A 57,094-nucleotide genomic window follows, 5' to 3' on the forward strand; every position below is an offset into this window, starting at 1 on the left:
CAATATGTACCAGGTCTTGGCTTTTGGCCCAGCGATTGGTTTGTTGGTCTTGTGGTTTGGTGGGGCTAAGCCTTAGGCCAAAATACTTTCGTGACCACTGTCCTTTACAAAGAGACAGGAAGAATTTGTGGCTTGGGTCATCTCCTCTACAAACTCAAAACGCAGATCAGCATCCATACCAAAGATATTGAGGTCTGACCGGGGTGCATCGGCCAGGATCGCCCTAAAGTTTCCAACAAAGATCTCCATGAGCGTATCGGGTAATCGGGCAAGACTTATGAGTTGTTTCATGAAAGTTTCTGCGTTTTCACGTTGTCCTTCATCTGCAATGACCATGACCAGACGGATCTTCGCGTTCCAATTCTTCATCAGCTTGTATGCGAGTAGCGTCGAGAGGTCCAAGTTTCCAATATCCCATCCCAGATTCCAATTATCTCTGCGATCGCTCAGCCATACGTTTATAGTATCACGTTGACCAAGAAGCGCTGTTGGATGTTGTTGAAATACCACACAGCCGATCTCTAGTCTGATGCACTCGCGGATAACCGGTCTCAGCTCCGTCTCGTAGTCGTCGTGAGCCTGCAAGTTTAGAAATACAATGTTCGGCCTAAAGAATGCGCCTAATAAGGCCTGATTTCCATAGTTCACCCCTTTTGCAAATTCAGTAGTGTTTATTATGGTCCAACTGGAGAACACCTCCTTTTCCCGAAACGATTGAGCTAAACATTCCAGCTCGTCTCCCATAGTGCTGCCTTCTGAGCTCGGCTCTATTCCCAACAGTTTAATAGAACCTTTTGGATGTGCAATATTCCTTAGAAAATCAAAGTTTCCGCGTGCGCCTGTGAGGTCACGGACTGGAACCATCAGGTTGGGTTTCCAGGCGCGTTGTTGCATTTTTTTCATGCCCCAAGTATGTTTCGCAGCCCATTCAGCAAAGGACACAAAGAGCCCTGAGCGTACATCTTCAAAGGGAGTTTCCAGGTTTTGCCTGGAGAGGTACCAATACACAGCCAATACGATTCCGATGGTCACCAAGCTAATGGTTGGGTTGATAATGAACATAGCAAGGACTGAGGATATCAGTCCCATCCAAGGGACGTAACGTTGTACTTTGAATAGGGGTCGATAACTGATCAAGCCTAAATTTTGCTCAATGATCACTACTATATTGATCATGGCGTAGGTCACCAAAAAGAAAAGGGTTACTAAAGGCGCTACTGCATTCAGGTTGCGCAATAGCATGGTTGCAAAGATCAAGATCCCGGTTACCACCATTGCGTTTCTAGGTTGACCGTTGGCTGAGGTTCCTGCTAAGAACTTAGACTTGGGAAGCACCTGATGTTCTCCCATAGCAAAGAGGATTCTAGATGAACCCACCAAGGAAGCCAAGGCAGATGAAAAGGTAGCCCCTAGTATACCTGCAATGATCAGCGGGCCTACGTAGGCCTTTTCTATAATGATGTTGTAATTGGAGATCAGTTCCGCTTCTGATGCAGATCGGGCTAACCAAAAAGCAAGCAGCATATAGATCACAAAACTCACTCCAATGGCCCACAGCGTGCCTTTAGGAATGCTGGTACGTGGATCTTTCAGTTCTCCAGACATATTGGCTCCGGCCATGATCCCTGTTGCTGCAGGGAAGAATACCGCGAAGACCAACCAAAAGTTGCTGCCGTTAAAATTGTTCTCTGGAGACCCCTTAAAACTTCCCCAACTCAAGGCTTCGCTGGTTGGAATACTCATGGAACCGTCATAGGCTGCCAATACAATAGACACCAATGAGGCAATAATGATCACCATGATGATAAATTGAATCTTTATAGCCAGATTAGCGCTGATGTAGGCAATGGTAACCAGTCCCGCAAAGACGCAGACATCTACCAAGAATGCATTGTGTTCCGGAAAGATTCCGAGCCAACCCTCCCTAAATCCGAAGATATACATAGTCACCGCCAAGCCTTGTGAGATATAGCGCGGTATGCCCAAACTTCCACCTACTTCAAGACCTAAGGACTGAGAGATGATGGCATATGCCCCTCCAGCTCCAATCCTTATGTTGGTAGTAATGGCGGACATGGATAGCGCCGTACAGAGTGTGATTAGAAAGGAAATAATAATCACTAACCAAGCGCCGAGTAAACCTGCATTACCAACTACCCAGCCCATACGGAGGTACATGATCACCCCGAGAATGGTCAAGAGGGTGGGTGTAAAGACCCCACCAAAGGTGCCGAATTTTTTCTGGTTATGGGTTGGTTCTTGCATAGGCAATACAAGATAGTAGAATTCCCAAAACAAGGCTTAACAAAATTCTAACAGCTCAAACTTGGAATTGGACCGTATAATTTTAGGTTACCTTAAAATTTACAAGTAATGAAAGTGATTAGTGTACAACGAAACAGTAAATACGAAAACCGATTCCATCCCAATATGGGTAGATTGAGAACAAAGGTGGTCTATATTCGCCGCTACTTTTTAGGCCTACCCGTTCAAACCCTTCACAAATACAGAAAGACCTATTACGGTGAGGTAAAGTCTTGCGAAGACTGCGTTTTGAGCGCTTGATTTTAGGTTTATCCGTTCAGTTTTAACGGAAGATTAACCCATAATTTCTCGGTTGTTGCTTATCTTAATAAGAAAAAGCCAACATGAAAAAACCGTATATGATAGACCGTCCGCTTGCCGATATGCATGGGGATGGTGTTCGTTTTAACAAACAACTAAAAAAACGGGCAAAGAAGCACGTTCAAAACACTGCAAAAGAAAAAGAGGACAAGAAGTCTGAATAGTCTTTCGCACAAAAAAAGAGTACACCCGATCAAAACCTTTTAAAGACTTTGATCGGGTGTTTTGATTGTTTAAGAGTTTGAGGACTATTGTCCGTACACTACAAAAGTAAATGCACTATCTCTGGCTGTTCCCGAAGTATCTTGGATACGAACTGTAAAAGTATTAGCCCCTGTGGTTTCGTATCCAGCAATTTCTGGAATACCAAATCCAATGGTAAAAGGGGTAATGTTCACTACCGTATTGGCTGGGTTTGAATCCAGATCTAAGGTGATCTCATAGACGCCAGTTGCAGAATTGTTCACAGAAGCAATTCCATATCCAGTAGAGATTCCACCCAAAGAGTCAATACTCCCGTAGGCAATGGCCATGGAATTTCCATAAAGACGATTAGGCTGTGGTGAATCTGTGGTTTGTACGATCTCCACAAAACCGTTGGTCTCCATATTACCTGTGGCCAAATCAATTGAAGCATTTACGGTACCGCCGGCTAGAAATTGTACGTCATCTCCAACATCAGCATAACCAATACCCCAACCTGGAAAGGCGGGAGAATGCTGTGCGATCATCTTATCTGGATTAGTGGTCCCAGATCCAAACAAGACTACTTGTCCGCTTTGCTTACTGTGAAGCGCAGTAGCTACACTTCCAATTTGAGTTTCTCCTACACCGGTTCCATCAAGACTTACGGCCAGATAGGCATCAATATCTAACCAGTTTACTGCATCTAAAGCAGAGATGCTGCCCAATTGCACAGAGAACACTCCGTTCTCATCGGTGTTTGGGTTGTGGGTTTCTGTGAATACGGCTGCTCCTCCAGCACCATCGCGAATTTGGAATTGAACTGTGACGGGCGAGCTCACAATAAGATCGCCACTCCCGTCTCTAGCAACGGCTTGATAGTTGATAAGTTCTGCCGCTGCCAGGACTTTTGGAGTAACATCGGGTTGGCTAATTGATTGATTTGGATTGTCGGCGATCTTTTGATAGGCATTGATCGCAACGCCTTCAACGCTCTGTGCAAAGCTGCTTGCTGTGATAGCCAGAGCGGCTAATAGTGATAAAGAGGTGTATTTCGTTTTCATGATTTCGAGTTTATTGTTTGATGATTTTAAAGGTTTTAGAGCTGCTTTGCTCTGATAGTTTAACTTGAAGCAGATACACACCTGCCTGTAGTTGACTCATGCTGATGGTCGCTTCTCTGCTGAGGTTTTGAAGCTCTTGCGAGAAGATCAGTCTGCCGTTCAGATCGTAAAGTTTGAGATCGAACCACTCGCCCTGAAGCTCATTAAAGCTCAAGTTCAATTGGTCACGAACCGGATTGGGAAAGACTGTGGTAGATCCCTCCAATGAGAAATCGTCCACATCTAAAATGAGGTTTTGAATCGCGCCGTTCCAAAATCCTTGATCCAAAGAAACTCCACTAGAGATCGACCCGATCACAGGTTCTCCAAGGGTAAAGCTCAAGGTTCCAGATCCACCACTAAGCGTGGCGCCAGAATTTCCCATTACGGTCTGACTCAGACTTTGCGCTTGAGTACCTAGCGTGAATAGCACGCTTAGTACTGAAAAAAACAGTAGTCTTTTCATTGTCTAATTGTTATTGGTTTATATGTAATTGCGTGGGGAAAAAGGGATCTTCGCCTCCGCCTTTTAAGACGGGCTAAAGGTCTGATTATCTAGATAAAGTCGTTAAAAACAACGCCGCTAAAATATTGATATACAGACACATAAAACCCCTTTTAGGTTTGGGTTTTTACCTGAATATTTTAAGGAGAAAGCCCCTGTTATTAAGGAGCGTATACAGAAGAACTGTTCTAGGGAAATACCTCTTGCAGTCTGGTTTTAGATATAATAGGCAAAATAGAAACTAGCCCTATTTACGTGGGGTAAGAGATGATGAATGGGCATAAAAAAACCCCTGGCAGGCAGGGGTCTTCATTTAATTTTTCTTTTTTAGGCGTTGATGCCTTTAGGATTTAGGGTTGATTTCAACAATTGCATAAAGGTCAGTGAGAGTACAATTGCGGTGGACATTCCCATCAATACTGTGGATAGCATCATCACTACTACGCCATTGGTATAAGTGATTCCCCAGTTTCCGAGTACTGCGTTGGCAAAATCAGAATTGAGCTCTAACATATAAAAGCCCATAAATGCTGTAAATATAAAGGTGGCTACGGTTCCACTTAAGAACCCGATCTGCCATCCATCGGCATAGGTAAAGCGCGAGCTGTTTTGCTTGTATACTTGCATAGCTCTGAGAATTCCGGCTCCATAGATCACACCGTTAAATATACTCAGTGCGGGAGACTCGTGCCAGCCTAAAAGTTTCATGGTTAAGAAATATGCGATCAAAGCGAGGGCGATCGCTGCCCCGTATTTTAAATAAGTTCGTATCATAGCTTTCATTTTTTGTTTAATTAATATAGCAAAAAACTAAACAAAACCAAGAAATAAGGTGTTAAGCTTTGTTAAAATGCACTTTTTCAAGTAACTGCGGCACGATTGATACGACTTAGCAAGTAGTAGTTAATATACGTAATTATGATTATTCAAGACGATTGTACTATAAGAATTGTTAATAAGTAATCGCATTATAATAACCTTTGTTTAAGTATTTTGCTCCATATTTAAACTGTCTAAAAAGCACATAATATTTGCGAATGGATATAGTTGAAAAAGCGCTCGAATTCGAGCAACGTAAGCACTCTTTCAAAACTACGTCAGAACGTATTCTCGCCTCACGAGAAGTAAAGGAGCTGATTTTGGGAGTGAATGAAGTCTATAAAAGAGATCGCGATGCGAAGCTGATGGAACTCATGAAGCGTCTCACCGTGATCAAACAGAAAATAGAGAAAAGGTTAAAAGGAAAACCCTTAGTAGCCTAATAAAAAATCCGCTTTAACGAGCGGATTTTTTTTATAACTATTTCCTAACCTAGGCTTGGTAATAATTGTAGAATTTCGGAAAAACGAATCCCGAAGCTATGACCGCTAAACTCAGTTTGCTCCTTTTGTGTGTTTGCTTATCTATTAGCTGCAAACAAGACCCGTCCTATTCAGAAGCGAAAAAGGAAGGTTCAGTAAAATCAGCTACAGAAAATGGCCAAAAATATGCAACCCTTTATTGTACGAGCTGTCATGCTTTTCCAGAACCAACTTTATTAGATCGCGATACTTGGAAGAATTATATGCTTCCTAGAATGGCGGCCATGTTTGGTCGTTATGATTCAGTCTTGACTCGTGCTTCATTTTTTGAACAAGGTGCGGGAGGCGAGAGACTCCGGGCAAGTGGTTTATTTCCAGACAGGCAAACCATGCCAGATAGTGTCTGGAATGATATTGCAGCCTATTATCTCAACTATGCGCCAGATACCTTAAGTTATCCGAAGCCCAAACAACTCACTTTGGGACAATTGCCATTTGAGGTTAAGCGTCCTGAGCTAAAAGTCCAAATTCCAAGCACAACTTTAGCTCATTTCAACAAGTCGGGCTCTATATATATAGGAGATGCTAATACGCGTTCATTCTCTGTTTTCTCCGCTGACTTAGAACTAAAACAAACCGCAACCATACAAGAAGGGCTCGTATGGATTAGAGAAACTCCAGAGGATTATTGGATGACTTCTATGGGACAATTTGCACCGACGGATGCCGCTTTGGGCTCAATTATTCGCATACCTAAGCAAGGAAGACAGGCCGTTCAACCTGTGAAGAACTTGCAGCGTCCTGTTCACACAGACTACGCAGATCTCAATGGTGATGGAGTTGACGATATGGTCATTAGTGAATTCGGAAAATGGACGGGTCAACTAACTTTTCACCTTAGTACTGGCGCCAATGGGTATGTAAGGCGGGTTTTACACCCAGAACCCGGAGCGATCAAAGCCTACTTTCGCGATATGAATGCTGATGGTCACTTAGATATTGTTGCCCTATTTGCTCAAGGTAATGAAGGCGTTGACATTTTCTATAATGACGGCAAAGCCAACTTTACCCGGGAGCGCGTGCTTCAATTTTCTCCGAGTATGGGCTCTAGTTTTATGAACCTTATAGATTACAACGCTGACGGTCATTTAGATATCCTTCTTACCGCTGGAGATAATGCAGATTACAAGCCATTAATGAAACCTTGGCACGGCGTCTATGTATTTCTTAATAAGGGTGATAACAGTTTTAAACAAGAGGTCTTTGAACATCTAAATGGCGCCTACAATGCTGTGGTGGCCGATTTTGATATGGACGGTGATCAGGATATTGCTGCAATCGCCTTTTTTCCTGATTGGGCAAACAGTCCACAAGAGAGCTTTGTATACTTTGAACAAAATGAAAATGTCTTTGAGCCCCACGGTTTGGAGGTTGCAAATTCCGGGCGTTGGGTGGTTATGGATGCAGCTGATTACGACCGCGATGGCGATCTTGACCTTGTAATGGGCTCATTGGCCTTTGAAGTAGTGCCAAAATTGGGCTTCGTCCAACGGTGGATGCAAGAAGGTCTTCCCTTTATGCTGCTTAAAAATACAAGTCGATAAAAGTCGATTTGCTATTTAGACCTACTCTAAATAAAAACCGCTCCTTTCTCTGTTAACAATTTCTTTTCAGACTCTGGCATACCTATTTTTAACTATAGTCTTGCCTAATCCAATTTATACGGAATAACCACAATTCGCTCTTTTCAAGAAAAGGTTAATTCTAGATCCGACTTTATTTAAATCTGCTAATCAAAGATTAATCCGCTTAACACAAGGCTAATCCTTTATTCAAATTCTCTTCAGAATTTCCTAACAAAGCCAAGCTAAGTTTAGGGTGTTCATTTAACCCTTAATAACTAAAAATCAAACAGATGAAATTAAAAGTACTTAGCCTCATGGCCCTTGTTCTCAGTAACTTAGGTTTGGCTCAAAGTGAATTTCCTGCTGCCGCAGTTGAGACGGATTGGGAGGCTGTAGAAGTTGTAATTCCTCCTTCTCCTTTTCAATACCAAGTTTTATTCGTTGGAGGTGAGGACCTTGTTCAAACCGGAGAGAATGAAGCTGTACCTGCCAAACAATGGCATGACTTTATTGGATTTACCCCACTTTCTGCTACGGATTGTGTGGATGATCCAAACGCGATCGGATGGGTTTCTGTAAACCACGAGCGTATTTTGGCCGATGATAAGATCGGTGATGGAGGTGGTATGACTGCCTTCCTTTTAGGTCGTAACCCTTCAGACGACACCCTTTACATTATTCCACAAACACTTTCTGACGGACGTAGTGGAGAATTCTTCAACGTAGACTTTTCTAATGTAGGAGAGACCGGGATGAACTGTGGAGGTATTACTTCTGTTGTAGACGGACGTATTTGGACTGCAGAAGAGTGGTTCCGCACGGACAACGCGAGTATTTTCCTTGATGGAACCGGTGTTCGTGATATTTCTGATTATACTATTAAGTATACTGAATTTGAAATGGCCAACTTCCAAACCATTGAGAAGTATCAAAACTTCAACTGGATGGTTGAGATCGATCCTCGTGAAGCCAAAGCGATCCGTAAGCAATACAACTGGGGGCGTCAGCCGTTTGAAGGTGGTGCCGTTGCGGTAGACAACAGAACGGTATACTTAGGAGCAGATGCTACTCCTGGTTTCTTTACCAAGTTTGTTGCTGACGTAGCCGGAGACTTTACCCAAGGAACCCTTTATGTATTCAAGCACGATGCCGGTGGAGATCCATGGGTAGAGATCGATTCTAACGATTTTGACAAGATGCTTGAGTTTGCTGCGGAGGCTGTTTCTGGAGGAGCTACTATGTTCAACCGTTTGGAGTGGGTAACTCTAGACAAAGAAACAGGAAAAGTATATATGACAGAGACGGGTCGTGATAATCCTGCTTCTCGCTGGGCAGATGAGGCTGCTGCTGGAGCCGTTTACGCACCACACCATATCGCTAGAGCTATTGCTCAAGGCGCTACTGGACCTGACGATGCTGCTTACTGGGATTACTACGGACGTATTCTAGAATTTGATCCAGCAACACAAGAGGTAACTGTTTTCATGGAAGGTGGACCTTACTTTGAGACTTCTCCTGCTGTGGCAGATTACCCGAACAAGCACCTGTCTAACCCTGATGGACTTAGCATTCTTTACACAAACGTTGCTGGTGAAGACAAGCGTTACCTATTGATTCAAGAAGACCTTAACGGAACTTCTTTTGGTCGTACACCATTGGAGTATCCAGACGATCGTATGTGTGAGATGTATGTTTTGGATTTGGATATTGCCAGCCCAACTTTAGACGATTTGATCCGTTTGACTCAAACTCCACGTGGAGCTGAGATCACTGGAGCCGTTGGAACTGCTGATGGGAAGTCTGTATTGGTTAACTCTCAGCATCCTGACACTTCTAACCCATTCCCATACAACAACTCTTTGACTTTCGCCATTACTGGTTTTGATGATTCAGGAGCTTTGGAAACTTTGGCTGCGCCAGAGTTTGATTTGGACACAGACGAGTTTATCATCTATCCAAACCCAACAGAGCGTATTGTTTACTTCAACCAAGTTGCTGATGTTGCTCTTTACGACATCACTGGGCGTCGTGTTGCCGTATATCGCGATGTGCGTTCTATTGACATCGCAGGATTCTCTACTGGAACTTATCTCTTGAAGACTTCAGAAGGAGAAACTAAGAAATTACTAATCAAGTAATTTTTTTCAAGTTGATTCCAAGCACCGGAGGCTGTATGGTCTCCGGCTTGGAAATCAATGATAATTTCAGCAGTTGACTTGAACTGCTAAAGCGTACCTCAAAATGATTGCTATTATGCTCAAAAGAATTACTCGCTTATTTCGATCAGACAATCTTCTTCTGTTGGTAAGTATTCTGCTTACTTTATTGCTGATATCTGCCAGCAAGCCTCATGTTAACAAAGCAGACAGTTACAGAGCCAAAGCCATTGGCTTTTTAAATCAAAAGTTCCAAGAAGAACTTCAATACTGGAAGGCTCAAACCGCTAGTTTTGACCAGTATGCCCAAGTGGGTGATACCCTTGCCTTGCAAAGGGATTATAAAAAATTAAGAGGCAGTTACAAGCAAATCGAATTCATGCTTGAATACCTCGATAAGGAAGCTGTGGATCGCAATATCAATGGGGCACCACTTCCTAAATTGGAGCCTAAAGTGGCCGAACATGTGGTCTTAGAACCAAAAGGCCTACAGGTCATTGACGAGCTTATGGGAGCCGCTACTTTGGATTTAGAAGCCTTGCAAGAACAAACCGCATTACTTCTAAAGAACACAGAAATTCTCACCAAATTTCTTACGTCTAGAAAGTTTACGGATCGTCAATTTTTTGAATCCAGTAGACAGGCCATGCTACGTCTAATGACTTTAGGAATAACAGGTTTTGATACTCCAGGAACTTTAATGGGTATTGGGGATGCCCATCAAGTTTTACAAAGTTTGAAGAGTTATGCCGCCTACTATCAAAGTGAGCTCCAAAACATAAATCAACTGCCTTTGTGGGATCAATTGTCCAAGCGTTTTGACCAGGGCATTGCTAAGACTGCGAAAGGTGATTTTGATCGTTTTGACCGATTGCGTTTTTTGAATGAAGTTGCGAATCCGATCTACAAATTATTGTTGGATATTCACCTGAGTTTAGGTTACGAGACCATTGAAGAAGTGAGCCGTTATTTGCCTGCTGTGAATTACGAGGCAACTAGTCTTTTTAGCCCTAATTTACTAGACCCTTTCTATTATTCCAGCGTGCCCAATGACAGCCTTTTTGATCAAAGAGCCGCTTTGGGAAAACTACTTTTTTACGATCCTGTACTATCTGCAGACAACGAAATGTCTTGTGCGAGTTGCCACAACCCTAAAAGGGCTTTTACAGACGGCGTGCCTAAGAGTTTATCCAATCAGGGCGAACCGCTCAAGCGCAATGCACTGACTTTGAATTATGCGATCTATGCTACGGGTTATTTTCACGATCTGCGCGCCAAACGCCTTGAGGATCAGTTTGAACATGTGGTGTTGAGTCAGGATGAATTTGATACCAACTACCGAGATATTCTAAACAAACTCAGCAGCAGTCCAACCTACAGCAAGCTTTTTGCTGAGGCCTTCCCAGAGCAAGCCAAAGGCCTGCGCATTAACAATATTGACTACGCCTTAGCGGCTTATGTCATGAAGCTCAATCGATATGATTCTGCTTTGGATCGTTTCTTTGCAGGCGATTCCAAAGCGTTGACTGCCGAACAGCGTAAAGGTTTCAATCTCTTTACGGGCAAGGCGGCCTGTGCCACCTGTCATTTTATGCCTTTGTTTTCTGGAACGGTCCCGCCTTTGTTCAACGAGTCCGAATCTGAGGTGCTGGGTATCCCAATGAGCAATCAAAAACCTTGGATTTTAGATGCAGATATAGGAAGACGGGGTAATGGTCTGGAAAAGGAAAAAGCAGATTTCTACAGCAATTCTTTTAAAACGCCAACCCTCAGGAATATAGCACTGACGGGTCCATATATGCACAACGGCGTGTTTAATTCTTTAGAAGAAGTGATGGAATTCTACAACCTAGGTGGAGGTGCCGGTGCCGGAATGGATTTGGAGCATCAAACGCTAGCCAGCGATCCTTTAGGCTTGACTCAGCAGGAGATCGATCAATTGATTGCCTTTATGCAAGCACTGACCGATGATGGTGGATTTAATCCTCCATCATCCTTACCAAGAGACTTTGAAGCCAATGAGGTAAACGTACGTCCTTTGGGTCGATAGCACTATTTTAAAGCTCAACCTCAGTAATTCCCAAGGCTTGGAACAACTTAGCGAAACCGCTGTAGTATTTCTGTTCTAGTTTGATTTGCTTAACCCGAGCTTCAACCAGTTTCTGCTCTCGGCTGTTGATCAAAAAGACCGAACTCTCTCCAAAGCTGAACTTTCTGATCTCCGCATTGAGCATCTGCGTGTAGGCGTTAACCATATTCTCATTGATGTTGATCTGCTCGCGCAAAGAGGTCAACTCCTGTTGCAGGGCTTCTACCTTGTTGGCAATACTTATTTGGGCTAAATTTTGCTCAAATTCGTTGTCTTGTATTTTAAACTTGGCCATACGCAGTGCACCGCGTTCTTTTCTCAAAAACAAGGGGAAACTGGCATTGATCCCAAATTTGTAATCGTTGCTGTTAAAGGTTTCGGTTCTGTCTGGTGTCGTGCTCAGGGCATTGAATTCCAGGTCTATCCGTGGCAACAGATTATTGGCCTTGAATTGTCTATCCACCTCTAAAGCCTCGCCTTTGTATTGCAAGGAAAGCAATTTTGGGTGATTGCTAAGGTCAAATTCCTCGGTATTTAGCGGAGATACGCCTAAGGTCTGAGTTAGAGTTACCTCCAAAGTCTCCTCAGGAATTACATCTTCCTGTACTTCCATGGGGATGTTGTTAGAGATCCACAGATAGTTACTTAAAGCGAGCCTTTTATTATTCAGTGCGATTCGCGCCTGCTCTAAAAGTAAGGATCGGTTTTGAACAGGAATCTTCGCCTCCACAGTATCAATGATGGCCACATCTCCCAACAAAGCGCTGGATCTCACACCTCTAAATCGCTGCTCCGCATTGACCAAGAACTCGCGTTGCAGTAAGACCTGTTTGTAGGCCTGCAACCAATCAAAATAGGCTTCACTGGCTTTGTAAAGCAGTTCGTTGACCAATAAGGTCTGATCTTGCTTGGACTGCTCCACAAAGAATTTGGCTTGGCGCAATTGTGCTCTGCGCTCGTCGATCAGTAATCCTTGAGCTACAGAAACTGAAAGTCCTGCATTGTACAAGCCGTTTTCTGGAACGGAGCGTTCTGGGTTCAAAAAGATCCCTTCGTTCTCCTCAAAACCAGCTTTAAGCTCAATTCCGTACCAAGTTGGTACTTTGAAAGTAGCGTTGAGGATATCGTAATACTCATCGCCTTTGAATTGTTTCTGATCGTAATCGACCTCGATCTTCGGATCGAATCCGCCACGGGCCTTAAGCAATTCTGCCTCGGCATTGCTCAACACAAGTTTGGCCTGTTTGGCCACCGGATGATACTCTTTCACATACCCCAAATACTCGCGGTAGCTCAGTAAAAGCGTATCACTTTGTGCCTGCAAACCGCTTATGCTTAAAAGCAGGGCGATCAATAGGTGCAATCTTAGCTTCATTACTTATTTCTTCTTTTTGGTCGATTCTTTCTTTTCTGCGCCTTCTGGCAGATAGTAGTCTGGTGGGAATCCGTTGAGCTGTCGCCAGAGTTCAAACCAGATCGGTACATCATTCAAGAGGGCTAGGGTAAAAGCTCCAGAGCCCACACGCAGCTCCTCAGGCCACTCGTGGTCGTTTGGATCTTGGGCGATCAGTACGCGGTATTTACCGTTATCACTAATGTAAGTATCAATTGCCACCACAACTCCACCGTAGGTTCCGTAAGACACATTAGGCCATCCACTAAAGATGATCGCTGGCCAGCCATCAAACTGTACACGAACTTGCTCTCCAACGTGAATCAACGGAATGTCAATTGGACTTACATAGGTTTCAATAGCCATGCTGAATCCGCTCGGCATAATACGAATAATGGGATCGCCCTCTTTAATGGTCTCACCCACACCGCCTACTATAGCGCGGTTGATATATCCGTCTTGCGGCGCTTTTACATAATAGAGTCCAGATCTGACCTCAAAGCTCGCGTACTCCGATTGTAGTTTTGCTACTTCAGCGTCTGTGCTGAACTTACTCGAGGCTGCTGTGAACTTGTCACTTTCTGCCTTGGCGAGCTTGTCTGCATATTCTGCCTGAATTCTATTGAGTTCAATGCGGGAATTGATCAATTCATTCCGACTGGCCAAAAGCTTGTTTTGTTGCGCGATGAGTTTCGCTGCAGTCTCTTGCGCCTTTTGACGTTTGTCCTCTAATTGCGTTCTGGATTTTAATCCTTCTGTCAATAGACTTTCGGTTCGCTTATACTGTGCAATGGCAATACTGTCATTGATGCGAGCAGCAATGAGATCAACACTGTCACTAGTTACCTTGAACTGATTTTGTTGAATCTTGATCTTGGCTTGTTGTGTTTTCAATCCTCGTTCTTGATACAACGCAGATATTTGATTTTCCAAGGCCTGTACTTTGCTTTCATAGCTTTCTGATGACAAGGATTTGGCATCGATCTGACGACCGGTTCGGGCCAAATACTCGGGGTCAAAGTATTCGCTTTTGATCTCCGTTAGATGAAGAATGGTATCGCCTTTCTTCACAAAATCACCTTCTTGTACATACCATTTTGCTACAGTTCCAGGTATAGGAGACTGTATGGTCTGCGGGCGAACCTCTGGAGCTAAAGTGGTCAGGAATCCATTACCCGACACATTTTGCGTCCAAGGCAAGAACATGACCACTAAAAAGATAACTGCAAAGATCTTTAGGAATCTGTTGAAGTACTTAAAGTGCCTTCTGTGAAAAACCAGACCGGCTGCTTTGTACTTGTCCAAAGAAACTTTCTGATTGAGTTTTTCTTGAGAGATGTTTAACATGATCTTCTATTTAATAGCACCTTTTTCCATGGTGATGGTTGTGTCACAAAATTCTCCCCATTCTTCATCCTGGCTCACCACGATCAGGGTCCAAGGGTGGGACTTATCGGTTAGGAAAGCGCGCAATCTGCGAGCTTCCTCAGCTTTGAAATGATCTAAAGGATCTTTCAGCAAGAGTAGTTTTGGCGCGTGTACTATGGCGCGTGCCAAAAGGATCTTCTTACCAATGGTGAGCGGGATTTGACGTCCTTCGGGATAGAGTATGGTATCAATTCCGTCATCAAGGGACTTAACAAATTCCATCAGACCAACATTCTCAATGGCCCAGTTCACGCGTTCACGGGGAATGTCTGCATCTCCAAAGGTGATGTTCTCCAGCAGGGTTCCCTCAAAAGGAGATTCTTCTGATAAGGTCTGTCCTACCAAGGCTCTAAATTTGCTTAAGTGAATCGTTGAACGCGCCACAGAGTTGACAAACATCTGCCCGTTAGTCGGCGGAATGATCCCAGAGATCACACGCAGTAAAGTGGTTTTACCACTACCGTTCTCTCCGTTGATCCAAGTTCTGGAACCAGGTACAATGTTTAGATTGATGTCTTTAAGAATTGGCTGTTTATGGCCAGGAACGGTAAGGCCGATCTCTTTTAGTTCAATATCCAAATGACCCGCGTTCAAGAAGCTTTCATCACCCTCTTGTGGTTCAATTTCTTTGTCTACCACTTGTCCGATCTTTTCCAAAGAGGTCAATACATCATAAATGGTCTCAAGACCTGTGATTAACTTTTCTACGGAATTGATCACGGTAATAATGATGATCTCTGCAGCTACGAACTGCCCGATGTTCATTTCCTGATTCAATACCAGAATACCTCCAATCAGCAATAATCCTGCTGTTACCAATACCTTAAAACCAATCAACTGAATGAATTGGATCACCAATACCTTAAAGTGCTTTTCTCTGGCACCTAAATAGCCAACAACCAAGTTGTCATTCTTTCTCAAGGCCAAACTCGTTTTTCCAGAAAGCTTAAAACTCACCACGGTTCGGGCCACTTCTTGAATCCAGTGGGCTACTTTATATTTGTTCTTAGACTCTTCCAAACTACTGCTCATTCCACGCATGGCAGTCACTCTAAAAAGCAGGTACAAGAAAAGCAACAGCAAAATGCCATAGGCAATAAAGAACGGGTGGTATAAAGACAGCAGTAGCAATCCAAAAATGATCTGTAAAAGCGCAGCGGGGAAGTCTACCAGGATCTTAGACAATCCTTTCTGTACCGTAAGGGTATCAAAAAAGCGGTTGGCTAACTCTGGCGGATAGTAGTTTCTCAGCTCACTCAATTGGATCTTCGGGAATCTATAAGCGAACTCAAAGGAAGCACGGGTGAAGATCTTCTGCTGAATGTTCTCAATGATGCGGAACTGCATCAGCTGTAAAGCTCCTACAAAAGCCGTCCCCAGCGTAACTAGAATTACCAGTACTATCCAAGAGGAACTGATCTGCGCCCCTTGAATAAGGTTGATGATCGCTTGAATTCCCAGTGGTAATGACAAGCTCACTGCTCCTGCGAAGATCGCATAATAGAACACTTGGAGCACATCTTTGCGGTCCAGTTCTAGCATCTCGGTGAGCCGCTTCCAGGGGGTGTAAATTATTTTTTGACTCATGCGTCTATATTTAATGTGTTTAAGACCAAATGTTTAAAGAATACTGTTGGAGGACTGCTTTTTTTACAGTCCGTAATGGAGGTGAAATGATCCATTAAAAAATGCTGGTGGAGCGCACCGTCTACTACGGTACTGGCCAAGCTTGCTGGATGTTTGTATTCTGGGCAAGCTTCTAAGATCATATCGCGCACACGGTGGATCAAACGTTTGTAGATGGAAAAATAACCTTCCTTGTTCTCGTCATCTACCTCTTTAGTGAGGTAACTTTTAGAAAACTCATTGACAACGATCTGTCCCAGCTTTACCTCGTCAATATGAGAGAAACTGGCGTCCATTTCAACAGGACGCGTGATTACTTCTAAAGCTTGTTTAAGCTTGTCTTTGGGACTGTTGATGCTATAGGTTTCCATAACCAACTTGTACTCCAACCAACCCCAATACCAATTGGTTAAGTACAACAGCAGTTTGTGTTTGTTCTCAAAGTAGCGATAGATAGAGCTCTCATTGGAGCCGATACGCTGGCCGAGCTTTTTGAAGGTAAAAGCTTCAAAGCCGATCTCATCCACCAAAAGAATGCTGTGCTCAATAATGCGAAGGCCCAAATCTGAGGACTCCGGGTCTTTGAGGTAGATCTTTGGGTGTACCGTGATCGTTAAGTTTGAAAATAATTTCTCCATGTCTAAAATAATACGTCGCAAAAATAATAGTAACACTATCAAGTAGCAATAGTTTAACTTTTAATTAAGAAATGGAAACTATTAAGACGGAGAGAATTATTTAGCTTTGAAGTATTAAAAATCGTTTATGATCTCAGACCTCATACACAAAAGAAGATCGGTATATCCAGCTTTATATGCCGATACACCGATTGCTAAAGAAACCATAGAAGAGTTGCTTATGGCTGCCCATCAGGCGCCTACACACAGAAAGACCCAACCTTGGCGTTTCAAAGTTTTTCATACGGAGCAAAAACGTGCAGAATTGGGCGATTTCTTAGCCTTAAAATACCGCAATACCATCAGCAACTATTCAGAATTCAAGGAAGCAAAGATTCGCAAAAAACCGGCTGACGCTGCTTGTGTAATTGCCATTTGTGTGCAAGAGGATCCAGACCAGCGTGTGCCTTATTGGGAAGAGTTGGCTGCCACTGCTATGGCTGTTCAAAACCTGTGGCTGGCGTGTACAGAAAAAGGGATAGGCGGCTATTGGTCTTCACCAGCGCTGATGCGATATATGGATGAGTTCATCACCCTAGAAGCTGGAGAAAAGTGTATCGGCTTCTTTTATATGGGTAATTTAAAGGCGGAACTGCCTGAGCCTTGGGAGCGCAACCCGCTCGATCAGCATGTGAATTGGTTTTAAAAGAAACCGTCAAAGTAGGTGTAGAGGTAATTCAGGTAGAATCCCAAATAGATAAAACACACGACTAACTTCATAAAAGTAGAGGCTAAAAAGCCAAGGAAAGATCCAAACGCAGCCTTTAAAGCCTGATTGGATTCGGTTTTATTAAAGGCGATCTCTCCAATAAAAGCTCCCACAAAAGGTCCAATTAAGACTCCAAAAGGAATGGGGGCAATCAATCCTACAACGAGCCCTATGGTGGTTCCTATAGCGCCTGCTCGACTCCCGCCAAAGCGCTTGGTGCCAATGGCCGGAATGATGTAATCCAGCACCACTATAATTATAGCAACCAATAAGGTGATTCCCAGAAACCAATAGTTTACCGGGATGACCGAGGTTAAAAACAGCATCAAAAGCCCTAACCATGAAATAGGAGGACCTGGTAAGACAGGCAGTACGCTGCCAATAATACCGCCGAAGCAAAGAAGAAGCCCCAGGATTACTAAAAAGATATCTAACATATACCCATTGGACGCGGGCGATAGATACTTGTTACAATCTTTTTTAACTAAAAAATTAGTTTAAACTAAATATTTAGTTATATTTGAATCCAGAAACACATTAGAATGAAACAACTCACAAAGGCAGAAGAAGATCTCATGCAACTGCTTTGGGAACTCAAAGAGGCGAATGTAGCCGCTTTGCTCGATAAATTACCCGAGCCCAAACCAGCCTACAATACCGTATCTACAATTATTAGAATACTGGAGAATAAAGGCTTTGTAGATTACCGTAAAGAGGGGCGCGGGCATGTGTACTTTCCAAAGGTGAGTAAGGAAGCTTATAGCAAGCACAGTCTTAAAAAGCTCAGAGACGGATACTTCCAGGGGTCCTTTAAAAGTATGGTGTCCTTCTTTATGAAGAACAACGATATGACCATAGACGATTTGGAATCAGTTATGAAGGAAATTCAAAAAGAAGACTAATGGCACATTATATCATTCAAACGCTGATCTTTCAGCTACTGTTTTTATTGGTTTATGATCTGTTCTTAAAAAAAGAGACCTTTTTTCATTGGAACCGTTGGTATCTTTTGGGTACTGCAGCGCTGAGTTTGGTGTTGCCGTTCATCCAAATAGCGGCTATTGGTCGGCAAATTAGCCCGGAGCTTAGGGTGCAATTACCGGCGGTCTTTATAGGGGGCGAGGGGTTTGTGCCTACCGTTGCTAATCCGCAAGAGTTTGTATTTCCATGGCAGCTGTTGTGGCAAGCCGGAGCCGTGATCATGGGAATTTGGTTTGCAGTTAAACTGGTCAAGATTCTGCGTATGCGTCGCAAAGGAAAATTGACGCGTTTGGAAGATTTTGCCTTAGTGATCTTGCCCAATAGTAAGTCTGCCTTTTCTTTTTGGAGCACTGTTTTTCTCGGGGCTGATCTAGCACCAGAGCAGCGGGAGATGATCCTGCATCACGAACAGGTCCACGTACGCCAACGCCATACCTTGGATCAACTCTTTTTTGAATTGCTGCGGATTGTGTTTTGGTTCAACCCACTGGTCTATCTCTATCAGGCGCGTATCACGAGTTTACAAGAATACATCGCCGATGCGGAAGTAGCGGCCAGCAAAGGAAAGAGCGCGTACTATCAGCAGCTTTTGTCTCAAGTTTTTCAAACAGAGAATGTTTCATTCATCAATACATTTTTTAATCATTCATTAATCAAAAAACGAATCAGTATGTTACAAAAATCAAGATCCAGCAGATCTAAATTGCTCAAGTTTGCCCTCTTATTGCCACTTTTGGCGGTAATGGTGGTTTACACTTCTTGCTCTCAAGAAAGCCCTACCACTGCAGATGCAGCGGCTAAATCATCAGACGCTGATGTGATGACCAAAATCGAAGAGCTCTCAGAGGCTATCATGGCGCAAGGAAACCTAACAGAAGATGAGCGCAGGGCGTTAGAGTTCTTAGCTACACCGGCAAAAGAAGGTGATAAGGTCTATGAATCGGTCGGGGAATATCTCGCCGAGACAGAGGGTAAAGTTGTCGAAGGACGCCAGGTTATGGAGTACCAGAGTCTACAAGACGGAGATCCTGTTCCTTTCGCAGCGGTTGATCGCGTACCGATCTACCCAGGCTGTACAGGTACTAATGAGGAGCTCAAGGCCTGTTTTAGTCAGAAACTTTCCATGTTCGTCAATGATGCCTTTAATAAAGACCTGCCAGAGAGCTTGGGCTTGGTAGGAACATTACGCATAGCAGCTATTTTTAAAGTAGACGTAAACGGTCAGATCGTAGACATTAAGTCACGCGCTCCGCACCCAGGACTTGAAGAAGAAACAAATCGTGTGCTTGGTACTTTACCTACCTTGACTCCGGGAGAGCAAGACGGGCAGCCGGTAGGGGTTCTTTATTCTTTGCCTATAGTATTTCATGTTGCTGAATAGATACTTCTTTTATATACTCACAGTGATTTGTATCAAAGCCGGAGCTCAGTCTTCGGCTTTGGTCGTTGGAGATAGTTTGATGGCACAAGGTCAATACCTACAGGCCATTAAATCTTATGAAAAGCTACCCATTTCTCAAGCAAACCTTCCTTTGGCCAAGGCTTACAGGGCTATGGGGAACACGGCCAAGGCCCTAGTTTTTTACGGCAATGCCTATGAGATCAATCCAGAGAATACAGCTTTGGGCTTTGCCTATGGCTCTTTACTCAGGGCTACCGGACGCATGCCTTTGGCTGAGGTAGTTTTTGAGGAATTGATCCAGCGAGATTCTACTAACGCTAGTGCCTACTATCAATTGGGAATGGTTCGATTGGCCGCTCAAGACAGTACGGCCATACCCTTATTAGCACGAGCGCTCGAGCTCAATGATCAGCATATGAATGCGCGGTATCAGCTATCCAAAGAACTCTTGGAAAAACGGCAATATGAAACTGTGGACACTCTTTTGACCGTTGGACTCAAACAAAGTCCGAATAACACAAAACTCTTGCAATTGCAGGGAATTAAGCAGTATGTCACTAAGCGTTATCACGACGCCATAGCCAGTTTTGAACTTTTGGATTCTATTGCCACTATAAGCGTACAACAACGGGAATACTTGGCCAATAGTTATTCCAGAACCTATCAGTATGAACCTGCTTTGGAGCAGTTCAAAATTTTGATCAATCAATACGACGATCAAAACTCCAACTGGCATTTTACGCTCAGTACGGTTTACCTCGGTCTAAATGAACCCGAAAAAGCCCGTAGGCATATCAATATTGCCATTGGTCTTTTAGACAAACCGCTGGACAATCACTTTTTAACCCTCGCCATTACTTACAATCGGGAAGGTAATTACAGGGCGGTAATGGAGGCCTTACAGCAGGCACTGGCAGAAAACGCCCAGAATGAACTGGCTAAATATCAGTTGGCCGTTGCCGCAGACAATCGGTATGATGACAAGAGCTTGGTACTCCCTTTTTATGAAGCTTACGCCAAACAATTTCCCGAGGGCCGTCACATAGACACGGTCACTTACAGGATCTCAGATCTCAAGGAGTTGATCTTTATGGACAAGGATTGAGTTTTTTATTCCCTCGTGATTTGCTATTTTTAGCCCAATGAAGCGTTTATTAATCAGTGTTTTATTGGTTTTTCTTGGATCTTCGGCTTTGGCCCAGTCGCAAGAAGAAATTCAATGGATCTCCATAGAAGAAGTAGAGGCGGCTGTTGCCCAGGAGCCCCGTCCGGTCTTTATTGACATCTATACCAATTGGTGTGGATGGTGTAAACGCATGGATAAGAGTACGTTCAAAGATCCTGCTTTTGTGAGCTATATCAATGAGAACTACTACGCCGTAAAGTTCAATGGCGAGGAGCGAGATACTGTAAATTATCGCGGTTACGCCTTTAAATACGTGCCTCGTGGTAGACGCGGTTATAACGAGCTTGCTGCGGCCTTTATGCAAAACAAATTGAGCTATCCGACCTATATTGTCCTCAATGAAATTTTAACTCCTTTGCAGTCTTTCAAAGGATACAGAACCGCAGACGAATTTCTCCCCATCATTACCTTTTTAGGAGAGGGCCTATACAAGAACACAAAATGGGAAGATTTCATGTCCCAATGGGAAGGTAAAGACCGCTAGCATGAAGTATTTTCTCTACGTTGCTGGTGTTTTTTTGCTGATGTCGTCCTGTGAGTATTTTGAGACCAAAAAGATCGATTCCGATACCTTATTTGAACAAGAAATGGCCACCATTAATTGGGAGGAGGTAGACCAATATCCGCTTTTTAAAGTATGTGATGAAACGGCCACCAAGACGGTGCAGTTGGAATGTTTTCACCAACAATTGAGTGCCAACATTTCTAAAGTGATCAAGGACAGCGTACCTGGGGTAATTCAGAGTCTTCGCGATACCGTCTTATTAGAGATGAGCATTGATACTTCAGGCGTATTCAACTTACAACAGATTCAAATGGATTCGATGACCCGCGTGCATTTGCCTAAAGTAGAATCTTGGCTCAAAGCAGCTTTAGGGCAAATGGACCCCATCGCCCCAGCAACAAAAAAAGGAGTGCCGGTAGTCACTAAATATACGCTTCCGCTAATTCTAGCTACAGATTGAATTTACAGCCCAAAGTAAAGTCTACGGGGAACTCACCATTATCATCGATGGTCAAACCTACAATGTCGTTATAAGCGAGCATTAAATATCCTTTGCCCAATTTGATATCAGCACCAAGGCCTAGCAAAATAGGCGCCTGCAAATTGCCTCCTGTGATTTCTTGATCCACGGAGTTTTGAGCGGGATCTGTGTTGGTGATCACCGTTCTGGAATAGGTGTAGGTAGCCAGACGTGCATTGGCAAAGACATCTACCTTGGCAGATTTTACAAACTTAAATCTATAGTTCAAGGAAAGTTGAGATGCGGAATAATCAAAATCTTCTACCGCAAAGGACTGTCTAAATTGAAACACAATGGCGTGTCTTGGCAGGAGCTTGCTGTCCAAAATTTCAAACTCAATTCCTACCAAGGGTGCCGTGGCGTTTTGCGGATTGGCAGTATAACGGTTGTTGGTCACTCCGCCAAAGAATCCCAATCGCGTTTCAAAGGCAACCGTCTGTGAGTTCGTGTCGTAATTTGGATCCACACTTGCATTGTAATCATTGATGAAGTTGCGTAAGCCAGCAAGGGTCATCCGTAAACGATCAGTAGACAATCCGCTTCCTGTGGTTAAGTCATTTAGGGTGGATTTATATTGCTCCTGATATTTTCCGTCAACGCGGGTATTGATCAGTTCGTAGTACTGGCCGTCTTTTTTTACAAAATATCGGTATTGTTTGTTAAAGGTGTTCCACAGCAGATCAATGGTTCCACTTACCTCGGTTTTCAAGGATAAAGACTCTCCATTGATGGTGTAGGTTTGCTGGGCAAAACCTATGCTTGCCACAGTTATAAATAAAACGAACAAAAGGCTTTTTAATCGTTGCATGCTCAGGGATTTAGGTGAACTAAATGTACATATTATTTTTTATACTCGCGGCCTTTCCAAAGATAGCTGTGGTTCAAGCTGCGCACCAAAATCACCACCAAAGTCCACGGATAAAGTAGATTGGCTACAAAGGTTTTCTTCGCTGTTTGATGCAGTGGAGCCAAGCTTCTGTAGCTGATCAAAATGAAATCCAGTGTGATTTTCAAAAACAGATAGAACAGCAAAATGGTCTTAAGGCTGGAATCGAATTTTAAACCAAAAAGCAAAACAATGGGCCAAAGGTTGGCCAAAGTCACGGCAATACCCATTCTGTTGGAACCTTGCAAAGCAACTTCTTTAGATTTTTTCACCCATCTGATACGCTGCCAGAAGTACTCTGGCCAGGTTTTAGCACCCTGTACTTCCACTACCGCAGCCGTGTCATTCAAATAGTGGATCTCGGCCTCATTGGCCACTGCTTTTTTGAGTAAGAACATATCATCTCCGCTGGCTATATGCAGATTACCTTCAAAACCATTTACGGACTCAAACCAAGCCTTGTTGTAGATCAAATGAGCACCGTTGGCAACACTGGGTCTCCCCAAACCTGCTGCACCACGGCCCAGTTGCGAAATACCTGCTGTCTCTACTTCTTGCACCCAATGCAACAATCCATCTTGCGGCTTGAGGGTTATAGGTCCCAGGATCAGATCGGGATTGTTTTGGAGTGCATTTTGAAGCTGTGCCCACCAACCGGCTTGTATACTTATATCGGCGTCAAAAGTTGCGATCCAAGGATATTTAGCCAAGCCTATAGCTTGCGTAATGGCATCTTTTTTTGCTGCTTTATGTTTTCTGATCACTTTAGAAATACGGTAGTCGAATTCTGAGTTTTCCAATGCCGTATGGATTAGCGCCGAGGAACGATCCTCACTGGCGTCGTCCATAAATATGAATTCCACAGAAGCAGGGTCTGGCAGCAGTTTTAGACTTTCCAATAGCGGTGATAAGCGATGCTCTTCATTGCGAAAGGGGATCACTATGCTAATTTTTTTTGTGGCTTCTGATGGAATTGATGATGCGGAGGCTGCGGTTAACTTCTGAATCCCACGGATCGCCCAAACGATCAGTTCGGCATAGATCAAAAAGATAATAACACTTATGGTGATCATGCGTTTTTGCGTTTATAAGCGGCAATTACGCCACTACCAATTAAGGCAGGAATGCCAAAGTTCAAGATCCAACCCATCAGCACAGCCATCACCACAGTAAGTTCATCCACGCCGACCAGTCCAAATAGGGCTACGGCGATTCCACTTTTGACAACGATGTCCAAAACCAGCAACATGGGTGTAATACTGCTGAGTAGATAATACGCAAACAATAAGGGGATTAGTGCGCTCAAATTCGGTTGAGCACCAAATCCAATCAACATCCAAAGCATTAAACTTCCAAAACACAAATAGCGCAAGAGGCTGTGAATCACTGTCCAACTCAGGATGATACGAGGAAGTTCTAAGGTCTTCCTCCAAAGGGCAGACAGGCTGAGGCCTTGAAATAAAAGCTGCCGCTTACGGATCAAATAACCAAATACCATCAGCAAAACCAAAACGATCAATATCAAAATCACATTGAGTTTAGAGACGGGCAGTTCAAAACGAAAACTGATCCATAAAATGGCTGGAATCCCTAAGAGTAGCGTGACCCCCATCTGTTGCATATTCCCTAGAAAAGTGAGCCAAAGAATGCGCTTTCTTTTGCTGGGTTCAAAGAAAAGGGCCTTAGCGCCATATTCTCCAATGCGTTGGGGTGTAAGCAGGGAAGCTGCCAAAGAAGCGTAAGTCTGTTTCCAAGCTAGAACATAAGAAATAGGCTTGGTGGTAAAGGTCAAAAGTTGCCATTTTCTGGCCTCCAGTGCCCAGTTCATAAAGCTCAACAGTATCCACAATCCTAAAGTCCATAATTGCAGCTTGCTGTTGAGGTGAGACCACAATTGTTGGAGCTTTCCGCTGTTGTCTGCAAAGAGTTTTTGGTAGAGGAACAACCCCATTGCCACCAAAATGATCAATTTTAGGGCGACTAAGAGATATTGATTAGCTTTGTCTGACAAGACCATTGTTCGCTAATTTAATCAATCCGCGGGGGATGGGCTTTAAAATACTATGAGCAAATCCGAACGAATCATCTTAGGCATTGACCCCGGAACCACCATTATGGGTTTTGGACTCATTCGCGTGGTGGGTAAAAAGATGGAATTCATGCAGTTGAATGAACTGCAATTGCAAAAGTATTCCGATCATTACGTGAAGCTCAAGTATATCTTTGAACGCACGGTACAACTCATTGATACTTATCACCCAGACGAGATCGCCATTGAAGCACCATTCTTTGGTAAAAACGTCCAATCCATGCTCAAACTGGGAAGGGCTCAAGGCGTAGCCATGGCCGCAGGACTTTCAAGAGAAGTGCCCATCACCGAGTACTCACCCAAAAAGATCAAAATGGCCATTACCGGCAACGGTAACGCCAGTAAAGAGCAAGTGGCTAAGATGCTTCAAAGCATTCTTGGGATCAAAGAACTCCCTAAGAATTTGGACAGTACAGATGGACTGGCTGCTGCGGTTTGTCATTTTTACAATGCAGGGAAGATCAGCACTGGGAAGTCGTACTCTGGTTGGGGAGCTTTTATCAAAGACAATCAAGACCGCATAGGCTAATCGATTGCCCTTATGGAAGATCAATCAACTTGTAAAAACTGTGGCACTCAAACGCAAGGGGCGTACTGCCATCATTGCGGCCAGCGCTCCGGGATCCACAAGGTGAGTTTTAGCGAGACCTTCGGAGATCTGGCTTCGGGTTTATTTACTTTAGAAGCGCCTCTTTGGAGAACTACCAAGGCGCTTTTTCTATCACCCAGCCAACTCTTTGCCGAGTATTTAAGTGGACAGCGTAAAAAATATTACAAGCCGGTAGCCTATTTTATACTGTGGTCTGCGCTCTTTATTTTGGTGCGTAGTCTGATCAAGTTTGACCCTTTTAAAAGTGTCCAGGCAGACACCACTTTAAATACGGATATCCAGTGGCTCTATGATGCAGGCAAGCTTATGTCTGCGAATATCAACAACTTCATGTTCATTTTTGTGTTGACCCTTGGAGGCTTTTTGAAGATCTTCTTTTACAAAAAACACACTTTTGCCGAATTCGTCGCTGTAAGTTTTTATCTACTCTGTGTGTATACCTTGATCAATACGCTGTTTCAGATCTACCTCAAATTGAGCGGCGCTCAACCCAACTTTTTTCCGGCCTTGTTGTTTGGCGCCTATTTGGTTTATGCAATACCAGCATGGCTCAAAGGGAATTGGGTGCTGAGTTTTTTCAAAACGGTGGTGGTCTTTTTCTTGGCATCTTTATTTTACCTCGCCTTGAGTTTTGGATTGTCCATTTTAATTGTTTTGTTCTTCTGATCGTGGCCGGATTATACCTTCACATACCGTTTTGCAAACAAGCTTGTCATTATTGTGACTTCCATTTTTCAACTTCTTTAAAGCATCAAGGGGGAATGGTAGCTGCCATGCAGGCCGAATTGATCTTGCGCAAAGCAGAACTTTCTGAGCCTATTAAAACGATTTACCTCGGAGGGGGAACACCGAGTTTGCTCACTCCAAACCAATTGGAGGAGTTGTTTGGGACCATAAATATGCACTATCAGCTCAGTGATGCCATAGAGTTTACCCTTGAAGCCAACCCAGACGATATTGACGAGTCGCTGTTGTTAGCTTATAAAGCCGTAGGAGTAAACCGGCTCAGTTTAGGGATACAATCCTTTAGAGAACAAGACCTTAAATTCATGAATCGGGCCCATGATCAGCGGCAAGCTGAGCAGGCCCTGGACTTGGTAGCAAAACATTTTGATGACTATTCCGTAGATCTGATCTACGGCGTACCTGAAATGCCGCTCACAGTTTGGGAAGAAAACTTGCAGAAGGCTTTTGAAGCAGGCGTCCCACACTTATCCTGTTATGCCTTGACCGTTGAGCCCGATACGGCCTTAGATCGGTTTATACAAAAAGGGGTGGTTGCCCCGGTAGATGAAGCTTTGGCTAAAGCGCATTATGAATTGCTCTTGGACAAGACTTCCGATGCAGGATATATCAATTACGAGTTCAGCAATTTTGGCAAACCCGGTTTTCAATCTCAAAATAACACGGCTTATTGGGAAGGAGTTCCTTATTTGGGTATTGGCCCAGGGGCGCATTCACTTGTAGATCACGTTCGTACTTGGAACATTTCTAACAATCCGCTTTACATTAAATCCTTGCAGGCCGGCAAACGTCCGCATGAATCCGAAAAGCTCAGCCTCAACGATCGTTATAATGAATACATCATGACCGGTTTACGTACGGCCAAAGGAGTTTCATTAGCTAAAATTTCTGAAGAATTTGGAGCCGTATACCGTCAATATGCCGAATCTTTATTGCCCGAACTACAAGCTAAGAATTGGATTTTCTTAGACGGTGACGACTTGCATGTACCTAGATCGTCAAAATTTGTATCTGATGGAATAGCGGCAGAACTTTTTAAGCTTCTTTAAGTCAGATTGCTTACCTTGAGGCTATGATCGCAATACTTCACATTGCTGACCAAGAGATCGAAATCGATCTGGATCAGCCCCTTGATATTTCGATTCCCATGCACTCAGGGCCCGAGAATCCCAATGCTTGGTATGTGGGGCATCCAGAATTTAAACCGGTCGTTTTGGAGGATTGGGTGGGTTCCGTTCAAGAGGGGGCAGCTGTGAATTTCACCAGCATGCAGATCATTCCACATGCGCAGGGTACGCATACAGAATCATTAGGACATATCACGGCCGAGCCCGCTAATGTCAACCGAGCGTTTCACCGTTACTTTTACAAGGCGAGACTCATCAGTCTAAAACCAGAAACACGGGGAGGTGATCAGGTCATTGACCTACATTTGTTGCAAGACCACCTTAAGGATCCAGATATTGAAGCCCTCGTGATAAGAACCTTACCGAATTCTTCTGAGAAGAAAACACGTCAATATTCACACACCAATTGGCCTTATTTGACTAAGGCTGCGGCGGCCTATCTCTGTCGTAAAGGCATTCAGCATTTATTGATCGATACCCCTTCTGTGGATCGAGAAGAGGATGGCGGTAAATTAGAAGCGCATCGAGCCTTTTGGGATATGGATGGAATACCCAGAGAGCACGCTACTATTACAGAGTTCATCTTTGCTGATGATTTCTTGGAAGATGATCACTACGTTTTGGAGTTGCAATTGGCCAATATTGAGTCCGATGCTGTTCCCAGTAGACCGGTCTTGTATCGCATAAAATCCATATCATGAAACTGAGTTTAAAACTGGAAGAATTGGCTCAGTTTGGGCTGGCGATCTATTTGTTTTCCCTCTTGGATTTTGCTTGGTGGTGGTTCCCAGCACTTTTGCTAACTCCAGATGTGGGTATGCTCGGTTATATCGCAAACGCTAGAATTGGCGCATTGACCTACAACTTATTTCACCATAAAGGGGTTGCCATAGCGGTATACATGTTTGGAGTGATCTTTCAAAATCAAGAGCTTTTGCTTGCAGGTTGTATCCTGTTTGGTCATTCTGCTATGGACCGTTTGATGGGATATGGTTTGAAGTATCCAGACAGCTTTCAAAACACCCATCTCGGGCGAGTTGGGAAACAAAACAAAGCATAATACGGCTATGTACGCATTGAAAAACAGACTGTGCTTTGCGGCGACCTTCCTTCTATTTTTAAGCGCTAATTTCTCAGCAGCCCAAGAGAATTTTGAGCGTGTAGATGCTGTGATCCAGTTGTATCCAAAGCGAGCAGCTTCTGTGGAGCAAATAGCTGGATTCATCAACAGAGATTTTAGTTCCGAAGCCGATAAGCTCCGTGCTATCTACGGCTGGCTCATTAACAATATTGCTTATGATCCCAATGAATACAAAGCATTGGATTATAGTTTTACTACGGTTTCTGAAAGGAATAAAAAGCAAGAAAAGTTTCGGCAACAGTTGATCAATCGAGTTATTGAGAAGGGCGTTGCTGTCTGTGAGGGTTATGCTTTTGTCTTTGAGCGCTTGTGTGAACTCACAGGAGTTACCTCTTATCTGGTACGAGGAGATTCAAAGGCCTCTTTGGCCGATATTGGCCGTAAGTTCGATGTAAATCATATGTGGAACATCGCCTTAATTGATGGTAATACCTATTTATTTGATGCCACTTGGGGCGCGGGGCGCTATACCGATCGTTTTGAAAAAGACACCACCTATAGTTTCTTCATGGCAGATCCGCAGCAGTTTGTATATACGCACCTTCCGCTTTTAGAGGAAGATCAATTGCTCACACAGCCTTTGAGCAGAGCTATCTTTGAATCCATGCCTATTATTGTAGATGACTCCCTAAAAGAGTACAAATCGCTGCTGCCAGCAACAGGCATTCTCAATAGCGGAGCTAGTTCTGGTAAATGGCAATTCCGTTTGCCAATTCCGCAGCAGTCTGCCATAGGTATAAGTGTAGATGGTTCTGCCGTTAAATCTCAAAACACCCATTGGAATGCAGAAGCCCAACTGCACGAATTTGAATTGGATATCCCGCTGGGCGCACAATTGCTCATAATCTATTTTGACGAACGTCCTGGGATGGTATATAAGATAGATTGAGATGCATATTGAAGCCTTTAGAGCATACTGCTTGACCAAAAAAGGAGTTACAGAATCTTTTCCTTTTGATGAAAAGACCTTGGTCTTTAAAGTGATGGGAAAGATGTTTGCGCTCTCGGGGCTGGAACGATTACCCGCTCAGGCAAATCTTAAATGTGATCCCGACAGAAGTGTAGATCTGCGCGCGCAATACGACGGACTTATTCTTCCCGGCTACCACATGAGCAAGCTTCATTGGAATACGGTCCTGATCGATTCGGGTTTGCCACCTGATCTGATCCGCGAACTTATTGATCACTCCTATGATCTGGTGGTAGCAAAATTTAGTAAGAAACTCCGTCTAGAGTGGGAATCACTTTGACCTTTCTATAGTTGGATGGAGACATGCCTTGATACTTCTTGAACTGTCTGTTGAAGTTGGCCATGGAATTGTAACCACTTTTCAAGGCGATTTCAGGCATACTGAGCTCCAATTCTTGACTCAATAGATTTCGAGCGGCTTCACAACGAATTTCATTGAGGAACTGAACATAAGATTTCCCCGTACGCTTTTTAAAGTACTTACAAAAGGAGGATGGAGTCAGCGCTATTTTGTCTGCAATATCAGCCAAGTAGATCGGTTGTTGGTAGTTGTTCATGGTGTATTCAATGATCTGACTCATGCGGTCAGAGTCCTCCCCGCGGTAATTGGGTCGCGTAGCACTTTCACGTATCGGGTGAACTTTTTGCCGGCTAATTTTAGAGATCAAAGCAACAAATTGCTCGAATTTAGCCGCAGATGCTCCTTGATCCAATCCATCCATCAGATTAAAAATGCTCAGATCCACATCGCTTAAATACCAACCTGCCCAATCTTCTTGAAAGGGCATTTGAAGCCTAGAGATCTCCGGGGTAAGTTCGCAAAGTGCAGACCACCAGCTCTCTAGAAAAAAGATAGAGATTCGTTCTACGTGTTCTCCATCAGTGGGTTCACTTCTAAACAGATGCGGTTTGTCTCCACGGACGCAGATCAAACTATCAGGTTGAAATGGGATCAAAGTATTGCCGCAGAACAAGGTGCCAGACCCTGAGATTATTAAACTCAATTGGGTTTCAGGATGTTGATGCAAATGCCCGTAAAAGGACTCTTGCCGGTCTCTTTGAACGGTTATTGAAGCCTTTTCTGACTTGGGAATTGTAAAAGGTAAAACCTTAGAACCTCTCATTTATTGTCGTAATTGTGAATCAAAAATACCAAAAAAGGACAAAATAGTATGAATAATGGAAAAATTATGCCCGGAGTTTACCCGGTTTGAATCGTATTTTTGATTGTATTTAAATCAGTTCATTATGAATGTAGCATGGCAGGGTGTGATGCCCGCGGTAACTACTAAGTTTACCCAAAATGACGAATTAGATCTTCCATTATTTGCCAAAAACATTGAAGCTCAAGTAGCTGCGGGAGTTCATGGAATAGTACTTGGAGGTACGCTGGGAGAGGCTAGTACACTCTCTGTTGATGAAAAGAGAACACTAACGCGATATACCTCAGAGCTCGTTGCAGCTAAGGTTCCGGTCTTGATCAATATTGCAGAGCAAACCACAAAAGGAGCCATTTTGGCTGCCCAGCAAGCCCAAGAAGACGGTGCCAATGCCCTTATGATGTTACCACCCATGCGCTATAAAGCAGGTCCTTTAGAGACGGTCGCTTACTTCAAAGCGGTGGCTAACAGCACGGACTTACCCATTATGGTCTATAACAACCCTGTAGACTATGCCATAGAGGTGACTTTACCGATGTTTGAGTTCTTGTTGGAATGTGACAATATTCAAGCAGTAAAAGAATCCACGCGTGATATCTCCAATGTAACTCGAATAAAGAACGCTTTTGGTGACCGTTTAAAGATCATGACCGGTGTAGATACTTTGGCATTAGAGAGTCTGCTGATGGGAGCTGATGGTTGGATCGCTGGTTTGGTCTGCGCGTTTCCAAAGGAGACCGTGGCCATCTATGAACTGCAAAAGCAAGGTAGAATTGATGAAGCCCTAGCGATCTATCGATGGTTTTTGCCATTGCTAGAGTTGGATATTAACCCTAAATTAGTTCAGAACATTAAGTTGGCTGAGGTAGCTGTAGATTTAGGCTCAGAATGGGTGCGTGCCCCTCGATTGCCCTTAACAGGAGCGGAGCGTGAACACGTACTTAATGTCATAAAAGAAGGTTTAGCCAATAGACCGGTACTGCCTAATTATTAAAAGATGCTAGCGATCCGTCCCACTTGTGAAAACTGCAATAAAAAGCTTCCAGTAGATGCTACTGATGCCATGATCTGCACTTTTGAGTGTACCTTTTGCAACGAGTGCGTAAGCGGACCGCTAAAAGAGGTCTGTCCTAATTGTGGCGGTGGTTTTGTCCCACGGCCTATAAGACCGCAACACCTCTTGGAGAAGTATCCTCCAAGTCAAAAAGTGGTGTATAAACCCGTCGATTTAGAAGCACATTACAAAAAACATTTTAGCCGATGATAACAGGAAAAAGTTATATCGCCAGTACCCCTAGCTCAAGTACAGGCAACACCTTTAAAACATTTGATCCGCAGAAAAATGCAGACAATCCATGGGTATTTACAGAAGCTACTGAGGCTGAGGTTGATCTCGCAGTAAATCAAGCTACAGAAGCTTTTGAATCGTTCCGCTCCAGTAGTGGTGAACAAAGAGCAGCCTTACTCAATGCTATTGCAGATCAGATCATGAATTTGGGTGATGCTTTAATTCAAACCTATTGTGCAGAATCTGGCTTACCCGCCGGACGCGCTCAAGGAGAGCGTGGGCGTACGGTCTTTCAGCTCAGGACCTTTGCAGATTTGGTGGCCGATGGGTCTTGGGTAGAAGCTACAATTGATACGGGGGATCCACAGCGCACTCCAGCACCTAAACCCGATCTGCGCAAAATGAACATTCCCTTAGGCCCCGTGGCAGTTTTTGGAGCGAGTAATTTCCCGTTGGCTTATTCTACGGCAGGTGGGGATACTGCAGCTGCTTTCGCGGCTGGTTGCCCGGTTGTGGTGAAATCGCATCCTATGCATGCGGGAACTGGAGAGTTGGTAGCGCAAGCCATCAGTACTGCGGTAAAGCAAGTTGGGGTGCATCCAGGTGTATTCTCTAATTTGAACAGCAGCGGTATTGACGTTGGAACCCAATTGGTATCTCATCCTGGAATCAAAGCTGTTGGTTTTACGGGTAGTATTAAGGGTGGCCGCGCCTTGTTTGACCTCGCTGCCGGACGGGAAGAACCCATTCCGGTATTCGCAGAGATGGGAAGTATTAATCCTGTGGTTGCCTTGCCCTCGGCTTTGGCAGAGGATGCCTTAGGTTGGGCGCAGAAATACGCAGGGTCGATTAATTTGGGAACCGGGCAGTTTTGTACGAATCCAGGTTTGATACTCGGTATTGCTTCTGAGGAGTTCGATGCTTTTGAACATCACCTTCAGCAAGCTTTTGAAGACGTCACGCCTCAATGCATGTTGCACCCAAAGATCAAACAGGCCTTTGATAGTGGTAAACAACAAGCAAGTGCTCAATCCGGAACGTCAACAGTAGTTTCAGAGATGGAAGTGGACACGGCCAATTATGCCAGTCCTTTAGTACTCAAGGTGAGGGGCGTGGAATTTTTGGCCAATGACAAACTCCATCATGAGGTCTTTGGTCCGTATTCGCTACTGGTAAGCTGTGCAACTGAGCACGAACTACTCACCGTCATTAAAAATTTAGAAGGGCAGTTGACTGGGACCATTCTCGCCACACAAGATGACTTAAGCGGGAAGCATGATATTATTGCCGCCTTGCAGAATCGAGTAGGTCGTTTGATCTTCAATGGGGTACCTACTGGAGTGGAGGTCTGTCCCTCCATGCTGCACGGAGGGCCTTATCCGGCTTCTACGGATTCGCGTTTTTCTGCGGTTGGGATTCACAGCATTAAACGTTGGGTGCGGCCATTCAGTTTCCAAGATTGGCCTAATGCACAATTGCCACAAGAGCTGCAAGATGCCAATCCTTTGGGGATTCGTCGTCTGGTAAATAATAAATGGACTGCAGATGGACTTTAGAAAGATTTTAATCGCGCTAGGTGCAGTTGTTTTGGGTTTTATGACGAGTTGTTCCGAAACGGCTCCCAATAATTCTGAAAAATTGGAGGCTCTTATCGCGGCCCATGAGGGTTTTGATAGCTACGATAAAAAGAAGTATCGTTTGGGATTGTATACCCCAGAGCGCTATCAAAAAGAGGCGGTCTTTGCCGACTCTTTGCTCACGCAGCTCGCTAAACTCCATACTACCGGACTCTCAGATTCCGAAAAGATCTCTAAAGAACTTTTAACCTTTGTGTTGAAAGACGATGTAGCCTTCAACGAATTTAAGCGCTATTTGAATCCGCTCTTATCGGATTCAGGCTTTCATTTGAACCTAAATTACAGAGTGCGCCCCTTAAATAATTACGCTCAGGTGATTAATTATTTGCATGTGCTCAACGCAATTCCAGAGTATGTCGATCAGCATTTTGCCAACCTTAGAGAAGGCATCGCGACTGGGCAAGTGCAGGCTGCAGTGATCTTTGACGGCTATGAATCTACCTATGATGATCATATTGTTTTGGACTTTAAGGAAAGCTATTTCTATTCGCCCTTTAAGCAGTTGCCGGCTAGTTTAACTGAAGCTCAGAAAGATTCAGTCTTAGTGGCTGCAGAAGAAGCCGTTTCCAAGAATGTGATTCCGCAGTTTATGAGAATCAAGCAGTTCTTTGAAGAGGAATATTACCCCAATGCTCGCCAGGATATTGGTGTTTCCAGTGTGCCAGGAGGAGCAGAGCAATACCAAGATCGCATTAATTTTTATACTACCTCTGAGCAGTACACGGCACAGGATATTCACGAGATAGGACTTGCAGAAGTAGCTCGCATCAAAGCGCGGATGCAGGAGATCATTGAGGAGTTAGGCTTTAAAGGAACTTTTGCCGATTTTCTACGTTTCTTAAGAACCGATCCGCAGTTTTATGCCAAGACTCCAGAAGAGCTTTTAATGATCGCTCGCGATATGGCCAAACGCGCCGATGAGCAATTGCCAAGATTCTTTAAGACCTTACCAAGAAAGCCTTATGGAGTGGCACCAGTACCGGATGCTATCGCTCCAAAATATACGGGTGGTCGTTATGTGGGGACTTCCAAAAACAGTACAGATCCCGGTTATTACTGGGTCAACACCTATAATCTGCCCAGCCGAACCTTGTACACTTTACCGGCCTTAACCGTGCATGAAGCGGTCCCCGGACATCATTTGCAAGGGGCTTTGAACAATGAGCTGGGAGACAGTATTCCACAGTTTAGAAAAAACCTTTACCTGTCTGCTTACGGAGAGGGTTGGGGGCTGTATTCAGAATACTTAGCCGCAGAAATGGGGATGTATACCACACCCTATGAAGAATTCGGACAACTTACTTATGAAATGTGGCGCGCTTGCCGCCTGGTGGTAGACACGGGGATTCATGCCTTGGGTTGGACCCGCGATGAGGTTGTGGATTATATGGCGAGCAATACCGCGCTTTCCATTCATGAGGTCAATACAGAAACTGACAGATACATCTCTTGGCCGGGACAGGCTTTGTCTTATAAGATTGGAGAATTAAAGATTAGAGAACTTCGCAAGAAGGCCGAGGAGGAATTAGGTGCGGACTTTGATATCCGTGCGTTTCATGAGGTGATCTTAGGGCAAGGAACAGTGACCTTGGATATTTTAGAACAACGAATCAACAGCTACATTGAGCGCAGCAGAAAATAATCACGTTTTTAAGTGCATTGACGGGCATACTTGTGGGAATCCGGTACGGGTAGTCACCACGGGGCATCCTGAGTTAAAGGGAGTCACTATGGCCGAAAAGCGCTTGCACTTTTTAAAGGAATTTGATTGGATCAGAACAGGACTCATGTTTGAGCCCCGTGGTCATGATATGATGAGCGGTAGTTTTTTATATCCTCCGGCAGATCCTCAAAACGATTGTGGCGTCCTTTTTATTGAAACCTCGGGTTGTTTGCCCATGTGTGGCCACGGAACTATAGGTACAGTAACCATTGCCATTGAAGCGGGTCTTATAAAACCTAAGAATCCGGGGCGACTGCGTCTAGAGACTCCTGCAGGTTTGGTCAAGGTCAATTATCATCAGAAAGGCGATAAGGTCAAATGGGTTCAAATTCAAAACGTGCCGAGTTTTCTCGCTGCAGAAGGGCTTACCATTGATTGTCCTGATTTAGGAATCCTTAATGTTGATGTGGCTTATGGAGGGAATTTCTACGCCATTGTAGATCCGCAAGAGAATTTTAGTGGCTTGCAAGATTTTACCGCTGGGCAGATCATTGCCTATTCCCAAGTGGTGCGCAGACGACTCAATGAAAAGTATTCGGAAAGGTTTACACATCCTGAGGATCCAAACATCAACGGGATCTCTCATATGCAGTGGACAGGAGCTACGCTTCACGACACTTCACACGGGCGTAATGCAGTTTTTTATGGCGATAAGGCCATAGACCGATCTCCCTGTGGAACGGGTTCCTCTGCACGATTGGCGCAATTGCACGCTAAAGGGAAATTAAAAGAACAAGAAGAATTTATACACGAGAGCTTTATTGGCTCTACCTTTAATTGTAAAATAGTAGGGACCACAACAGTTGGAGGTTTTGCGGCTATTATACCTCAGATTCAAGGCTGGGCTAAGGTTTATGGCAACAATACCATCAGCATTGATCCAGATGATGATCCCTATGCACATGGATTTCAAGTAATATGAGTAAAGAAGTTCTGGTAATTGGAGGAGGAATTGTAGGCCTCTGTTGCGCTTACTATCTAAAACAAGAAGGACACGAGGTCCGCGTGATCGATAAATCCGCTATGGATCAGGGTGCGTCTTATGTCAATGCAGGTTATCTGACCCCGAGTCATATCATCCCATTGGCCGCTCCGGGAGTAATGAAAAAAGGCTTGAAGTGGATGTTCAACTCAGCCAGCCCCTTGTATATCAAGCCGCGTTTGGAGTCTAATTTCATCAAATGGACGCTCGCTTTTAATCGATCGTGTTCGCAGGCTAATGTGGACCGATCGGTACGGGCTATCCGCGACATCAATCTATTGAGCAGAGAATTGTTCCCAGAACTAAAAGCAAAGGAAGACTTTCAGTTTCAATTGGAGCGTAAAGGCTTGATCATGCTCTGCCAAACACAAAAGATGTTAGATGCAGAATTAAAGGTCGCAGACCTAGCTGCTAAAGAAGGTTTGGAGGTTGCTCCTGTAACCCGAGAAGAGATCATTGCCATGGATCCCAATGTAAAAATTGATACCATTGGCGGAGTTCATTTTGGATGCGACGGACACACCACACCCAATCAACTAATGGCAGAACTCAAGCAGCGCTTGCCACAAATGGGCGTAAAGATTCAAGCGGAAGAAGCTGTAGAGCGTCTGAAAACCAATGGCCATAAGATTCAAAAGGTCATTACCGATAAAGGAGAATATCAACCCGATGAGGTAGTATTGGCCTCTGGAAGTTGGAGTGCCCAATTGGCACGAAGTTTAGGTATCCCCATGCTTTTGGAAGCTGGTAAAGGCTACCGCATCAATTCCACACAAGACCTCGGTATTAATATGCCAGCCATTCTTTGCGAATCCAAAGTAGCCGTTACGCCTATGCACGGTTTTACGCGTTTTGCCGGAACTATGGAAATCGCTGGGATCAACCATAAGATCAGACCAGAACGGGTCAATGCCATTGCTGCGGCTGCAACAAAATACTATCCGGAAGTTCATCTTACCGATGCGGAGAAACAAGAAGCTGCCTGCGGTTTGCGACCGGTTTCTCCAGACGGGATGGCCTATATTGGACGCACGTCTAAAGTAGCAAATCTCGCTATTGCAACAGGTCACGCTATGATGGGATGGAGTATGGGCCCCGCAACTGGGAAGTTGATCGCAGAGTTGCTCTCAGAAAAACCCACCTCTATGGATTTGAGTCCTTTCAACCCAGATAGAAAATTCTAAGGATCGTAACGCATATTGATCAAATGCGCTTTAAAGCCTGATTTTTCATAGGCTTTGATAGCGGCATCATTCACATCATAAACATCCAGACGGATCTCGGTTATGCCTTGCTCTTTACACCAAACAATTAAGGCTTCGGTTATTAAACCATTATAGCCATTACCACGGTGCTTTTCTGGAACAAACATAAAGCCCAAATAACCGTAGTGGGTGTGTTTGAGGTACTTTCGGTCTTCGAGAATTTTTGCATAACCAGAGGCAACGATCTCATCGCCAATAGTAGCTACTAAAAGTATCGATTCAGGACCGTCAATAAGCGGTTTAAAGGCGTAATAGCTCGTAGTATCTGGTCGGATAGTTGGATCCATCGGCAACTCTGCTGCAATGAGTCCCATTTTAAATTCTTGCAACACTTTTAGATCGTCGTAGGTCGCTTTGCGAATCGTCGGAGTCATTTAACAGGACATATCGGCAACGATCTTCCATTGCTCGTTGATCTTTCTAAAAACCACAAGAAATACTCCATTTGCATCTCCAACATCACGTGAAAGGTAGAACCTGCCCATGACGGTATAGGAGTCAGTTCCCGCAGGGCTTACATCATCAATAGTAAACTTCAATACTCCGGTATGCCCAGCAGTGGGATAGCTTTTTTTGTACCTGTCTAATGTAGCTTGCCATCCTTTGACCAAGCCACCGCTGCCGTAGAATTTAAGAGAATCACTTTTCCAATAGCCTTCCATAAATCCTTCCAAATCATGATTGGACCAAGCTTTAGATTGATCTGCCATTACTTTTAAAATGGCCGTTTTGTCCTGTTCTTGTTGTGATTGCGCAAACTGCTGTTGACTCAAAAAGAGCAATCCAATTATTGCGATGAGATGCTTAAGCTTCATAATGTTGCATTTTATCTTCGGTTAATACTTGAGAAAGATAGTGTAAAAGTTGTTCTGCATTGTGACGATTAAAGACCATGGGTGGTTTGATCTTGATCACATTGTCATCCGGACCGTCTACAGACATTAAATAACCGTAGTACTTCATTCTATTGGCCAGGTATTTGGCTTGTTCGGTAAGCGGATTTCTATCAGCATCACAGAGTTCAAATCCTAAGAAGAACCCTTTACCACGAACGTCTGCTATGATCGGGAATTGTTTTTGTAGCGCCTTTAGGCCGTCTATTAGAAAATGACCTGTATCGCGTGCGTTGTCCATAAGTTTTTCTTCTTGGATGACCTCTAGGACGGCCTTACCTACAGCCGAGGAGACCGGGTTTCCGCCAAAGGTATTGAAGAACTCCATGCCGTTGTTAAAGGCCTCGGCCACCTCCGCAGTACAAACCACAGCAGCCAAAGGATGTCCATTGCCTATAGGTTTTCCAATGGTGACAATGTCTGGGACAACTCCGTACTGCTCAAAGCCCCAAAAGCTATCACCTAATCTGCCCATGCCTACCTGAACTTCATCAGCAATACAAATACCTCCAGCAGCTCTAACCAGCTTATAAACTTCAGGCAAATAGCCCTCAGGCAGCGGAATTTGTCCACCACAACTCAAAACGGATTCCAACAAGAGCCCGCCTATTTTCATGTTTTGCTCTTGCAGATTTTGAATTTGCTCTTGCAAATCCTTGACATAATCTACCGAGGCATTTGGACCTCTGTGTTTACCTCTAAAGACATCAGGTCTGTGAAAAACATGGGTGGTCTGCGGAGGCTCATATCCGCCTTTTCGATCAAATTTATAATGGCTCAGATCCACGCAAGTAAGGGTGTTGCCGTGGTAGCCACTCTCAGAGACCAACATATGTCTCGAACCAGTTACCGCTTCTACCATGCGTACGGCGAGCTCATTGGCCTCACTGCCAGAATTCACAAAATGGACTACGCTGAGTTTCTCTGGGAAGGTCTTTAAAAAGGCCTCTGCAAACTCCACCACGTTCTTGTGTAAATAGCGGGTGTTTGTGTTTAGCGCGGCAATCTGCTGTTGGGCAGCCTTAACCACATGAGGATGTTCGTGACCCACGTGAGCCACATTGTTCACCGTGTCAATGTACTTGCGACCCCAAGAATCCACCAGATAGATGCCTTGCCCTCTAACAATATGCAAGGGCTCATTATAAGAGAGACTCATTCCCTGTCCTAAGCTCTTTTTGCGTTTTTGTTCGATTTGCTCCGGACGTAATTTAGGCTGAGGTTTCAACGCGGAATCTTGAAAGAACAAATTGGGGTCAGGGCACAGATCTTGCCAGATCTCCCGCTGATGTGCGTAGCAAACTCCGGGGAAATCTTCTGTGTAATCTAATAGGTCTAGCATGAATTGATAATGCAGGTGAGGCGACCAGCTCCCGTTTTCATGCGCTGCGCCCAATTGACCGACCATTCCACCAGCCTCAATGATGTCACCCAAATTATGGGTCAAAGCTGTTTCTGGGATCAAATGCCCGTAGAGGGTGTAAAATTCCAATCCAGCTTCCTGATGCTTTATTACCACTAGACCGCCGTATTCCTTATTGCCTTGGTCATTGACTGCAATGACTACTTCTCCTTTGTGAAGGGTATGTACCGGCGTTTGCGCAGGCAACCAAAAATCGACTCCCAAATGTACAGTTCTGCTTTGAGCGCCATAATTGCCAACAGTGTCGTAAGCGGGGTCTGTGTAAAGTGGTCGCGGTTCTTGATAACCGCCTGCTATGATTTGCTCAGGGTGCTGTTTTTGGAGCTGATCTATTTTGAATTCAAACAAGGCTAAATCATTAAACTCAGACTGGGTCCCGATCCAAAGGCTGGATACACTCAGGTCCAAGTGTAAAGCCTTTTTAAAAGTTGTGGTAGGAAATACGGTGTCAAAATCAGCTTTGTGTTCAGTTGCCCATTGCTCAAAGGCAGTGGTTTTAGGGTGTGCCGGATAACCGCAAGCCTTTCTAAAACTGTAATGTGCAAAGCGCGGATGCACTTGACTCCAAAGCTGCAAGCTTTCCCAAACGGCCTCTTGGCTGACTTGTAGATAAGTGTTTTCTGGTTGGGCTATCGCATTGCGCTTTGCGTGAACTATGCTCAAAAGCAAGCGCATGCCAATAAGGGTGTAAAGGTGCGCGAGTTCTGCTTCCTGGAGTGGGAAGAACTCTTGAACGCCTTTTAGAAAAGGGGTCAGTGCGTCCAAGGGATCGGGAAATCCGCTGATCAAATAAGCTCCGCAAATGGCGACCTCATTGATGCTTTGACTGTAACTGGCGTCACCAAAATCAATGATTCCTTTAATTTCACTTCCATCCGCAGCGACAAAAATATTATTGTCGTTTAAATCGTTGTGAATCCACTGCTTTCTTAAAGTCTCATAGGTAGTCAATTCTGATTTGAATCGATCTATGAAAAAGTCTAGCAGTTTTTGATCTGCGGAATCAAACAAGGCCAAATGCTCCTGAGTCCATAAGGAGTTGCTCAACTCCCAAGTCGGATTCAAAGATTCCCCAGAAGCCTTGTAGTCGCTAAGTGCTTGTAGTAATTCGCCTGTGCGCTGTCCAAGTTGTTCCCTTAGACTCTCTGTATGCGGATTGATCTCAGACCACAGTTTGCCGTCTATCCAAGATATGATCCTTAGCGAGCGCTTTTGACCATCCGCAGTAAAGAATGAAAACAATTCGCCAGTTTTCGTTGAAATTACTTGGGGAACCTGTAATCCTCGTTCTGATAGGAAGTCCAATAAGGCTTGCTCAAAGGCCGCGGTATCTTGCTCAAGAGCTGTTGGACCCACTTTGACCAAAAAGTTTTGGCCGGTATTTGTGGTGAGTTTATAATTTAGTGTAAATTCGCCGTAAAGCAGTGATAGACTGCCTTCCAAGTGGTATTCGTTCTTTATTATTTTGTGCAATGCTGAAAATGCAGCTGGAGTCATGAGCGACAGTTTTTACAGAAATAAAGGTAAGCAAACTGCAGTTTTTTAAGCGATAATTTTATCCGCTAATCGTAGCAGTTTTACCATTCGTCGACACTAAATGGACCATTCGTCGAAACTTAATCCGATAACATCCTTAAAATCGACATTTTTGCATAAGTAAATATCACCCCCTATGAAAACACTTGAAATCCTTTTATTAGAAGACGATCAGATCGAGATCATGAAACTGCAAAGAGCCTTTAAGAAGCTCGAAACGCCGCACAAAGTTATTCCTGTGAATAATGGCGAAGATGCTTTAAAATATCTAGAAGATGCTGACCGACTTCCTGATCTAATTTTCTTAGATCTTAACATGCCGCGTTTGAATGGTCTAGAATTTTTAGCAATATTGAAAAAAGACGATCGTTTGAAATTTTTACCGACAGTGGTTTTGACCACGTCGAGCAACGAAAAAGACCTTTTCGCTTGTTATGAGATTGGCGTGGCCGGTTATGTGCTTAAGCCTCTGCAGTATCAAGATTATGTGAACCGATTGGGTGCCGTTTTGGCCTATTGGGAGCACAACGAATTGGTTAAACCTGTAATGGCTTAATAACTAATCATATGAAAGGAATTGTATTTACGGAATTATTGGAATTGGTCGAGGAGAAATTTGGTCTAGAAATGGTAGACCATATCATCGACGAATCCGATTTACCTTCTGGCGGTGCCTACACTGCTGTTGGAACTTATGAGTTTTCAGAAATGCTTCAATTGCTCACGCACTTGAGTGCAAAGACCGGTATTGATATCGGTACCTTGCAACGCGTATTTGCAGAACATTTCTACAAGGTCATAGAACGTGAATACCCTACCTTTTTAACTATGTATAAAGACCCTCTAGAGATGCTGGCTTCTATTGAGAACCATATTCACGTAGAGGTTCGCAAAATATACCCTGATGCCCAGTTACCTACTTTTGACGTGCAGGAGAAGACCGATACCAAATTAGTGATGGTATATACTTCTTCTCGTGCTATGTATAGTTTTGGATTAGGTCTGATGGAGCAAACGTTCAAATATTTCAACCAAGAAGCTACGATTACCATGGATATGCTTAAAGAAGACGGATCTGAGGTTAAATTCGTAATTTCAACGGATGGATAGTAAGGAACACACGCTCCTGCTCAGGAAAATAGAACGAGAGAAATCCGCCAGAAAGCAGGCAGAAAAAATCTTAGAAGTCAAAGCCGCTGAACTCTATCAGCGCACCCAGCAATTGCATGAAGCCAATCAACAGTTGGAGACCTTGCTGGGTGAAAAGAATTCTCAATTACAAGGTATTTTTGAGAATATTGTTGACGCCTATGTGGTCATGGATTTGGCAGGGAACATCCTGCGCATGAACGAAGCGGCCAATAAACTCTTTGGCATTGATTTAGAAAAAGAAACGGTCAACGTGGCGAGTTTGATCTATCCAGAAGATGTTGCCTACGCCATGGCGTCCTTCCAATCCTTAAATGAAAAGGGCTACTTTACCAATTATCAAGCCCGTGTTCTTACCCGCAGTCAAGGAGTGCGTTGGGTACAGATCAATGCCTCCATCGTTTTGGATAATAAAGAGCGGCCCATAGCGGCTCAAGGTATTGTTCGTGATATTACTGACGAACTCAACGAATCCAATGCACTAGCTTTTATCTCTGAGGTGGCTCAAGAGATCCTCGGAAAGACCAATTTTAGAGAGATCGGGACCATTTTAGCCCAAAAGGTTTCTGCCTTTTTAAAGACTGAGGATTGTGTGGTCTATCTCAAAATGCCAGAACAAAAATATTTGCAGCAAATATCTGCGGTAGGTGCCAAACTGGATAAAGACGGAAACATTGTCAATCCGTTGATAATTCCAGTAGGAACCGGAATTGTTGGATCGGTGGCTCAATCGGGAAAAGCAGAACTCATCGGTAACACCAGAGCCGACAAACGATATATTCGAGACGACGCCGCTAGGCTTTCTGAGTTGGCCGTAGCAATTAGCGTGGATGACCAAGTGCTTGGTGTTATTGATGCAGAGCACCCTCAAGCAGATTTCTTTACCAAAGAACAACTTAAAACCCTTACTTCAGTTTCCAATTTGGTTGCTTTGCAATTGCGCTCGGCCATGGACGTTAGTGCAAGACGTGAAAGTGAAGCGCGAAACGCAAAGCTTTTGGATCAGTTGGAATTGTCCAACCGAGAACTCAGCGAATATGCCCATATGGTATCTCATGATCTCAAATCCCCTCTGCGAAGTATTAGCGCCTTGGCAGAATGGATCAAAGAAGATAATTATGATCAACTCCCCGATGAATCTAAAGAGCACTTTGCCCTTTTGGAAGGGACCATTACTAAAATGGAGGAGTTGATCTCCAATGTACTGGAATACGCATCGGTGGACCGTGTAGCGGAAGAATTTGCTCCAGTGGATACCAGAGAGCTCGTACAAGAAATTGAAGACCTTATTTTTGTACCCGAACATATTGAATTGCAGATTGCTGATAATTTACCCGTGGTCTCTGGGAATCGGATCATGCTGCAACAGCTTTTCCAGAACCTAATAGTGAACGCGGTTAAATACAATGATAAGCCGAGTGGCTTTGTCAAAATTGACTGTGTAGATAAAGACACCTTCTTTGAGTTTACCGTAGCCGATAATGGCATGGGTATCGCTCCAGAATATCACGATAAGATCTTTAAGATTTTCCAATCCCTCAATCCAGATGGAGAGTCTAGCGGACTTGGTTTGGCACTGGTTAAAAAAGTGGTGGAAGTACATCACGGTGAAATTTGGCTAGACAGTACTATTGACCAAGGTTCAACCTTTTATTTTACCCTCAGCAAGAAAAAATGATTTTTACCAATCCTAATCCAAAAGAAATTGCAGCCGCAATGCAACAAGAGGCAACCCCTGATTCCTTGTTCGTTGTTATGGTGGCAGAAAATACAGGCGCAGATATTGATGAGTTTATGGCTGCCCTTAATGAAACTTCTTGTCAGTACATTGGCGGGCTGTTTCCAAAATTGATCTTTGACAACGCCTTGATTGATCAAGGTGTTGTGGTAACACGATTACAAGGATTACAAAAAATTCATATTGCTCGTGGTTTGGCCGAAGGCAATTACAATCTGGAAAAACACCCCGTTGCTTTAGGCAGTGATTATTGTGTATTCACTTTGGTTGATGGATTAGCTTCTGGCATCTCTGGATTCTTGTCTGAACTCTACAGAAGTTACGGCAGCGAGATCCGTTATTTTGGTGGAGGCGCTGGTAGTTTGAGTTTGCAGCAAGCCCCTTGCTTATTTAGCCGAGAAGGATTTTTGCAAGATGCCGCAATATACTGCCTGTTGAATCAATCGACCCATTTGGGTGTGAAACACGGTTGGGAGAAATTGGGCGGTCCTTTTGTGGCTACGAAGACCACTGCAAATGTGGTGGAAGAAATCAACTGGAGACCTGCCTTTGAAGTCTACAGAGAAGTAGTTGAAGCCGATTACGGAGCATCCTTTGACAGTCAACCCTTCTTTGATATTGCCAAGGGTTATCCCTTTGGAATGGTTCGTGAAGGAACAGAATGCGTGGTTCGTGACCCCATAGCGGTGAATGATGACGGGCATTTGATCTGTGTGGGTGAGGTTCCAGAAAACACCTTTCTCGATGTGTTGAAAGGAAAGAATCAGGAATTAATTGCGGCCGCAGAACAGGCGGCTATGATCGCAGCAGATCAAGCCAAACAACCCGCAGCTGCATTGGTTATTGACTGTATATCTCGGGTGCTCTTCTTGGATGATAATTTCCAGGAGGAAGTTCAAGCGGTAACCAAAGCCTTGCAACAAAAAGGAGTGCAACCCACTATGCGTGGAGCTTTAACCCTTGGTGAGATCTCTTCCTTTGGTGATGGCTTTATTGAATTTTTCAACAAAACCACAGTAGTGGGACTCTTTGAATAATCATGTCGGGTACGGTACAAACCATTTTTAGTCTGTATGAGCTTTCAATGGCCATTGGCAAGTCTTTGAATTACAAGGCGAACTGTGACCATTTTATGAAAGTATTCTTGAGCCGAAAAATGCTCAAAGCGGGTTGGATTGTGCAAATCCAAAATAAAAACGTACGCTTGCGTTACGCCATTCCGGCACCCTATAAACCCAAAGAAGAAGTCACTATTAAATACATCCAGGAATTCTTGGATCAAGACAAGCCCGTTTGCGTTGCGGTAGATGAGCAGATCAGCAATGTTTGTCCTGTGCCTGTTTCTGGAGGTTATATCATTGCTTTCCCTATGGCGAATCAAAGTGTGCTCTTTGTGCACAGTCCCAAAAAGGAAGCCTGGGCAGATGCAGAACTGCGTCAATTGGATCCGGTGATCAGAAAGTTTGGAATGTCGCTATTGGCCTCTTCTGATTTTGAGGAGCAGAAACGACTGCTCAAACGCTTGGAGCGCAACAACAAAGACCTTAACGACTACGCTCATGTGGTCTCTCACGATTTGAAATCCCCCTTAAGAAACATTCACTCTTTGGTTCAATGGATCCAAGAGGATTTAGAAGGAGATCAACCAGATCAGGCTGTTGTGCATATGCCACATATATATTCCAGTTTGGAGAAAATGGATGGGCTTATTGCCGGAATTCTTCGCTATTCCAAACTTAGAGAAACTTCTCAAGCCAACGCGGCGCGTGTTAATCTCAACGAGCTTATTGATGAGGTGTTGACCTTAGTGCAACGGCAAGATGCTATTAAAATTGAGGTAGCTCCATTGCCGGAGATCCGAGCAGACCGTCTGCGCATGTCCCAATTGTTTCAAAATTTAATAGACAATGCACTTGCTGCGATGAGATCAACAGGAGATCGCATTGAAATTGGGTACAAAGATCTCGGTAATTTTTACGAATTTCATGTGAAGGACAACGGTCCAGGGATCGCTATGGCACATCAAGAAAAAGTTTTCCAAGTATTCCAGAAGCTAGATGCGGACTCCACCAAGAGTGGTATTGGTTTGGCCATAGTGAGTCGAATAGTGGAAGATCACGGCGGGCAGTTGCGTTTAGAAAGTGAAGAAGGCCAAGGCGCAGCGTTTTATTTTACCCATCCAAAATAGTAACTTTGAGTACTATGGAACACCCAAATTTAGATTACCTCAACGAAATTGCCGACGGTCAACCCGAAGTTGTTGCACAATTTGTCGGTATTATTACCAAGGAATTCCCTGCAGAGTTTCAAGAGTATCACGCCTTAATTGAAGCTAAAGATTCTGCAAAAGCTGCGGCTATGGTGCATAAGCTTAAGCATAAAATTAGTATTTTAGGCTTAGTTCAGGGGCGCGCGTTGGCGGTGGAGCATGAAGAAGCCTTGAAAGAAGAGGACTATCAGCATACCGAAGCCTTCGCTGCAGTTCTTGATCAGATCGATCAGTTCTTAAAAAATAACTAATTACCTATGAAGTGTATTATTATTGATGACGAGGCGATGGCAAGAGCCATTATCGACCAACTCTGTCAACAGACCGATGACCTGGATGTAGTAGCACAGTTTGACAATGCGATTGAGGCGATCAAATTCATCAATAAGAATGAAGTGGACATCATTTTCTTGGATATCCATATGCCTACCTTTTCCGGCTTTGATTTCTTAGATACGGTTACTAAAGATGTGCAAGTGATCTTGACTACCAGTGATCCGCAGTTTGCAATTGAAGCTTTTGAGTATCCTAGAATCAAAGATTATTTGGTGAAGCCGGTAACGCTACCTCGTTTTCTAAAGATGGTAGAAAAGCTCAAAGCGCAGCCAAAGACAAAGTCAGCGCCAGCGCCAGCACCAACGTCTGCACCATCATCTAGTGGTCCAGAAGGAAAGGAACTCTATGTCAATATTGATCGGCGACTCATTAAGATCGCTTTTGATCAGATCTTTTTAATTGAGGCTAAAGGAGATTATATCCTCATCAAAACCCACGACAAGAATTATACAGTGCATTCCACCTTAAAGAAGATCGAGGAGAAACTTCCGGAATCTCAGTTTATTAAGGTGCACCGCAGTTATGTCATCAACTTTACCAAGATCGTTGATATTGAGGACAACAGTGTGCTTATAGAGCGCGATGTGATCCCGATCTCTAGATCCAACCGCCCAGAATTGATGAAAAGACTCAATCTGCTCTAATTAGAGTCTGATCTGCCCGCTGATCCCGACTTGATAGAATGAAAATCCGTTGGCCGCATCAGAAGCACTGTTGCTGTAGCGTCCAAATACCCCCAAGACCAATCTTTTGTTGTAGTTGTATTTGAACTCCGCGAAACCACGCAGGGTGCTCATAGCATCTTGGTCGTCTATGGTTTGCGTACCGACCGCGACCTCAACAGCCGCTACAAAGCGTTTGCCGTTGTGATCAAATCGAGCAAAACCCTCAACATTATTGAAGCTGTCCGGGCTAAAGTAAAGCTCGGCTCTATCTTCTTTAAAGGTCAAGAACTGATAGTTAGCTCCAAATTTAAAGATGCTCTTTTTACCTAAGCTGTAGTATAAAGAGGTAAATACTTGCTGACTTTGGTTGTCATCAGACAGCGCCACATAGCGTGCCTGCGTGTACCACCCTAAATTCCCAATCAGCATCAAATTGTTGTTCAATATAAAGTTGTTTAACACTAATTCCGACGCTAAAAGCGTAGCATTGAAGTCTTGAATGCTTCTTTGATAAGCCAAGCTAAAGTTGTTGCGCGGCAAAAGCACGGTCTTAACTTCTGCCTGAGCATTCCATTGGGTATAGGCCTGTGGTCCGGCAGTTACTTTGGTGAATCCACCGCTAATGGTAGCCGTAGTTCTGTTGTGAATTCGCGTGGTGTATCCTAAAGAGATTGTATTACTTGTCGCTTCAGAATCAGACAACTCACGCGTGGTGTTGCGGTTGTTGTAATTCAAGGTGAAGCCGTGACGGTCGTTCAAAGGAAGTTCTAAAGTCAGCCCCGCCAAATAAGTAACGTTGGTATCGTTGTCCTCTTGATACGCAAACTCAGATTTCACATTGGTCTTTAAAGAATTGGCAATAGTTTCCTTGAGTTGGATGGCGTCCGCCTGTCCGGGGTAGTATTTTAAAACACTGTCCAATTGTGCTACTGCTAGTTTTTTCTGATTCAGAGCACGCAGGGCTCCTGCCTTACCCATCAGGCCGTCATAAGAGCTGGAATTGATTCCCAATATCTTATTGTAGGTATCTAGACTGTTTTGTGGTTGATCTGTATACGTATAGTAATTTGCTAATAGGGCGAGGTAAGTGGTCTGTTTGGTGTCTTCCAACTGCAGTTGATCAATTGTGGCTTTAGCATCTTTGAACTTCGCGTTCCACAGATAGGCTTGGACCAAGCGTTCCTTGGCTTTAAGTTGCGCTGCTGCATCTTGTGTTTGTGAGGAGTCTACTGCGATCTTAGCCAAAACCAAAGCTTCTTTGGAGTTTTCTTTAGCCTGTTCTAGTAGCGCCAAATGTCTGTAACGGTCTACCGCATCTGGTATGAGTTTGAACTGCGCTTGAGCGGCATCCCATTGCTTCTGCTCAAAAAAGAACATTCCATAGACTATGCGTGCCAAGCTGTTGTCTGGAGCCTGCTTTACCAAGTCTTGAAAGAGCGCATCTGCCTTTTCAAAGTTCTTGGCTTTCTTTTCTTGATCCGCATACCCGAGGATAATATAGAACTTACTGTTCATCGCACCCGGGTTTCCTGGATCTATAGCTAAGGCCTTTTCAATGGTTTCTAGGGCGAGCGGATACTGCTTTAGGTTGCTGTATGTATTGGCCAAGCCTAACTGCGCTGGGAAAGACTCTGCATCTTTGGCCGTTAAGACCTTATAGTCTTTCAGGGCTTGATCATACTGTTTGTTCCACAGATATGCTTCGGCTAGGTTCAATCCGATCTCGTAATCGCCTTGATATTGCTCTTCTAAGTCTTTAAATATATCGAGTGCTCCCTGAGGGTCTGAAGACAATCCCAATGCCCGTGCATAACAGATGGCAACGGTCTTATTGTCTGGATACAGTTGGCGTTTTTCGGCAAAATAGGTCTCCGCAGCTGCGAAATCACCTTTCTCTAAGAGTTTGAATCCTTCTGAGAAGTCTTGGGCAAAACCAGATAAGCAGTTAAAAACCGCTGTCAACACTAGTATAAATAGGTAGTTCGTTTTCATACTTCCAAGTTAAATCCGTCCTCAATATATTCAAACGAAGCTAAAATACCATTCGTCTACACTAAACGGTCATTCACCGAATATCGCCGAGCTAAGCTACTGTTTTACTGCACTTTTGTATCAGAAAACAAAACGACATGGAAACAAAATTAACACTCGTACACAATTCAAAAGTTATAAAACTTTATCCAACTATGCGAATAGTTCACAATACAATTTCAAACGCACAATTACAAATTGCCTAATTAATAAAAACCCCCAATAACTACTTAAACAAACTACCATGGCACTACAAATTACAAAACAAGAAAACGTATACGTCCTAAGCGGAAACCTAACTGCAGATCAAGTATTTGAGATCGGACGTTATTTTAATCTGAAACTGCACGCTGAGCAAGAGTTGCATATCTCTTTAGCAAAGTTAGACGTTGTAGATATCTCTGCAGCCCTAATGTTCAAGCAACTGTTCTCTCAAGCAGAATTACGCAACAAGACTTGCGTAGTCTATGGACTTAAGAATCGTAAAATTCTCGGAGCTTTCCGTCATACAAATCAGATCCATGCACTCGCTAGCTAAGAAATTCAGTCTATTATCGCCTCAGACAATCTGGAGCATATTAAGAACGCCTGCACAGTTATTTACCATAAGCGCTGTGCTGGTAAATGCCGGAAACTATGCTTATAACGTTTGGCTCGGTCGCACTTTAAGTCCTGACGTATTTGCTGAGGCGGTTCTTTTGATCACATTACTGTTGGCCTTGTCCTTCTTGGCCACAGGAATCCAACTTACCGCGACCAAATTCTACGCAGAGTTAGAAGGTACACAAAGAGAGGCCGGCATGGCATTCATGTCACGATACACTGTAATCCTCGGTGTTATTATCGGCCTACTTATCGTCGCTTTTGCCCCCCAATTAGCGACACTGTTTTCCATGAGAGATGTTGATGTTTTTTACCCACTGGGTGTAAGTGTACCTTTTTATCTCTGGTTGAGTATTACCCGCGGAAAAGCACAAGGCGGACGCAAGTACATTGCCTTGGCTGCCACCTACCAAATTGAAATGTTGGCGCGTTTTGCTATCACTTTATTAGCGATCCAGGTCTTTGATCTGGAACCATCCTGGTCAGTTGCTTTGGCAATTGGCGGATCCGTTATCCTCGCTTCTGCAGTTAAACCCCATAAGCCGGCACTGTTTCAATCCTTCAGTGTCTCTAAAAAGCTTCAGAAGCGGATTGGGATCTTCTTTATGTACATCTGCTTGTACGAATGCTTGCAGATTGTATGTAGCAACGCTGACCTACTTATGGTTAAGCATTATTTCTCTGCAGCTGATGCTGGACAGTATGCCGCCATGGCCTTAATAGGGCGCATCGTGTTCTTCATCACTTGGATGATCGTAATGCTACTTTTACCAGAAGTAGTAACCCTAAGAAAGAATGGTGGAAACCACTTGAGACTATTCTTGAAGTACTTATCCGGAATCGCAGCTATCGTATTTGTATTGGTGGTAGGATGCTATTTATTCTCTGAGCAGATCGTGACCATCATGTTTACGGATGCTTATTTAGAAGTAGCCCCACTGCTTGGACCTTACGCCTTAGCAACCGGATGTTTTGCCCTAGCCAATGTATTTGTCTACTACGCTTTAAGTGTAGACCGTTATCGCGCTGTTTGGATCGCTTTAGGATTCGGAGCCTTGCAACTGGTGACCTTTACATTGTTCCACGAAAGTTTGAAGAGCATCGTTTACATTCAAGTGATCTATATGAGCTTGCTGATGCTTACTCAGGCCTTCTTGCTGATCCAACGCCACAAGCGTGAAAAATCGTTAATCTAAACCTAATTTCCATTCGTCGACACTAAATGGCTCGCTATCGACGATCGGCCTTGAAAGACAAGCATTTGCCCCACATTTGCAGTATAAAACTAATACCTATGAAACTAGCAATCGTAACAGCCTACCCACCGAGTAAACTCACATTGAATGAGTACGCATATCACCTGATCAAGCACTTCCGCATGCAGGAGCGCGTAACCGAAGTAGTAGTACTAACAGACAAAACTGTTGAAGCCTCAACAGTAGAAGCCAGCAACGAAGGTTGCGCCATGCGCATCATTCCATGTTGGAAGTTCAACAGTGTGATGAATCCAATCAACATTGTTAAGACCCTAAAGAAAGAATCACCAGACGCCGTATTGTACAACCTACAGTTCATGAAGTTTGGAGACAAGAAGATCCCTGCCGCTCTAGGATTGGCAACCCCAATGTTGAGCAAATGGGCTAAGATCCCAACCACTGTATTGTTGCACAACATTATGGAGACTGTAGATCTAGAAGAAGCTGGCTTTACGCAAAGCCCAATTAAAAAGAAGATCTTTGGATGGATCGGAACCCAATTGACTCGCTTGGTATTACAAGCAGATAAAGTAGCCGTAACTATTGATCGCTACGCAGAGATCCTTCAAGACAAATACAACGCTAAGAACATTCAAGTGATCCCTCACGGAACTTTTGAAGTGCCTAAAGACGTAAATTTTGACGCCGATCACGCCAAGGTTCAATTAATGACCTTCGGTAAATTCGGAACCTATAAGAAAGTAGAGCAGTTGATCGAGGCTGTAGAAGTACTGCGCAAAGAAGTACCTACGGAGATCGAATTGATAATCGCCGGAACAGACAATCCGAACGTAAAAGGATATTTAGCTGGAGTACAAGAGCAGTACGCACACGTACCAGGAATTGAATTCACCGGATATGTAGAAGAAGAAGACGTTCCTGTGATCTTTGGAAACAGTGATGTAGTAGTATTCCCTTATACGGCTACAACAGGAAGCTCAGGAGTATTACACCAAGCAGGAAGCTACGGAAAAGCTGTAGTGATGCCAAACATTGGTGACCTAGCAGACCTAGTTGCAGATGAAGGATACAAAGGCGTATACTTTGAGCCGGGAGAAGTTGATTCTCTAGTAACTGCACTGAAAGTATTGTGTATCGATAAAGAGTATCGTTTGCAATTGGCTAAGAACAACTATGAAGCGGCTAAAGCCCTTTCAATGGAAACCATTAGCTCAAGATATTTAGACCTTTTTGAAACTATCTCCCCAACATTGAGTGAACAGTCCGCTCTAGCGGCTTAGTGAAGTTCGAAGCGCTTGAAGCGCAGATTTTTCAACCCCCGAATGATCGAGCAAGCCAAAATTGGCTTGCTTGTTCTTTATCCAAGGTTTCCAACTGCTGACTTTGCCGGGAACCTCTTCAAAGTCATAGAGGGTCCAACACATAAAAGAAACCGACGCTGATTCAAAGGTTTTGAGCATGGTTTCATAATAAGCCAGTTGATCGTCTTGAGAATTACCCAGTGGCGCCCAAAGACCTCTGTTGGTGCTCATACCAAATTCTTGAACCACTAAAGACTTATCCGTTTTGGCTTTTAAGTTCTTTAGGTCTTCTGGAAGATTCTCTGGAGCCGTATAATGATGAAAGCTGACATAATCCACGAGGTCTGTAAGTTCATAGGCAGCCATAGCAGAACTCCAACCAATGGTAATGGGTTGGGTTATTTTTTGACTGCGGAGTTGATCTGCGACAAAACGCAACCAAGCTTCTACCCGTTTTTCACCCTGACCTTCATAATCCAGGTCGGGCTCATTTTTTAGATCCCAACTGTGAATTGCAGGGTGATCGCCTAACTTTTGGGTAAGTACTTCAATATGATTGGAGGCTGCGGGCCAATTGGCTAAAGAATAATCGCCGTAAAAGTCAAAGAGGGTGAGTACCACTTTGAGATCAGCAGTTTGTGCAAGATCTAAGATGGTTTCAAGACGTGATAGGTGTTCTGGATCTGGATTACCTCCTCCAAAATCATGAAAATCAACAAAAAGACGCACTGCATTCAAGCCTTGCTCACGGATGAACTTAAAGTCTTTGGCAATGGTGTCCAGTTCTAATTCTTGATTGAAAGTGTCCCAAGGGAAGTCTTTGGGATAATAGTTGATTCCACGAAGGTTTGGATCCGCAGTTAAGGTAGTTTCGGTTTGACATTGGTACGGATTGATCGCAACCTGTTCCAAATAAGCAATGCGCCAAAAACCGTCTTGCAGGAACATGATCACTTCTTGAGAGATCTGTTGGCTATCCACGATCTCCAAATCACCATCGCTGAGTTTTTGACTGCTGATGCGCAGCGCATCTTTATCCGTAAAGGCGGCTATCTGTCTATCGGCAGATAAAAACCTAAAAACCAAATTGTGTTTGATGTATTGCTGCTCAATATTAGGGTCGTAACCGGCACTCAGCAGCACATTTAATTTTTTGCGCAACTGCGGAGTGAATTGATCCGCGATCAGGGTAGTATCCTGCAGACTGAATGCTGCTTGAAGTTGATTGAGCGCAAGACTGTAATCCTTAGCAATGCTTTGCAGTACCACACGATCTGGATCGCCTATATAATCACTGCCCAGATCAAAGTCAAAAGGAGTGATCCTTCCAGAAGCAGCCGACTCATCTGCCAGTAAGCTACTGCGATCTGCACCTTCATTGAAATACTGCAAGACTTTGCCTAAAACCGCTAGGGAAAGCAGCAGCAGGACAGCCAAAACAACACGGCGTATCATGCGTGATATGTTTTTGCTCATTTTCATTCTACCAGCTCATTTACGCCCATTGTATTAATTCTTAGCGGCAATTTGGGCTCTTTTGAAAGCCCGCTCAGGTCAAAAAAGGCCATGCCGTTGCGCGTTTGTTTTTCAATCAGTAAAGTATTGTTTGCATCGTACAAGCGAACGATGATCCCATCGGTCACGCGCTCGTTAAGCCTTCCTGTGATAGGCCCCACAGTAATTTGATCTTCTGCCGTTAGCTCCACGGGAAACGCATCCGTGAAGGATCTGTATGACAAGGTTGATTGATTAGAGACTGCGCCATTATTTAAACTGGCTTGCAGGTTCCAGTCCATAGCCTCATCAGGATGTAGCACCGTAAAACGCGCAATTCCGTTAGAGGTAATGGTACTGACAAAAGCAGTCACTTCATCGGATTGATCAATGCGTAAACTCACCCCTGTGCCATCTGCAACGGCATTTCCAAAGCGGTCACGAATGACAGAAGTGATCACCTCGAGTTCTTGCTGGCCATCTGCGATATCGTGTTCGGGTTGGGGTTGCAATTCAAAATCCACCGCCTCATTGGGCATGATTATGAATTGCGCGGCCTTGGCCTCCGCTCCTTTGTAGGACCCGCCCAACTGGAAATTACCGGCAATTGGACCTGCATCAAACTCAATAAAGCTCAGTCCGTAACGAATACTCGATTCCGTTGTGGTTTGTTGATTCAAATAACGGTAGTCCATCACCACACTGTCGGGCTTGCGAATCAAATTGTCATGCGCATCTCTTGGAATAGCCACAGCCATGGCTGCACGTTCTTCTCCTGCTTTGGCAGATGGTGGGCCGATATAGGTATTGATACTGTAAACAGAACCGTCCGCTGGAACCACTCTAAAAGTTCCTGAGCCTAAGGAGGTATCTTCAAAGCTTAAACGCCATTGGCTCAAGCCTGTTTTGTTGGAGATGATCTCTGGAATTTCAAAGCTACAATTGCCCGAATCACAACTTATCGGTGAAAGCGTGGCTTGGTAGACTCCAGCCTCTAAGAACAGTTTTACTTGTGCGGTTTCAACCGCTGCTTCTGCTTTGAACTTAGCCACCGCAGTTTTGAGTTCTCCCAAGAAGTAGGATTCTGACAGGCTAAACTCCGCCTTAGGAACCAATGAAGACACCTGCTCTTGCTTGCAGCTTATAAAAAGCAATGCTGTGAGTAAAATCGCTATGTGTGCTAGATTTCTCATCAGTTTTGTGCGTGATAGGGATTTAAAGTGATGTCTACATAAAAGGCTTCTGCTGGAAGCGGCATGAGTCTTTCAGGGCCTCTGTTCTCTAGAATGGGCTTTGGTTTTCCGTTGATCAGTATGACCACTCCACTCTCTTTAGGGGTCGGATGACTTTCAAATTCTGCAATATCTATCAAGTATTTTCCACGGCGATAGGGTCTCAAGGCTTGATCTCCGTAGTGAGGTTCTACCCAAACCAGTTCTTTCTTTTTATTGTAGATCTCTACTAAGAATTGTGGAATAGTACAGTCTGATGTATTGGCGTTGAGCATTTCCAATTCCAGCGTTCTATCGGCTATGAACTGCTTTTCTATGCTGTAGTTTTGAGGGCTGATATCACTGGTGACGTTCGTAGTCACAGCAATTTCAAAGCTCACAGGTTGACTGCTCAAGGTCAAAGCTGGAGCAAAGTCCGGGCTAAAGGTCTCATCGATCTGAGAGGTATCTTCTACCCAGGCAATTTCCTCAAACGGAATCCGAAAAGGGACTTGCTGCTCGGGCATAACCCGGTAATTGATGGCGTCCTTAGGCGCAAATTGTGCCAATACCTGTCCGTTCTCATCGTATAAACTAGCACTGATCAATAGACTCGCTGGGTGATAATCAATGTTCTTAATCTGTCCAACCAAAAAGTACTGATCGTCATATTCTATAAGTTTTGCACTGGTCACGGCAACTTCTGGTCGTTTTAGAACATCTTCATAGAAGGTCGTTTTAAGCGTATTTCTGCGTCGGCCTTGGTTGTAGAATTCTACGTTTTCTTTGCTGAGGTAGACATCTACAGGAATGTCCAGATCCAAAGCTTTAGGCACCAGCACCCAGCGTCCATCTTGTTTTTTAGCGGTAATGGTGTCTTGCTGCTTGTAATTCTTGAGTGCGGTGATCCACTCAGTCTTTACGGCGATCTCTTTTTGATCTTCCGATTCAAAGAGCACTTCTGTTCTAATGTCATCCAACTTCCCATAAGAGCTCAACAAACCGTCTGTGATCGCGATCTCTAACATAAAACGGTCTAAGGTCTTCCCCGAATCCGGGTCGAGGTAACTGTGCGCTCGCTCAAACTCTTTAAAGTCCATGGCATCATAATAGGCTAGGACAAGCTTTTCGGGATCTGTAAAAGGCCTTGATTCTTGATAATAGTCCCAATTCAGTTTGGCAAAGACTGCAATGATACTCAGCACCCAGGCCAATTGGGCCAATTTGTATCCTTTGCGCAACAGTTTGTGGTTTATGGTGGTTGCTGCGGAATCTAAGTCGTCTTCTACTTTATCCTTGGAACGAATGAAAATAAAGATCAAAATCCCCAATACGGCCACACTGACCGGAACGATTCCCCAAATGAGCATCTGAAATTTTGAGATGGGCGGCGTGTTCAGTACTGAGGGTAGGGTGTTCACCCCTTCGCGCTCCCAAACCACGATGCCATTCTCTAAAGCAGGCAAGCGTTTCCAACCACTAAAGTGTAAGAGTGGATCGTAGAACTTGTCGTTAGAGAATACGTACTTTAAATTGTATTTGTTGGGGTTGGCCAAAAACTGCTGCAACGAGCCTAAGCCTTCAATGCCTCT

56 protein-coding genes (2 of these 56 only partly in view) are annotated in these 57,094 nt (G+C 44.1%); 36 read left to right on the forward strand and 20 right to left on the reverse strand.

Features of this window, described 5'->3' with window-relative positions:
• Positions 1-76, forward strand: partial view of an MFS transporter gene (locus tag POW22_RS04375; protein ID WP_272831403.1) — the 3' end only. It extends 1,097 nt beyond the left edge of the window; 76 of the gene's 1,173 nt are visible here — the last part of the coding sequence; its start codon lies off the left edge, out of view; it ends in the stop codon at positions 74-76.
• On the opposite strand, the gene POW22_RS04380 is transcribed toward POW22_RS04375, so the two are convergent.
• Positions 73-2,265, reverse strand: a complete 2,193-nt coding sequence (locus tag POW22_RS04380) for an amino acid permease (protein ID WP_272831404.1) — start codon at positions 2,263-2,265, stop codon at positions 73-75. The two genes, POW22_RS04375 and POW22_RS04380, sit on opposite strands and share 4 nt — an antisense overlap.
• A 108-nt stretch (positions 2,266-2,373) precedes the next feature.
• Between POW22_RS04380 and POW22_RS04385 the strand changes: the two genes are divergently transcribed.
• Positions 2,374-2,565: a hypothetical protein gene (locus POW22_RS04385; RefSeq protein ID WP_272831405.1), complete on the forward strand. Its 192-nt coding sequence runs from the start codon at positions 2,374-2,376 to the stop codon at positions 2,563-2,565.
• Between the two features lie 83 nt (positions 2,566-2,648).
• The gene (locus tag POW22_RS04390) at positions 2,649-2,789 is read left to right on the forward strand and encodes a hypothetical protein (RefSeq protein WP_272831406.1); all 141 of its coding nucleotides are present in this window, start codon (positions 2,649-2,651) and stop codon (positions 2,787-2,789) included.
• Between the two features lie 84 nt (positions 2,790-2,873).
• On the opposite strand, the gene POW22_RS04395 is transcribed toward POW22_RS04390, so the two are convergent.
• The 3 genes from POW22_RS04395 to POW22_RS04405 all read right to left on the reverse strand — a co-directional run bounded on the left by POW22_RS04395 (position 2,874) and on the right by POW22_RS04405 (position 5,190).
• A complete protein-coding gene (locus tag POW22_RS04395; RefSeq protein ID WP_272831407.1) occupies positions 2,874-3,872 on the reverse strand; it encodes a hypothetical protein in 999 nt (332 codons plus the stop codon).
• 10 nt (positions 3,873-3,882) lie between these two features.
• On the reverse strand, positions 3,883-4,377 hold the full coding sequence (locus POW22_RS04400; protein ID WP_272831408.1) for a T9SS type A sorting domain-containing protein: 495 nt from the start codon (positions 4,375-4,377) through the stop codon (positions 3,883-3,885).
• A gap of 366 nt (positions 4,378-4,743) precedes the next feature.
• Positions 4,744-5,190 carry a DUF4199 family protein gene (locus POW22_RS04405; protein ID WP_272831409.1) on the reverse strand — a complete coding sequence of 149 codons (447 nt, stop codon included), beginning with the start codon at positions 5,188-5,190 and terminating at the stop codon, positions 4,744-4,746.
• A gap of 263 nt (positions 5,191-5,453) precedes the next feature.
• On the opposite strand from POW22_RS04405, the gene POW22_RS04410 reads away from it, so the two are divergent.
• The 4 genes from POW22_RS04410 (at position 5,454) to POW22_RS04425 (ending at position 11,548) form a co-directional block, all read left to right on the forward strand.
• Complete coding sequence (locus POW22_RS04410) at positions 5,454-5,678, forward strand: hypothetical protein (RefSeq protein ID WP_272831410.1); 225 nt, start codon at positions 5,454-5,456, stop codon at positions 5,676-5,678.
• Positions 5,679-5,776: 98 nt separating this feature from the next.
• On the forward strand, positions 5,777-7,321 hold the full coding sequence (locus POW22_RS04415) for an FG-GAP repeat domain-containing protein (protein ID WP_272831411.1): 1,545 nt from the start codon (positions 5,777-5,779) through the stop codon (positions 7,319-7,321).
• A gap of 311 nt (positions 7,322-7,632) precedes the next feature.
• A complete protein-coding gene (locus tag POW22_RS04420) occupies positions 7,633-9,480 on the forward strand; it encodes an alkaline phosphatase PhoX (protein ID WP_272831412.1) in 1,848 nt (615 codons plus the stop codon).
• Positions 9,481-9,595: 115 nt separating this feature from the next.
• Positions 9,596-11,548: a cytochrome-c peroxidase gene (locus tag POW22_RS04425; RefSeq protein ID WP_272831413.1), complete on the forward strand. Its 1,953-nt coding sequence runs from the start codon at positions 9,596-9,598 to the stop codon at positions 11,546-11,548.
• 7 nt (positions 11,549-11,555) lie between these two features.
• On the opposite strand, the gene POW22_RS04430 is transcribed toward POW22_RS04425, so the two are convergent.
• The 4 genes from POW22_RS04430 to POW22_RS04445 are packed head-to-tail and all read right to left on the reverse strand — an operon-like array spanning position 11,556 to position 16,672.
• Entirely contained in the window at positions 11,556-12,962 is a 1,407-nt protein-coding gene (locus tag POW22_RS04430) for a TolC family protein (protein WP_272831414.1), read from the reverse strand.
• A gap of 3 nt (positions 12,963-12,965) precedes the next feature.
• Positions 12,966-14,327, reverse strand: coding sequence for an HlyD family secretion protein (locus POW22_RS04435; protein ID WP_272831415.1), 1,362 nt, complete (start codon positions 14,325-14,327; stop codon positions 12,966-12,968).
• 6 nt (positions 14,328-14,333) lie between these two features.
• Positions 14,334-15,995: a peptidase domain-containing ABC transporter gene (locus POW22_RS04440; protein ID WP_272831416.1), complete on the reverse strand. Its 1,662-nt coding sequence runs from the start codon at positions 15,993-15,995 to the stop codon at positions 14,334-14,336.
• On the reverse strand, positions 15,992-16,672 hold the full coding sequence (locus POW22_RS04445) for a TetR/AcrR family transcriptional regulator (RefSeq protein ID WP_272831417.1): 681 nt from the start codon (positions 16,670-16,672) through the stop codon (positions 15,992-15,994). The genes POW22_RS04440 and POW22_RS04445 overlap by 4 nt, the downstream gene beginning before the upstream one ends.
• 127 nt (positions 16,673-16,799) lie before the next feature.
• Here POW22_RS04445 and POW22_RS04450 point away from each other — a divergent pair, with 127 nt between their 5' ends.
• The gene (locus POW22_RS04450; RefSeq protein ID WP_272831418.1) at positions 16,800-17,357 is read left to right on the forward strand and encodes a nitroreductase family protein; all 558 of its coding nucleotides are present in this window, start codon (positions 16,800-16,802) and stop codon (positions 17,355-17,357) included.
• Here POW22_RS04450 and POW22_RS04455 read toward each other — a convergent pair.
• Positions 17,354-17,857: a DUF456 domain-containing protein gene (locus tag POW22_RS04455; protein ID WP_272831419.1), complete on the reverse strand. Its 504-nt coding sequence runs from the start codon at positions 17,855-17,857 to the stop codon at positions 17,354-17,356. The genes POW22_RS04450 and POW22_RS04455 overlap by 4 nt on opposite strands.
• Before the next feature lie 105 nt (positions 17,858-17,962).
• On the opposite strand from POW22_RS04455, the gene POW22_RS04460 reads away from it, so the two are divergent.
• From POW22_RS04460 to POW22_RS04480, 5 genes are read left to right on the forward strand one after another with little or no spacing between them, the layout of a single operon-like run.
• Positions 17,963-18,322, forward strand: coding sequence for a BlaI/MecI/CopY family transcriptional regulator (locus POW22_RS04460; protein ID WP_272831420.1), 360 nt, complete (start codon positions 17,963-17,965; stop codon positions 18,320-18,322).
• The gene (locus POW22_RS04465) at positions 18,322-19,782 is read left to right on the forward strand and encodes a M56 family metallopeptidase (RefSeq protein ID WP_272831421.1); all 1,461 of its coding nucleotides are present in this window, start codon (positions 18,322-18,324) and stop codon (positions 19,780-19,782) included. Before POW22_RS04460 ends, POW22_RS04465 begins: the two co-directional genes overlap by 1 nt.
• On the forward strand, positions 19,769-20,908 hold the full coding sequence (locus POW22_RS04470; RefSeq protein WP_272831422.1) for a tetratricopeptide repeat protein: 1,140 nt from the start codon (positions 19,769-19,771) through the stop codon (positions 20,906-20,908). Before POW22_RS04465 ends, POW22_RS04470 begins: the two co-directional genes overlap by 14 nt.
• 37 nt (positions 20,909-20,945) lie before the next feature.
• Complete coding sequence (locus tag POW22_RS04475) at positions 20,946-21,473, forward strand: thioredoxin family protein (protein WP_272831423.1); 528 nt, start codon at positions 20,946-20,948, stop codon at positions 21,471-21,473.
• A gap of 1 nt (position 21,474) precedes the next feature.
• Positions 21,475-21,954: a hypothetical protein gene (locus tag POW22_RS04480; protein ID WP_272831424.1), complete on the forward strand. Its 480-nt coding sequence runs from the start codon at positions 21,475-21,477 to the stop codon at positions 21,952-21,954.
• Here POW22_RS04480 and POW22_RS04485 read toward each other — a convergent pair.
• The 3 genes from POW22_RS04485 to POW22_RS04495 are packed head-to-tail and all read right to left on the reverse strand — an operon-like array spanning position 21,944 to position 24,917.
• The gene (locus tag POW22_RS04485; RefSeq protein ID WP_272831425.1) at positions 21,944-22,822 is read right to left on the reverse strand and encodes a hypothetical protein; all 879 of its coding nucleotides are present in this window, start codon (positions 22,820-22,822) and stop codon (positions 21,944-21,946) included. The two genes, POW22_RS04480 and POW22_RS04485, sit on opposite strands and share 11 nt — an antisense overlap.
• 32 nt (positions 22,823-22,854) lie before the next feature.
• Complete coding sequence (locus POW22_RS04490; protein WP_272831426.1) at positions 22,855-23,973, reverse strand: glycosyltransferase; 1,119 nt, start codon at positions 23,971-23,973, stop codon at positions 22,855-22,857.
• Positions 23,970-24,917, reverse strand: a complete 948-nt coding sequence (locus tag POW22_RS04495; RefSeq protein WP_272831427.1) for a hypothetical protein — start codon at positions 24,915-24,917, stop codon at positions 23,970-23,972. Before POW22_RS04495 ends, POW22_RS04490 begins: the two co-directional genes overlap by 4 nt.
• Positions 24,918-24,963: 46 nt before the next feature.
• On the opposite strand from POW22_RS04495, the gene ruvC reads away from it, so the two are divergent.
• The 7 genes from ruvC to POW22_RS04530 are packed head-to-tail and all read left to right on the forward strand — an operon-like array spanning position 24,964 to position 29,861.
• Positions 24,964-25,518, forward strand: a complete 555-nt coding sequence (ruvC, locus tag POW22_RS04500) for a crossover junction endodeoxyribonuclease RuvC (RefSeq protein ID WP_272831428.1) — start codon at positions 24,964-24,966, stop codon at positions 25,516-25,518.
• Positions 25,519-25,530: 12 nt separating this feature from the next.
• On the forward strand, positions 25,531-26,265 hold the full coding sequence (locus POW22_RS04505) for a DUF3667 domain-containing protein (protein WP_272831429.1): 735 nt from the start codon (positions 25,531-25,533) through the stop codon (positions 26,263-26,265).
• A 2-nt stretch (positions 26,266-26,267) separates the two neighbouring features.
• Entirely contained in the window at positions 26,268-27,392 is a 1,125-nt protein-coding gene (gene hemW, locus POW22_RS04510; protein WP_272831430.1) for a radical SAM family heme chaperone HemW, read from the forward strand.
• Positions 27,393-27,415: 23 nt separating this feature from the next.
• Positions 27,416-28,171, forward strand: a complete 756-nt coding sequence (locus tag POW22_RS04515; RefSeq protein ID WP_272831431.1) for a cyclase family protein — start codon at positions 27,416-27,418, stop codon at positions 28,169-28,171.
• Positions 28,168-28,530 (forward strand): DUF4260 domain-containing protein, encoded by a 363-nt coding sequence (locus POW22_RS04520; RefSeq protein WP_272831432.1) that lies wholly within the window; start codon positions 28,168-28,170, stop codon positions 28,528-28,530. Before POW22_RS04515 ends, POW22_RS04520 begins: the two co-directional genes overlap by 4 nt.
• A gap of 7 nt (positions 28,531-28,537) precedes the next feature.
• Entirely contained in the window at positions 28,538-29,500 is a 963-nt protein-coding gene (locus POW22_RS04525) for a transglutaminase domain-containing protein (protein WP_272831433.1), read from the forward strand.
• Between the two features lies 1 nt (position 29,501).
• Positions 29,502-29,861 carry an MmcQ/YjbR family DNA-binding protein gene (locus POW22_RS04530; protein ID WP_272831434.1) on the forward strand — a complete coding sequence of 120 codons (360 nt, stop codon included), beginning with the start codon at positions 29,502-29,504 and terminating at the stop codon, positions 29,859-29,861.
• On the opposite strand, the gene POW22_RS04535 is transcribed toward POW22_RS04530, so the two are convergent.
• A complete protein-coding gene (locus POW22_RS04535; RefSeq protein ID WP_272831435.1) occupies positions 29,824-30,705 on the reverse strand; it encodes an AraC family transcriptional regulator in 882 nt (293 codons plus the stop codon). The genes POW22_RS04530 and POW22_RS04535 overlap by 38 nt on opposite strands.
• A 124-nt stretch (positions 30,706-30,829) precedes the next feature.
• On the opposite strand from POW22_RS04535, the gene POW22_RS04540 reads away from it, so the two are divergent.
• From POW22_RS04540 to POW22_RS04565, 6 genes are read left to right on the forward strand one after another with little or no spacing between them, the layout of a single operon-like run.
• The gene (locus POW22_RS04540; protein WP_272831436.1) at positions 30,830-31,735 is read left to right on the forward strand and encodes a dihydrodipicolinate synthase family protein; all 906 of its coding nucleotides are present in this window, start codon (positions 30,830-30,832) and stop codon (positions 31,733-31,735) included.
• Between the two features lie 3 nt (positions 31,736-31,738).
• Positions 31,739-32,005, forward strand: a complete 267-nt coding sequence (locus tag POW22_RS04545) for a DUF1272 domain-containing protein (protein WP_272831437.1) — start codon at positions 31,739-31,741, stop codon at positions 32,003-32,005.
• A complete protein-coding gene (locus POW22_RS04550) occupies positions 32,002-33,585 on the forward strand; it encodes an aldehyde dehydrogenase (NADP(+)) (protein ID WP_272831438.1) in 1,584 nt (527 codons plus the stop codon). The genes POW22_RS04545 and POW22_RS04550 overlap by 4 nt, the downstream gene beginning before the upstream one ends.
• Complete coding sequence (locus POW22_RS04555; protein ID WP_272831439.1) at positions 33,575-35,308, forward strand: DUF885 domain-containing protein; 1,734 nt, start codon at positions 33,575-33,577, stop codon at positions 35,306-35,308. Before POW22_RS04550 ends, POW22_RS04555 begins: the two co-directional genes overlap by 11 nt.
• On the forward strand, positions 35,289-36,311 hold the full coding sequence (locus POW22_RS04560; RefSeq protein WP_272831440.1) for a 4-hydroxyproline epimerase: 1,023 nt from the start codon (positions 35,289-35,291) through the stop codon (positions 36,309-36,311). The genes POW22_RS04555 and POW22_RS04560 overlap by 20 nt, the downstream gene beginning before the upstream one ends.
• A complete protein-coding gene (locus POW22_RS04565; RefSeq protein ID WP_272831441.1) occupies positions 36,308-37,555 on the forward strand; it encodes an NAD(P)/FAD-dependent oxidoreductase in 1,248 nt (415 codons plus the stop codon). Before POW22_RS04560 ends, POW22_RS04565 begins: the two co-directional genes overlap by 4 nt.
• On the opposite strand, the gene POW22_RS04570 is transcribed toward POW22_RS04565, so the two are convergent.
• Genes POW22_RS04570 through POW22_RS04580 form a run of 3 tightly spaced genes read right to left on the reverse strand, consistent with a single transcriptional unit; the run spans position 37,552 to position 41,449 of the window.
• Positions 37,552-38,010, reverse strand: coding sequence for a GNAT family N-acetyltransferase (locus POW22_RS04570; RefSeq protein WP_272831442.1), 459 nt, complete (start codon positions 38,008-38,010; stop codon positions 37,552-37,554). The genes POW22_RS04565 and POW22_RS04570 overlap by 4 nt on opposite strands.
• Positions 38,011-38,451 carry a YybH family protein gene (locus POW22_RS04575; RefSeq protein WP_272831443.1) on the reverse strand — a complete coding sequence of 147 codons (441 nt, stop codon included), beginning with the start codon at positions 38,449-38,451 and terminating at the stop codon, positions 38,011-38,013. It lies immediately after the preceding gene.
• Positions 38,441-41,449 carry an aminotransferase class III-fold pyridoxal phosphate-dependent enzyme gene (locus POW22_RS04580; protein ID WP_272831444.1) on the reverse strand — a complete coding sequence of 1,003 codons (3,009 nt, stop codon included), beginning with the start codon at positions 41,447-41,449 and terminating at the stop codon, positions 38,441-38,443. The genes POW22_RS04575 and POW22_RS04580 overlap by 11 nt, the downstream gene beginning before the upstream one ends.
• Positions 41,450-41,624: 175 nt before the next feature.
• On the opposite strand from POW22_RS04580, the gene POW22_RS04585 reads away from it, so the two are divergent.
• Genes POW22_RS04585 through POW22_RS04615 form a run of 7 tightly spaced genes read left to right on the forward strand, consistent with a single transcriptional unit; the run spans position 41,625 to position 47,624 of the window.
• Positions 41,625-42,044 carry a response regulator gene (locus POW22_RS04585; protein WP_272831445.1) on the forward strand — a complete coding sequence of 140 codons (420 nt, stop codon included), beginning with the start codon at positions 41,625-41,627 and terminating at the stop codon, positions 42,042-42,044.
• An 11-nt stretch (positions 42,045-42,055) separates the two neighbouring features.
• Entirely contained in the window at positions 42,056-42,598 is a 543-nt protein-coding gene (locus tag POW22_RS04590) for a heme NO-binding domain-containing protein (RefSeq protein WP_272831446.1), read from the forward strand.
• A complete protein-coding gene (locus POW22_RS04595) occupies positions 42,591-44,315 on the forward strand; it encodes a PAS domain-containing sensor histidine kinase (RefSeq protein WP_272831447.1) in 1,725 nt (574 codons plus the stop codon). Before POW22_RS04590 ends, POW22_RS04595 begins: the two co-directional genes overlap by 8 nt.
• A 38-nt stretch (positions 44,316-44,353) precedes the next feature.
• On the forward strand, positions 44,354-45,412 hold the full coding sequence (locus POW22_RS04600; RefSeq protein WP_272831448.1) for an FIST signal transduction protein: 1,059 nt from the start codon (positions 44,354-44,356) through the stop codon (positions 45,410-45,412).
• A 2-nt stretch (positions 45,413-45,414) separates the two neighbouring features.
• A complete protein-coding gene (locus POW22_RS04605; RefSeq protein ID WP_272831449.1) occupies positions 45,415-46,563 on the forward strand; it encodes a sensor histidine kinase in 1,149 nt (382 codons plus the stop codon).
• A gap of 14 nt (positions 46,564-46,577) precedes the next feature.
• Entirely contained in the window at positions 46,578-46,895 is a 318-nt protein-coding gene (locus POW22_RS04610) for an Hpt domain-containing protein (RefSeq protein WP_272831450.1), read from the forward strand.
• A gap of 6 nt (positions 46,896-46,901) precedes the next feature.
• Positions 46,902-47,624 carry a LytR/AlgR family response regulator transcription factor gene (locus tag POW22_RS04615; protein ID WP_272831451.1) on the forward strand — a complete coding sequence of 241 codons (723 nt, stop codon included), beginning with the start codon at positions 46,902-46,904 and terminating at the stop codon, positions 47,622-47,624.
• Here POW22_RS04615 and POW22_RS04620 read toward each other — a convergent pair whose 3' ends face one another.
• Positions 47,625-49,637 carry a tetratricopeptide repeat protein gene (locus tag POW22_RS04620; protein ID WP_272831452.1) on the reverse strand — a complete coding sequence of 671 codons (2,013 nt, stop codon included), beginning with the start codon at positions 49,635-49,637 and terminating at the stop codon, positions 47,625-47,627.
• A 283-nt stretch (positions 49,638-49,920) separates the two neighbouring features.
• On the opposite strand from POW22_RS04620, the gene POW22_RS04625 reads away from it, so the two are divergent.
• From POW22_RS04625 to POW22_RS04635, 3 genes are all read left to right on the forward strand, one after another.
• Positions 49,921-50,214, forward strand: coding sequence for a hypothetical protein (locus POW22_RS04625; protein WP_272831453.1), 294 nt, complete (start codon positions 49,921-49,923; stop codon positions 50,212-50,214).
• A complete protein-coding gene (locus POW22_RS04630) occupies positions 50,198-51,475 on the forward strand; it encodes an oligosaccharide flippase family protein (RefSeq protein ID WP_272831454.1) in 1,278 nt (425 codons plus the stop codon). The genes POW22_RS04625 and POW22_RS04630 overlap by 17 nt, the downstream gene beginning before the upstream one ends.
• A 98-nt stretch (positions 51,476-51,573) precedes the next feature.
• Positions 51,574-52,776, forward strand: coding sequence for a glycosyltransferase (locus POW22_RS04635; protein ID WP_272831455.1), 1,203 nt, complete (start codon positions 51,574-51,576; stop codon positions 52,774-52,776).
• Here POW22_RS04635 and POW22_RS04640 read toward each other — a convergent pair.
• The 3 genes in view from POW22_RS04640 to POW22_RS04650 are tightly spaced (at most 23 nt apart) and all read right to left on the reverse strand, a layout consistent with a single transcriptional unit that may run on beyond the window.
• The gene (locus POW22_RS04640; RefSeq protein WP_272831456.1) at positions 52,765-54,252 is read right to left on the reverse strand and encodes a cellulase family glycosylhydrolase; all 1,488 of its coding nucleotides are present in this window, start codon (positions 54,250-54,252) and stop codon (positions 52,765-52,767) included. The two genes, POW22_RS04635 and POW22_RS04640, sit on opposite strands and share 12 nt — an antisense overlap.
• 23 nt (positions 54,253-54,275) lie before the next feature.
• Positions 54,276-55,484: a hypothetical protein gene (locus tag POW22_RS04645; protein ID WP_272831457.1), complete on the reverse strand. Its 1,209-nt coding sequence runs from the start codon at positions 55,482-55,484 to the stop codon at positions 54,276-54,278.
• Positions 55,484-57,094: the 3' portion of a hypothetical protein gene (locus tag POW22_RS04650; RefSeq protein ID WP_272831458.1), read on the reverse strand. The gene runs 1,431 nt beyond the window's last position; 1,611 of the gene's 3,042 nt are visible here — the last part of the coding sequence; its start codon lies beyond the right edge, outside the window — the gene reads right to left on this strand; it ends in the stop codon at positions 55,484-55,486. The genes POW22_RS04645 and POW22_RS04650 overlap by 1 nt, the downstream gene beginning before the upstream one ends.

It is taken from the genome of Gilvibacter sediminis, from assembly GCF_028561565.1.
Taxonomy (GTDB): Bacteria; Bacteroidota; Bacteroidia; order Flavobacteriales; family Flavobacteriaceae; genus Gilvibacter; species Gilvibacter sediminis.

What these genes read in the sequence shown, in the direction of transcription:
- POW22_RS04520 (WP_272831432.1), top strand. Translation starts at nt 28,168, where the DNA reads ATGAAACTGAGTTTAAAACTGGAAGAATTGGCTCAGTTTGGGCTGGCG.
- POW22_RS04585 (WP_272831445.1), top strand. Translation starts at nt 41,625, where the DNA reads ATGAAAACACTTGAAATCCTTTTATTAGAAGACGATCAGATCGAGATC.
- POW22_RS04395 (WP_272831407.1), bottom strand. Translation starts at nt 3,872, where the DNA reads ATGAAAACGAAATACACCTCTTTATCACTATTAGCCGCTCTGGCTATC.
- POW22_RS04580 (WP_272831444.1), bottom strand. Translation starts at nt 41,449, where the DNA reads ATGACTCCAGCTGCATTTTCAGCATTGCACAAAATAATAAAGAACGAA.
- POW22_RS04495 (WP_272831427.1), bottom strand. Translation starts at nt 24,917, where the DNA reads ATGGTCTTGTCAGACAAAGCTAATCAATATCTCTTAGTCGCCCTAAAA.
- POW22_RS04465 (WP_272831421.1), top strand. Translation starts at nt 18,322, where the DNA reads ATGGCACATTATATCATTCAAACGCTGATCTTTCAGCTACTGTTTTTA.
- POW22_RS04390 (WP_272831406.1), top strand. Translation starts at nt 2,649, where the DNA reads ATGAAAAAACCGTATATGATAGACCGTCCGCTTGCCGATATGCATGGG.
- POW22_RS04475 (WP_272831423.1), top strand. Translation starts at nt 20,946, where the DNA reads ATGAAGCGTTTATTAATCAGTGTTTTATTGGTTTTTCTTGGATCTTCG.
- ruvC (WP_272831428.1), top strand. Translation starts at nt 24,964, where the DNA reads ATGAGCAAATCCGAACGAATCATCTTAGGCATTGACCCCGGAACCACC.
- POW22_RS04555 (WP_272831439.1), top strand. Translation starts at nt 33,575, where the DNA reads ATGGACTTTAGAAAGATTTTAATCGCGCTAGGTGCAGTTGTTTTGGGT.
- POW22_RS04540 (WP_272831436.1), top strand. Translation starts at nt 30,830, where the DNA reads ATGAATGTAGCATGGCAGGGTGTGATGCCCGCGGTAACTACTAAGTTT.
- POW22_RS04610 (WP_272831450.1), top strand. Translation starts at nt 46,578, where the DNA reads ATGGAACACCCAAATTTAGATTACCTCAACGAAATTGCCGACGGTCAA.
- POW22_RS04405 (WP_272831409.1), bottom strand. Translation starts at nt 5,190, where the DNA reads ATGATACGAACTTATTTAAAATACGGGGCAGCGATCGCCCTCGCTTTG.
- POW22_RS04575 (WP_272831443.1), bottom strand. Translation starts at nt 38,451, where the DNA reads ATGAAGCTTAAGCATCTCATCGCAATAATTGGATTGCTCTTTTTGAGT.
- POW22_RS04410 (WP_272831410.1), top strand. Translation starts at nt 5,454, where the DNA reads ATGGATATAGTTGAAAAAGCGCTCGAATTCGAGCAACGTAAGCACTCT.
- POW22_RS04645 (WP_272831457.1), bottom strand. Translation starts at nt 55,484, where the DNA reads ATGAGAAATCTAGCACACATAGCGATTTTACTCACAGCATTGCTTTTT.
- POW22_RS04515 (WP_272831431.1), top strand. Translation starts at nt 27,416, where the DNA reads ATGATCGCAATACTTCACATTGCTGACCAAGAGATCGAAATCGATCTG.
- POW22_RS04460 (WP_272831420.1), top strand. Translation starts at nt 17,963, where the DNA reads ATGAAACAACTCACAAAGGCAGAAGAAGATCTCATGCAACTGCTTTGG.
- POW22_RS04535 (WP_272831435.1), bottom strand. Translation starts at nt 30,705, where the DNA reads ATGAGAGGTTCTAAGGTTTTACCTTTTACAATTCCCAAGTCAGAAAAG.
- POW22_RS04620 (WP_272831452.1), bottom strand. Translation starts at nt 49,637, where the DNA reads ATGAAAACGAACTACCTATTTATACTAGTGTTGACAGCGGTTTTTAAC.
- POW22_RS04565 (WP_272831441.1), top strand. Translation starts at nt 36,308, where the DNA reads ATGAGTAAAGAAGTTCTGGTAATTGGAGGAGGAATTGTAGGCCTCTGT.
- POW22_RS04425 (WP_272831413.1), top strand. Translation starts at nt 9,596, where the DNA reads ATGCTCAAAAGAATTACTCGCTTATTTCGATCAGACAATCTTCTTCTG.
- POW22_RS04445 (WP_272831417.1), bottom strand. Translation starts at nt 16,672, where the DNA reads ATGGAGAAATTATTTTCAAACTTAACGATCACGGTACACCCAAAGATC.
- POW22_RS04435 (WP_272831415.1), bottom strand. Translation starts at nt 14,327, where the DNA reads ATGTTAAACATCTCTCAAGAAAAACTCAATCAGAAAGTTTCTTTGGAC.
- POW22_RS04625 (WP_272831453.1), top strand. Translation starts at nt 49,921, where the DNA reads ATGGCACTACAAATTACAAAACAAGAAAACGTATACGTCCTAAGCGGA.
- POW22_RS04485 (WP_272831425.1), bottom strand. Translation starts at nt 22,822, where the DNA reads ATGCAACGATTAAAAAGCCTTTTGTTCGTTTTATTTATAACTGTGGCA.
- POW22_RS04450 (WP_272831418.1), top strand. Translation starts at nt 16,800, where the DNA reads ATGATCTCAGACCTCATACACAAAAGAAGATCGGTATATCCAGCTTTA.
- POW22_RS04570 (WP_272831442.1), bottom strand. Translation starts at nt 38,010, where the DNA reads ATGACTCCGACGATTCGCAAAGCGACCTACGACGATCTAAAAGTGTTG.
- POW22_RS04545 (WP_272831437.1), top strand. Translation starts at nt 31,739, where the DNA reads ATGCTAGCGATCCGTCCCACTTGTGAAAACTGCAATAAAAAGCTTCCA.
- POW22_RS04490 (WP_272831426.1), bottom strand. Translation starts at nt 23,973, where the DNA reads ATGATCACCATAAGTGTTATTATCTTTTTGATCTATGCCGAACTGATC.
- POW22_RS04630 (WP_272831454.1), top strand. Translation starts at nt 50,198, where the DNA reads ATGCACTCGCTAGCTAAGAAATTCAGTCTATTATCGCCTCAGACAATC.
- POW22_RS04420 (WP_272831412.1), top strand. Translation starts at nt 7,633, where the DNA reads ATGAAATTAAAAGTACTTAGCCTCATGGCCCTTGTTCTCAGTAACTTA.
- POW22_RS04600 (WP_272831448.1), top strand. Translation starts at nt 44,354, where the DNA reads ATGCAACAAGAGGCAACCCCTGATTCCTTGTTCGTTGTTATGGTGGCA.
- POW22_RS04385 (WP_272831405.1), top strand. Translation starts at nt 2,374, where the DNA reads ATGAAAGTGATTAGTGTACAACGAAACAGTAAATACGAAAACCGATTC.
- POW22_RS04635 (WP_272831455.1), top strand. Translation starts at nt 51,574, where the DNA reads ATGAAACTAGCAATCGTAACAGCCTACCCACCGAGTAAACTCACATTG.
- POW22_RS04590 (WP_272831446.1), top strand. Translation starts at nt 42,056, where the DNA reads ATGAAAGGAATTGTATTTACGGAATTATTGGAATTGGTCGAGGAGAAA.
- POW22_RS04440 (WP_272831416.1), bottom strand. Translation starts at nt 15,995, where the DNA reads ATGAGTCAAAAAATAATTTACACCCCCTGGAAGCGGCTCACCGAGATG.
- POW22_RS04400 (WP_272831408.1), bottom strand. Translation starts at nt 4,377, where the DNA reads ATGAAAAGACTACTGTTTTTTTCAGTACTAAGCGTGCTATTCACGCTA.
- POW22_RS04380 (WP_272831404.1), bottom strand. Translation starts at nt 2,265, where the DNA reads ATGCAAGAACCAACCCATAACCAGAAAAAATTCGGCACCTTTGGTGGG.
- POW22_RS04595 (WP_272831447.1), top strand. Translation starts at nt 42,591, where the DNA reads ATGGATAGTAAGGAACACACGCTCCTGCTCAGGAAAATAGAACGAGAG.
- POW22_RS04415 (WP_272831411.1), top strand. Translation starts at nt 5,777, where the DNA reads ATGACCGCTAAACTCAGTTTGCTCCTTTTGTGTGTTTGCTTATCTATT.
- POW22_RS04550 (WP_272831438.1), top strand. Translation starts at nt 32,002, where the DNA reads ATGATAACAGGAAAAAGTTATATCGCCAGTACCCCTAGCTCAAGTACA.
- POW22_RS04530 (WP_272831434.1), top strand. Translation starts at nt 29,502, where the DNA reads ATGCATATTGAAGCCTTTAGAGCATACTGCTTGACCAAAAAAGGAGTT.
- POW22_RS04525 (WP_272831433.1), top strand. Translation starts at nt 28,538, where the DNA reads ATGTACGCATTGAAAAACAGACTGTGCTTTGCGGCGACCTTCCTTCTA.
- POW22_RS04640 (WP_272831456.1), bottom strand. Translation starts at nt 54,252, where the DNA reads ATGATACGCCGTGTTGTTTTGGCTGTCCTGCTGCTGCTTTCCCTAGCG.
- POW22_RS04615 (WP_272831451.1), top strand. Translation starts at nt 46,902, where the DNA reads ATGAAGTGTATTATTATTGATGACGAGGCGATGGCAAGAGCCATTATC.
- POW22_RS04455 (WP_272831419.1), bottom strand. Translation starts at nt 17,857, where the DNA reads ATGTTAGATATCTTTTTAGTAATCCTGGGGCTTCTTCTTTGCTTCGGC.
- POW22_RS04470 (WP_272831422.1), top strand. Translation starts at nt 19,769, where the DNA reads ATGTTGCTGAATAGATACTTCTTTTATATACTCACAGTGATTTGTATC.
- POW22_RS04605 (WP_272831449.1), top strand. Translation starts at nt 45,415, where the DNA reads ATGTCGGGTACGGTACAAACCATTTTTAGTCTGTATGAGCTTTCAATG.
- POW22_RS04430 (WP_272831414.1), bottom strand. Translation starts at nt 12,962, where the DNA reads ATGAAGCTAAGATTGCACCTATTGATCGCCCTGCTTTTAAGCATAAGC.
- POW22_RS04505 (WP_272831429.1), top strand. Translation starts at nt 25,531, where the DNA reads ATGGAAGATCAATCAACTTGTAAAAACTGTGGCACTCAAACGCAAGGG.
- POW22_RS04480 (WP_272831424.1), top strand. Translation starts at nt 21,475, where the DNA reads ATGAAGTATTTTCTCTACGTTGCTGGTGTTTTTTTGCTGATGTCGTCC.